Consider the following 57671-nt stretch of genomic DNA (forward strand, 5'->3'; position numbering starts at 1 on the left):
GACCTGGGACGTCGACCCCGACCGGCTCACCGGCAGCGTCTCCCCGTCGGACCTGGCTGAGGCCCGAGAGGTGCTGATCGGCCGCGCCCCCCGCCTGGCCGACTCCGCCCGCAGCGGAAGGGTGTTCTGCGACGCCTACAGCGCGGATCGGGAGCCGCTGGTACGCGCTCTGGACGAGGAGGGCCGACTGGTGTTCGCGGGTGCCGCCAACGGCTCCGGGTACAGGCTCGCACCCGCCATCGCCGCAGAGGCAGCGCACCTGCTCCGTAAAGCCGTTGAGAACGTTTCCGACCAAGGGAGCCACCGATGAACGTGAGCGTCTTCTCCACGGAGGAACTGCACCAGGCATTCGGCATCGAGATGAGCTCCGTGGAGAAGATGAGTGCCGGAGCCGGCTGGGGCCGGGTCGCTCCGGGCGTCACCTCCGATCCACACCAGCACGACGAGATCGAGATGTTCGTCGTCGTCGCCGGAACCGGATGGGTGGCCTACGACGGTCGGCGTGTCCGGGTGGAGCCGGGAACGGTGTGCCAGTTCGAGCCCTTCGAGACTCATGTCGTCGAGAACGACGGGGACGTCGACCTGGTCTTCTTCGACCTGTACTGGCGCGACCCGGTGCGCGCCGCCGAGGCCGCAGCGGCAGGCGGTACGCGCCGCCGGTTCCACGAGAGGCCGGTCTTCGTCTTCTCGACCCCGCCCACTCCCAACGGCGACCTCCACCTCGGTCACCTGTCCGGTCCCTACCTGGGGGCTGACGCCTACGTCCGGTTCCAACGCATGCTGGGCACTGAGGTCTGGCACCTCACCGGGAGCGACGACTTCCAGAGCTACGTGGTCGACCGCGCCCGCCGAGAGGAGCGCGAACCGGCGCGTACCGCCGAGCACTACAGTGCCGAGATCGCCGCGACGCTCCGCCTGATGGACATCGAGGTCGACCAGTACACCGTGACCAACGAGGACCCCGGCTACCGGGACGGTCTGCGTGGATACTTCTCGAAGCTGGTCGACTCGGGGGCGGTCACCGTCCAGCAGACGGATGCCCTGGTGGACGCCGAGACGGACGCCTACCTCTACGAGGTGGACGTCTCGGGCGCCTGTCCCGGATGCGGGGGCGGCACCAGCGGCAACATCTGCGAGGAGTGCGGCGAACCGAACGTCTGCGTCGACCTGGTCGACCCGCGCAGCAGCCGGTCGGAGGTGCCGCCGAAGCAGCAACCTGTCTCACGCTTCGTCCTGCCCCTCCACGAGTTCGGCAGCGAGGTCGCCGATCACCACCGTCTCGGCCGGGTCCCGGCCCGACTCCGCGAACTGGCGGACCGGGTGTTCGCGCGTACCAGGCTCGACATTCCCCTGACCCACCCCTCGGACTGGGGCGTCGCGCCCGCGGACACGACAGTGGACGGGCAGGTGATCTGGGTCTGGCCCGAGATGTCGTACGGCTTTCTCCACGGCATCGAGGCCCTCGGCGGCCGTCTGGGCCGCGACTGGCGAGCCGTGACTCCCGAGCAGGACTGGAAGTTCGTCCACTTCTTCGGCTACGACAACAGCTTCTACCACGCCGTGCTCTACCCGGCTCTCTACCGGTTGGCGTACCCGCAGTGGAATCCCGACATCGATTACCACGTCAATGAGTTCTACCTGTTGGAGGACGGCAAGTTCTCCACCAGCAGGCGCCATGCCATCTGGGGCAAGCAGATCCTCCGACCGGAGACCGTGGACGCGGTGCGCTACCACCTGGCGCTCACGCGTCCGGAGCAGCGACGGACGAGGTTCCAACTCGAGGCGTACACGGAGACCGTCCAGCGGGTCCTGGTGGACGGCTGGCAGGGTTGGCTGAACGACCTGGGCACACGGGTCGCCGGGCAGTACGGCGGGATCGCCCCCGACGCCGGCGTCTGGACTCCTGAGCACACGGCGTTCCTCAACCGCCTGAGCGTACGGCTCGCCGCTGTCGCCGACAGCTTCGGACAGGACGGATTCTCGCTGAACCGTGCGGCCGCTGAACTGGACGGGATCGTCGTCGACACTCGGCGGTTCGCCGAAGCAGAGGCACGGACCGCGCTGATCGCCGGCTGGAAGGACGAGGCCCGAACGGCCATCGCGCTGGAACTGGCCGCGGCACACCTGTTGGCCCGCGCGGCCACGCCGATCATGCCTCGATTCGCCGCCCGACTCGCCCAGGCGCTGGGGACGACCGACCTCTCGTCCTGGCCTTCCCAGGTCGAGCTGGTCGCGCCCGGCACCCGGGTCGATCTCGAAGAGCAGTCCTACTTCGAGGCCCTGCCGTCCGACTGGTCGCTCGCCGAGGGAGCCACGGGATGACCGACTCTGTGATCAACCGCTTGGTGGCGGGGCCGCCGGCTCCCGGCCACCGGATCTCCTTCATCCGGCTCGGCGGTCTCAGGACGCTGGACCTGACCGAACTGTACGAACAGTCAGGCCATGTCGCCGCCTACCTTCGGAGCCTCGGCGTCGAGTCCGGGGACCGCATCGGAATCCTGGCGGCCAACAGCCTGGAATGGGTCCTGTTGGACCTTGCCGCGCTGCGGCTCAAGGTGGTGGTCGCGGGTTTCGAGCCAGGCAAGTTCACCGATGTCGGAGAGCTGGTGGCGCGCTACGGGCTCACGGTTCTGTTCACCGACCAGGACGTGCCGGCGGACGCGCCGACGGCTGTCCGGACGTTCACTGATGTCGCCGAGGCTGCGCAGCAGGCGTGGCGGGAGCCGCCCGGACCCGTCGTGTACGAGCCCGAGGAGGTGACGACGATCAAGTTCACCTCCGGCAGCACCGGTGCGCCGAAGGGACTCGGGGCCACGGTCGGCAGTATCGACTCGTCGATGCAGGCTGTGCAGGAGATCTTCGAGCACCGGGGCGGCGACAACCTCTTCGTCTTCCTTCCGCTGTCACTGCTGCAGCAGCGGTACTGGCTCTACTCCGCCCTCTGCTTCGGCCACGATGCGACGGTCACCACGTACGAGGCGGCCTTCGCCGCGCTCGCGATGGCCCGGCCGACCGTGGTGATGGGTGTGCCGGCGTTCTTCGAGGCCGCCAGGCAGCAGATCAGCCAGGATGCCGCTCGCGCGGACGGCGTCGCGCCGGAGGCGGCTCGCCGCGCGGCCGCGCGGCGGCTGTTCGGCGATCGGATCCGCTACCTGTGGACGGGATCGGCGCCGGCGGACGGTGAGGTGCTGCGCTACCTCACCGACGCGGGCCTTCCCCTCTATGAGGGCTACGGGCTGAACGAGACGTGCATCGTCAGCAAGAACCATCCCGGTGCCCACAGGGAGGGCAGCGTGGGGAGGGTGCTGCGGGGCAAGGAGGTGCTGTTCGACGAGGACGGCGTGATCCTGGTGCGAAGCGAGCATCCGGTGAACCAGCGCTACGAGTTCGCCGAGCCCGGCGACTCCGAGCGGATGTTCGTCGCAGACGGGGTGGTGCGCACCGGCGACCTCGGTTACGTGGACGAGGACGGCTTCCTGTTCATCCAGGGGCGCGCCGACGACGTCATCGTGCTGGGGAACGGCAAGAAGGTGATCGTCCGGCCGATCGAGGAGCACATGCGGACGAGTCCGGCGATCGAGGAGTGTGTGGTGTTCTGCCCCGCGCAGACGTCCCTGGTGGCGGTGGTCTCGCCTTCCTCCGACACGGCCGACCTCGAGGCGATCGCCGAACAACTGGCCCGCACCAACGCCTCGTTCGGCCGTGATGAACAGATTCGCAAGGTCGTCGTCGCGAGCCCGCGGCCCAGTATCGCCAACGGAATGCTCACGTCGCAGTTCAAGCCGAGACGACAGGCCATTTTCGCTGCCTTCCAGGCACAGATCACGAACAACCAGGACGGTATCCATGCCCAGTGACGTCGAGACCATCGCGCGGGAAAACCTGTCGGCCGCGCTCCAGCCGGCCGCGGATCCGCACGAGATCGAACTTGACCTCGAGTTGACCGACTACGGCTTGACCTCGCTGCAGAAGGTCCTGTTCCTGACTCGGCTCTGCGAGGACCTCACGGTCGACCTCGCACATCTGACCGAGCGCGACGTCGCAGAGATGCGCACGCTCCACGACGTTGTCGACACACTGTCACGCTACGCCGGAAAGGCTTCCTAGAGTGAGTTGGGCAGAGCTGGCCGCGGCCACCCTGGAGAACGACCACGTGAGGCTGCGTCCGATCAGTCCCGAGGACCGCGAGTCGATCCACGACATCGCGATGGACCCGGTGATCTGGCGCTACTTCGTGAGCCTGGTCGAGACGGAGGACGACTTCGACGCCTTCTTCCAGGGCATGGTCGCCGACCACGCGGCAGGCAGGCGTGTGGTCTTCCACATCACCGACAGGACGACGGGGCGATGCGCGGGGAGTATGAGCTTCGGCAACCTCTCCGAGGCGGACTCCCGCCTGGAGATCGGCTGGTCCTGGTTGGGCGTCGACTTCCAGGGCCGCGGCATCAACCGCTGGGCCAAGTACCTGCTGCTCGAGCACGCCTTCGAGAACCTGGGCGCCGAGCGCGTGGAGTTCAAGACGGACCAGCTCAACGCGCAGGCCCGAGCGGGCCTGCGCAACATCGGCGCCCTGGAGGAGGGCGTCCTTCGCAGCTTCAACCCGATGCCGGACGGCAGGCGCCGGGACGCTGTCTACTACAGCGTGCTGCGCGGTGAGTGGTCGTGGCTCAAGGACGAGCTGGCCACCCACGCGAAGGTGACCCGTCAGGGCATGGCGGTGTGACCGGCGGAGCGGGCGTCACCCATCTGCGTCTCCGCGGCGATCCCTATGAGGTCGGCCGACAGCACGGGGCAGCTCTCGCCGGTCCGCTGCGCGGCTTCGTCGACGACTCGCTCTGCCGCCTCAACCTGCTTCTGGACGAACCGGTCACGACGGCCGGGCTCGAACCGGTGCTGTCCGCGTTCGACAAGGTGATCACGGCAGAGCTGCCACGGCTGGCCGAGGAGATCACCGGACTCGCCGACGGGATCGGAATCCACCGCGACCAGGCGCTGCTGCTGCAACTGCGCCGGGAGATCCTGGGCTACCGGAAGATCCCGGCGCGAGGCGACTGCACCACCTACGCCAAGGCCGGTCCCCATCCGGTCCTGGCCCAGACGGTGGACCTCAACGGCGACCTGGACGATCAGATCAGCGTCCTCGACGTCCGACTCACCGGTTCCCCGCGCCGGGCCCTGGTGCTCAGTTTCGCGGGCCTGCTCGGCTATCTCGGGGTCAACAGCGACGGCCTGGCCGTGGGCCTCAACCTGGTCCTCGGCGGCGACTGGAAACCCGGAGTCCCGCCGTACCTCGCCATTCGCCATGTGTTGGACTCCGCTGCCACCGTCGACGAGGCGGTCGAGTGCCTCCGCGGTCTCCCGTTGGCCAGCTCACGGTCGTTCATGCTCTGCGACGCGGGCAAAGCGGTCTGGGTGGAGGCTCTGGACGGCGGGTTCCGGTGCCTCGAAGCCCAACAGGCCGAGCACACCAACCACTTCCTCCACCCCGAGTTCGAACCCTTCGACGAGATCAACGTCTTCGCGCGGAACTCCTCACGCCGAAGGCTGGAGGCGTGCCGCGCCGGTCTCGCCGCGATGGCGCCGGCCGCAGGGGTTGAGGAGCATTTCGCTCTGCTCTCGGTCCCTCCCATCCGAGTTGTCGGAACCGGTGACATCCGGTACGAGCGCACCGTCGCTGCTGCCGTCGCATTGCCGGGGAGCGGTCGGTTGTACATCAGGCCGGGTGATCCCGCCACATCTTTCACCAGGGAGTTCACCTTTGCGGACCCCGAACCGACTGCCACGTGATCCTCGGGCGCTGTGCGTACGCACCTACCTGGGATCCACAACATCTTGATCTTTTCGAACTCCGACGGGCGGGAACATGAACGTGCTCGATGACGAGAAACAAGAAGGTGCTGCCGTCAGCGTCGCCGGGATCGACGTCGACGACCTCTCCAGACTGCTGATGATCAGGCACTTCGAGCAGACCGTCCTGGACCTGTTCGCGCGCGGGCTGCTCAACGGCACCACGCACACCTGCCTCGGCCAGGAGTACGTGCCGGTGGCCCTGCGGCCGCTGCTGGCCCCGGACGACTTCGTGTTCAGCAACCACCGCGGCCACGGACACTACCTGGCCCGCTTCGACGACCCCGAGGGCCTGCTGGCCGAGATGACCGGCCGCGAGGGCGCCGTCTGTTCGGGCGTCGGCGGCAGCCAGCACATCTTCCGGGGCACCTACCTGTCCACCGGGGTGCAGGGCGAGAGCCTGCCGGTGGCCGCGGGCACGGCCCTGTGGTTCCAGCGGACCGGCCGGCCCGGGATCGCTGTGGCCTACATCGGCGACGGCACCTGGGGTGAGGGCGCCGTCTACGAGGCGTTGAACCTGGCCGCGCTGTGGCGGCTGCCGCTGCTGGTGGTCGTGGAGAACAACGGCATCGCGCAGACCACGCCGACCGCGCGCGCCATGGCCGGCGACATCGCCGGGCGGGCCGCGGCGTTCGGAATCGCCCATGTGTCCGTGACCGGCAGCGACGTCGCCGCGATCCGCGCGCGCCTGGCACCGGTGCTCGAACTAACGCGCACCGGCGGCGGGCCGGCCGTCGTGGAGTTCGCGACCCACCGCCTCGGCCCGCACAGCAAGGGCGACGACACGCGCTCCGCCGCCGAGGTCGCCGCCGAGCGGGAGCACGACTGGCACGACGCCTACCGACGCCTGGACCCCGACCTGTTCGCCAAGGTCGAGGACGAGCAGCGGACGCGGATCGCCGAGGCCGTGGACCGGGTCCTGGCCCGTCCGGCCTCGGTGTGGGAGAGGGGCTGAACGTGGAGCGTGTCGCTGAGAACCTCAACCGGGCTCTGCACGCGGCGTTCGCCGCCGACCCCGACCTGTTCCTGCTGGGGGAGGACGTCGCCGATCCGTACGGCGGCGCCTTCAAGATCACCAAAGGGCTGTCGTCGGGCTACCCCGACCGGGTCCTGAGCACGCCCATCAGCGAGCAGTCGCTGGTGGGCGTGGCCAACGGGCTGGCGCTGTCCGGCGGGCGCGCCATCGTCGAGATCATGTTCGGCGACTTCGCCACCCTTGCCTTCGACCAGATCGTGAACTTCGCGGCCAAATCGGTCGCGATGTACGGCCGCCGCGTCGAGGTCCCGGTGATCGTGCGCTGTCCCACCGGCGGGCGGCGCGGGTACGGCCCGACCCACAGCCAGAGCCTGCAGAAGCACTTCATCGGCGTGCCGCACCTGTCGGTGCACGAGATCTCGCCGTTCCACGACAGTACGGCGCTGCTGGCCGGCCTGCTCGACGAGGGCGAGCCGGCCGTCCTGTTCGAGGACAAGGTGCTCTACACACAGCCGATGCACGAGCCGGGGACCGACGGGCCGTTCGTCGCCGACTTCCCGTTCGGAGCCGGCGGCCCGGCACGGCTGCGGGCGTCGGACGGCGACGACGCGGCCGACTGCGTGATCATCGTGCCCGGTGGGGTGGCCCGGCGGGCGCTGGCGGCGGCCGGGACGCTGTTCGCCGAGCACGAGATCACCTGCGAGGTGATCGTTCCGACCCGGTTGTACCCGTTCGACGTGGAGCCACTGCTGCCCGCCCTGGCCGGCGCCGAGGTCGTGTGCCTGGTCGAGGATGGCGCCGCCGGCGGCACCTGGGGCTCGGAGGTCGCCGCGCGCGTCTATGAGCGGCTGTGGGGCCGGCTGCGGCGCCCGGTCCTGCTGTGCAGCGCCGAGGCCGAGGTGATCCCGACCGCCGCACACCTGGAGGAGACCGTGCTCCCCCAGGCTTCTGACATCCACCGCGCCATCTGGGAGGCGTTGCATGCGTGAACTGCTGCTGCCGAAGTTCAACAACAACGACGAGGGCTGCGTCCTGGTCGGCTGGACGGTCGACGACGGCGCCGCGGTGTCCGCGGACGCGGTCGTCGCCGAGGTCGAGACTGCCAAGGCCCTGGAGGAACTCGTCGCGGAAGCGGACGGCGTCCTCCATCGGCTCGTCGAGGCCGGAGCGCACTGCGCGTTCGGGCGGCCCGTGGGGCTGCTGTTCGACAGCCGCCAGGAACGGGACGACTACCTGGCGGCCGCCGTCGTGACCACCGCACCCGAGGGTGAGGGCGAGGGCGAGGACCACGAGGGCGGTCCGGACCCGATCCTCAGCGATGCCGCACGCACCCTCGCCCAGGAACGCGGCATCCGGACCGAGCAACTGCGCACGCTCGGCAAGCGGGTGGTGAAGGCCTCCGACGTCCAGCGGCTCATCGACCAGCGGCCCATCGATCAGGGGTTCATGGAGCAGGGGTTCATGGAGCAGGAGTTCATGGAGCAGGAGTTCATGGACGAGGGGGCGGTGTCCGTGGCGGCTGGGGCGTCCGCGGACGCCGTCGTCGTCAGCCTCAGTCCGCGCCAGCGCGCGGTGGCCGCCGTCGTCAGCGAGGCGCACCGCACCATCCCGGCCGCCTTCGCCGCGATCGCGGTCGACCTGACAGTGTTCCGCGCCACCCGCGGCGGCGCCCCGTACGGCCTGGTCGAGCTCCTGGTCAAGGCCATTGCCGCTCGCCACGCCGACTTCCCGCTGTTCTTCGCCACGTCCGGTGCCACGTCCGGTGCGGACCACACCCTCACCCTCGCGTCGGCCGCCAACGTCGGGGTCACCGTCGACGTCGGGACCGGGCTGTTCATCCCGGTGCTCAAGGACGCCGCTCACCGTCCGATCGCCGACCTGGCCGACGACCTCATGGATTTCCGAGTCAGCGCCTTGCGGCAGAACTTCCGCGAGGACGCGTTCGCCGACGAGGCCATCACCCTCTCGCTGCACAACGATCCGGACATCATCCTGGCCGCGCCGATCGTCCATCCGGGCCGCACCTGCGTGGTGACCCTGTGCGCAGAGCGGAGCGAAGTCGCGCTGACCGAGGACGGTATGCCGTTCACCCGGCCGGTCACCACGGTCGCGGTCACCTACGACCACCGCTATCTCAACGGCCGCGACGCGGTCCGCTTCCTCACCGCGGTGAAGCAGGACCTGGAGAGCGCCGACGCCATCGCCAGGCTCGCGGGCTGACGGGGCGCTGCGCGCCGCCCACCAAGCAGCCGACGACCCTACGTCCGCCGGTCCACGGGTCGGCGGTGCGGCCGGCCGCACCGCCGACCCGATCCTGCCCTGCCTCGGCGCGGCGCTCGCCGGGACGCTCCCAGCCTGGCCGGCAGACCCGACAACGCCTCGCAGGTGACCCTGGCGGGAGGCCTTGCCGCCGGCGACGACCCCCGGTCCCCGATCGCGGACAACCCGGCCTCGGGGACGGCAGACTCAACCAGCAACGGAGCCAGACGATTGGTGTCGTCACCCGGAACCGGCGCCGGGTGCAGGCCCGACAGTCGGCGCTTCGGCGGGTCGGCCTCGGCGCGGGCACGGTGGATCCGCACCCTGGCCGGGTGACCGCGGCGGCATGGGAAGGATCAGGGTCAGATCGTGCGCTGGTCGGGCACGTCGGCGCCGCACGCGTCCTGCAGTCGCTTGAGATAGGTCAAGCCGGTCATGACCTCGTCCGTCGGCAGTCCGAAGTCGATGAGACACGCGATCTCGTCCGCGCCGAGTTCCGCGAGCCGCGCCACGACCTGCTCGCCCTTGTCGACCGAGCCGAGCAGGCCGACGTTGTCGAAGTAGTGCTCGAAGGCCCGCTCGACGAGCATGTCGATCTCGTCCGGCTCCAGGTCTCCGGTGCTGAGGTCCGACGTCAGGATGAGCCCGAGTGAGCTGCGCATGTAGTCGCTCAGCGACGGCCGGACCAGCTCTCGGACGCTGTCGGTGTCCTCGCCGAGGTACGTGTGCACCATCACCGCGACGTGGCCCGGCCAGCCGGCGTCGGTCGCGGCCTTCCGGTACTCGGCGATGTTGTGCGCCAGCTGTTCGGGACTCTGGCCGAGCAGGTGGGTGAGGAGACCGGCTCCGATCCGGCCGGCGCTCCGGAAGGTCTCGACGTCGCCGACACTGGCGACCCAGATCGGCAGGTCGGTCTGGACCGGCGGCGGGAACGACCGCACCTTCACCGGGTTCCCCGAGCCGTCGGTGACCTCGATTGCCTCGCCGCGCCACAGGGCACGCACCTGCTCGATCCGCTCGTACATCTCCGTCCGGCGGTTCGTGTAGGCGGCCGGATTCAGGGCGAAGTCGACGGCGTGCCAGCCGGAGGCGAAGGACACCCCGACTCGGCCCCGGGAGATGTTGTCCACCACGGACCACTCCTCGGCGATCCGCAGCGCGTGGTGCAACGGTGCCACGACGCTGCCCGCCCGGATCTTGACACGCTTCGTCGTCGCGGCGATCGCCGCGCTGGTCACCGAGGGGTTCGGATAGGTCCCACCGAAGGGGTGGAAATGGCGTTCCGGGGTCCACACCGCCGCCAGGCCGTTCTCGTCGGCGAAGCGGGCGCCATCGAGCAACAACCGGTATCGGTCGGCCTCGGCGCCTCCGCTGTCGTTGGCGAAATAGAAGAGGCTGAGATCCATCGTGCGTACTCCCCAGCGGATAATGGTTCGGAGTCGGGGGTGTGTGGCGAATATCGGTCAGTAAATGCGCCCGATCCTGATTCATAGCACTCTCGTTCTTCGCGGACACACTCTTCGCGGACCGCGGTGGAAAAGGCCGATGGAGTGTTGTCTCGCCGGCGAGACAAGCGCACGATGGACCCGTCCTTCGGGAAATCAGGTTTCGTTCACCGGCCTGCGAGAGCTGACCGATGAAGTGCGAGAGGTGGTCAAGTGACGGTCGACAGCGGGTTCCGTAACCCCATGGACGAGCTGGTGGTCGGCAAGGTGCGGGAGCTTCTGGGGAATCCGGGCATCGGCGTCGGCGACGACTTCCTGGCCGTCGGCGGCAACTCCATCATCGCCGTCCGCCTCGGCCAGGCCCTCCGCCAGGAGCTCGGGATATCCCGGATCACGGGCGTCATCCTCAAGAACCCATTGCTCAGCGACCTCAGCGACGTGCTGAGCGAACTGGTCGGCGAGGCGTCCTGACCGTCAGCGTCAGCAGGAGACGGAAACCCCCGTCTCGCCGGCAAGACATCGAGCCGATGTCACCTTGCGGTGGACGGTGTTCCGGCCCATTTTTTAGTGATCGGTGACAGCGCCCTCGGTCAACGGCGCTTCGACCTCTTCTGGAAATCGGCATCATCCCCTTCCAGCCCTTTTTCCGGACTTGACAGATCGGTTGGAGTTCCTTCGTGCCCGGAATGCCGTACAACAAAGACACCCGGCCGCGGATCGGTTTCCTGTTCCCAGGACAGAGCTCCGAGTACGTCGGCATGGGCGTCGAGCTCCATCGCGAGCACGCGTTGTTCCGCGCGGGCATCGACCGGTACGCCGATCAGTTCCGCCGGCTCACCGGCGTCGGTCCGCTCGACGTGTTCGCCGACCCGGCCGCCCAGACCCGGGCCGAGCTGCTCCAGCCCGCGGTCTTTCTGCTGCAGGTCGCGTTGGCGGAGTTCTGGACCTCGTGCGGGGTGCGGCCGGACGCGGTGGTCGGCCACAGTCTCGGCGAATACGCGGCCGCCTGTGTGGCGGGGGTGTTCGGCGTCGAGGAAGGGCTCGAACTCGTCAGCGCCCGCGGCCGGGCCTTCGCGGCCGTGCCCGGCGCCGGGCGGATGGTCGCCGTGGGCGGTCCTGACCCGGCGGAGCTGGAGCGCCTGGTCGCGGCACACGGCGGCGCGGCGTCGGTGGCGGCGTACAACGCCCCGGAGCGGATCGTCGTCTCGGGGACCGACACAGCGATGGGGGAGTTGGTGGCGGCGTTCGAGCGGCGAGGTTGGCTGACGATCCCACTGGAGACCACCCACGCCTTCCACTCGACGCTGGTCGCCCCGGCCGTCCCGGCGCTGGTCGCGGCGGCGGGCCGGATCCGGCACCGGACCACGGCCGTGCCGCTGGCGCTGAACCTCACCGGGGGCTGGGCCGCGGGCGGGGAGCTCGGCGCGGAGTACTGGGGCCGGCAGCTCACCTCACCGGTCAGGTTCATGGCGGGAGTCCGGGCACTGATGGACAGCGGCTGCACGGTCCTCCTGGAGGTGGGGCCCGGACGGACGCTGACCACGGCCGGCCGGGCGCAGAGCGACGGGAGTGAGCTCTGGCTGGCGGGGTTGTCGCCTCGGACACCGGATTCGGTGACGGTACTGGATCACCTGACCCGGTTGGAGGAGGCGGGGATTCCGGTCGACTGGGTGAGGTACCACGCGCCGTTCCGTGCGAGGGGGCGGACGGTCGGTGATCGGCCGGGAGCGGATCGGCCGGCTCCGGCGCCGGCCACCGAGCTGCCGTTCCGGTTCGAGCGGGTCGTGATCCACGAGTCGGCGAGCGCTGCGGGGTCCGGAGTCGCGGTGGTCCGGCACCGGGTGGGTGAGACGGCGCGAGAGGTGGTCGACGTCTCGGTCGTCGACGACGCCGGCCGGCCGGTCGTCGAGGTCGTCGGGCTCGAACTCGGGGCGGGGACCGGTGAGGAGGCGGGCGGGCCGGACCAGCTCTCGCCCCAGGAGGCGGAGCGGCTGCTGGCCTCGCTCGACGCGCTGAACGAGGACCAGTTGCACGCCCTCCTGCCTCTGTGGGCCGGCCCAGATGCTTCCACCCCCGTCGGATCGACCGAGGAGTGACACCCATGACTGACTACGACCTCCGGAAGAAGCTGGAGGCGGCGCTTCGGGCACGGGCCGGACAGTCGCGCACCGAGCATCCGCTCTCGTACGCGCAGAGCTCGATGTTGATGCTGCATCAGATGGACCCGGACAGCGCGTCCTACAACGTCGCCCTCACCGCTCGGTTCACCGGCGGATTCGACGCCGCCGCGTTCCACGGCGCGCTGCAGTCGCTCGTCGGGCGGCACGCGGCGCTGCGCACCACCTTCAGCCGGGCGGGCGCCGACGACGGGGACCGCCCCGCGGGCCGTCAGACCGTCCACGGCTGGCTCGAGCCCGACTTCGCCGAACTGGATGCCCGTCAGTGGACTGAAGGAGCACTTCGCGAGGCGGTGCGAGCCGCCTACCGCGAGCCGTTCGACCTCGTGACCGGGCCTGCCCTTCGAGCGCGGGCCTACCTGGTGGCGCCTGGAGAAGCGGTCGTTCTGCTGGCCGCCCACCATGTGGTGTGCGACTTCTGGTCGCTCGGCACCATGCTGGCCGAACTCGAGCAGCTCTACGTCGCCGAGACCGAACGGCGCCTGGCGCGGCTGCCCGGGCGCAACAATCCGTACAGCGACTTCGTCGCGTATCAGCGGGAGCTGATCGCCGACGAACGGGGTGACCGGGCCCGCTCCTACTGGCACGCCCAGCTCTCCGGTGACCTGGAACCGGCCGAATGGCCCCGGTTCGATCTGGACCCGGCGGACGCCGATGGCGGCGGTTCGCTCATGTTCCCCATCCCCGCAGAACTCGCCGCCGACGTGTTCGCGCTGGCCAAGGCGGAAGCGGTCACGCCCTACGTCGTACTCCTGACGGCCTTTCAGGTTCTCGTCGGCCGCTATACCGGCCGGTCTGACGTGCTCGTCGGGAGCCCGTTCGCCGGCCGCACCGACCCGGCGCTGGCCGAATGCGTCGGGAACTTCGTCAACTCCGTCGTGCTGCGTGCGGACCTGAGCGACGCCGTCTCGTTCCGCGAGCAGCTCGGCCGGACCCGCCGCACCGTCGCCGAGGCGTTCGAGCACCAGGACTATCCGTTCGAGCTGCTCGTCAGCGAGCTGGCGCCGCGCCGGGTGGACGGTCGCAATCCGATCTTCCAGGCGATGTTCATCTATCAGAAGTCCAGTCGGCATCCGGCGCACGCCGCCCTCCACGCGGCCGAGGAGGGCGCGGCCCCGGTCGCCTGGGCCGGACTGTCCGCGGCGCCCTTCCCGCTGGCCAAGCAGGACGACCAGCTCGAGCTCACGCTTGAGGTCGTCCACGACGGCGACCGGCTCGTCGGACTGCTCAAGTACCGCAAGTCCGTCTTCTCCGCGGCCGCGGCCGGCCGTGCCGCCGAGCACTACGCGACGCTGTTGCGGGCCGCGGTCGCCGGCCCTGACCGCAGTGTGGCGGATCTGCCGATTCTGACCGAGGCCGGGCACGGCGGCGACCGGCACCCCGAGCCGGTGTCCGCCGCGTCGGACGACAGCTTGGCGGCCCGCTTCCGGCAGGCCGCGGAGCAGCACGCCCATCGAACGGCAGTGCGCTGCGATGGAGACCAGCTCACGTATGCCGAGCTCGACGAGCTGGCCGGACGCTGGACGGCCCGGCTGCGGGCCGAGGGCGTCGGGCCGGGCAGCCGGGTCGCCCTCCTGCTCGAGCCCTCCCTCGACACCGTGGCCGCGATCGTCGCGGTCCAGCGGGCCCGGGCGGCCTACCTGGTCCTGGACCCGTCCGATCCCGCGGCATGGTGCCGGACGGTGCTCGAGGACAGCGGAGCGCGCGTGGTGCTCACCCAGCCGGACCTGGCCGGTCTGCTGGACGGTGCCGCGGTGCCGGTCCTGGTCATGCCGGAGACCGAGCTGCCGCCGGCCGGCGAGCCCGGCGATCTGCCGCGAGCCGGCGACGTGGCCCGCACCGTCTACACCTCCGGCTCGACCGGGACGCCCCAGGGGATCGACATCGAGCACGGCAATGTCCTGACGCTGCTGGAGTCGATACGCGAGCACGTCGTCATCGACGAGACCGCGGTCGGGGCGTTTCTCCACCCGGCCGGTTCCGATCTGTCGCTGTGGGGCACCCTGCTGGCCGGGGCGTGCCTGGTCGTCGTGGAGTCCGGGGCGGCCCGATCGCCTGACATCTTCCACAAGCTGCTCGTCGAGGAACGGGTCACCCACCTGGTCCAGACCCCCTCCGCCCTGCACGGCCTGTCCGCCGTGGTCCGGCGGACCGGGGCCCAGGGGCTGGCACTGAGGCACGTCTTCTCGTGGGGCGAGCCTCTGCCCGCGCCGTTCGCCCGGACCGTCCGCGAGTGGTGCGGGACGCTGTGGAACATGTACGGCCCGGCCGAGACCACGGTCTGGGTCACCGCGCAGCCCGTCGGGCCCGAAGACTGCGCGGGAACCAGCGTGCCGGTCGGACTCCCGCTGGCGCACGCCCGGGTCCACGTCCTCGACGAGCACGGGCAGCCCGTGCCGCCGGAGTTCACCGGCGAACTGCACATCGGCGGACCGTGCGTCAGCCGGGGTTACGTCAACCAGTCGCAGCTGACGAAGGAACGCTTCCTCGAGAGCCCCCTCGAGCCGCAGGGCCGGCTGTACCGCACCGGCGATCTGGCGCGGACCAACACCCGGGGGCAACTGGAAATCCTGGGACGGGTCGACGACCAGGTCACGATCAGCGGGTTCCGGGTCGAGCTGGAAGGCGTGGCAGCCCAGCTGGACAAGGTGCCCGGTGTCAGAAGGTCGACGGCGTTGGTCGTCGGCGCGGGCGTCGACGACAGCCGCCTCGTCGCCTGCGTGATACCCGAGCCGGGGTGGAACCTGACGGAAAGCGCCCTGAGAGCGGAGTTGCGTTCCACGCTGCCGCCTTCCATGGTGCCCACCGCGATCGGGTTCTTCGACGCGTTCCCGCTCGACGCCGGTCAGAAGGTCGACCGCGCGCGACTGGCCGAGCAGTTCGCGAGCACGGCCGCTCGAACCGGCGTCGCCGGGGCGCCGAGCGACCACGAGCGCCGGGTGGCGGCCGTCTGGCAGCAGGTGCTGCAGCGCCAGGACATCGGCCGCGAGGACAACTTCTTCGATCTCGGCGGCAACTCCATGCTGCTGCTGCAGGTCTACGAACTGCTCGCCGGCGACGCCGCGGACCCGCCCTTGAAGGGGTCCGAGATGTTCCGCTATCCGACCGTGGCCAGTCTGGCCGCGCGGCTCGGCGGGGCCGACGGCGCGCCCGCTGCCGCCGGCGACAGCGGGGGCCGCGACCGGGACCGGACGTCGAGCCGACGCACCCGGCTGGCGGACGACACGGTCCGTGGCGCGCGCCTGCGGGCCCGGGAACGGGGAGGGAGGAATGCCTGACGCCGACGAGACCGACGTGACGATCCGGTCGAACGACGTGGCCGTGATCGGGATGTCCGGCCGGTTTCCCGGCGCCCCCGACGTGGACGCGTTCTGGAGCCGGTTGCGAGCCGGGGACGAGCTGCTGACCACCTACACCGACGACGAACTCCTCGCGGCCGGGGTGCCCGAGCGGGTACTCCGCGATCCGCGTTACGTCCGGCGAGCGGCCGTCCTGCCCGACGCCTTCGACTTCGACCCCGAGTTCTTCGGCTATACCCGGCGCGAGGCGAAGCTGATCGATCCCCAGCAGCGGATCATGCTGGAGGTCGCGTGGGAACTGCTCGACACCATCGGCTACTCCGGCGGGGCCGGCGGTCAGGCGGTCGGGGTGTTCGCCGGCGCGGCGATGAACACGTACCTGACGAACGTCGTGGCCAAGTCCTGCGACCTGCTGACCTACGACGGCATCGAGCTCATGGTCGCCAACGACAAGGACTATCTGACCACGCGGATCTCCTACAAGCTGGGCCTGAAGGGGCCGAGCGTCGCCGTGCAGACCGCCTGTTCGACATCGCTGGTCGCCGTGCACGTGGCCGCGCAGAGCCTGATCGCGGGGGAATGCGACATCGCGCTGGCCGGCGGCGTCTCGGTGATCGCCAACGCGTATCCGGGCTATATATACGGCGAGGGGATGATGTTCTCCCCGGACGGCCGGTGCCGTCCCTTCGACGCGGACGCCGACGGCACCACGTTCGGCGACGGCGTCGGCCTGGTGGCCCTGAAGCGGCTCGCCGAGGCGATCGAGGACGGCGACCGCATCCTGGCCGTGCTGAAGGGCTCGGCGGTCAACAACGACGGGTCCGACAAGATCGGCTACACCGCCCCGAGCGTCGAAGGGCAGCGGGCGGTGATCAGCGAGGCGCACGCGGTCGCCGGGGTGGACAGCGACACCATCACGTACGTCGAGGCGCACGGGACCGCGACCGCCCTGGGCGACCCCATCGAGTTCACCGCTCTCAGCGAAGCCTTCGGCGACGGCGGCGCCCAGCCCGGGCAGTGCGCGCTGGGCTCGGTCAAGGCGAATGTCGGGCACCTGGCCGCCGCCGCCGGAATCACCGGGTTCATCAAGACGGTGCTGGCCCTGCGGCACCGGGAGATCCCCGGCCACCCGACCTTCACCCGGCCCAACCCGGAGATCGAGCTGGCCGGCAGCCCGTTCCACATCAATGCTCTGCCGATGGCATGGCCGTCGGGCCCGACCCCGCGGCGGGCCGCGGTCAGCTCGTTCGCCATCGGCGGCACCAACGTGCACGTCGTGCTGGAGGAGGCGCCACCGCTGCCCGCGCGGCCGACGCCGGACGCGGGTCCCCGGCTGCTCGCGGTGAGCGCCAAGAGCGACCGGGCGCTGCGCGACCTGGCCGGCCGGCTGGCCGACGTGCTGGCGCGGCCGGACGCCCCCGGCCTCGCCGACGCCGACTACACGCTGCGGGCCGGCCGACGCGGGTTCGCGTATCGCCGCGCGGTCGTCGCGGACGACCACGCCACCGCCGTGGCCGGACTGCGGGCGATCGCCGCGGGCGCCGCGGCGGCGGAGACCGCCCCGGCCGTGTCGTTCCTGTTCGGCGAGGTCCCGGTCGAAGATTTCCGGGTGCTGGCCGAGCGAGTGCCGGCCGTGGCCGACATCGCGCAGCGGTCCGTCGACAGCGCCCTGATCCGCGCACAGAGTCCGCCGGCCGCGCGGGTGACCGCCGGACTGGTGCTCGCGACGCTGTGGGCCGAATCCGGCGCGCGACCCGACGCGGTCGGCGGCGCCGGAGCCGGTGAAGTCCTCGCGGCCTGCTTCAGCGGGGTCCTCGACGAGACCGAGGCGCTGGCCCTGCTGTCCTGGCGGGCCGGACTGCTCGACGGCCCGCCGGAGGTGCGGCCGCGGGTCCCGCGGGTCCCGATCCTGTCGGCCGTCGTGGGCGGCGAGCTGCCCGAGTCGCGAGCCCTCGACCCGCTGCACTGGACGCGGGACGTATGGGAGGGCGGCCGGCTGGCCGAGGCCTTCGGGGGCCGGACCGCGGACGGGGCGACGGTGGTCGTCATCGGAACCCCGGCCGAACCGCTGCCGGGGGACTCCGGCCCGGACGGCGGCTCGGAGTCGTCGCCGGTGGCGCGGCTGCTCCACGACGCGGCCCGACTGTGGACCGCCGGTGTGCCGGTGGACTGGTCGGACTGGTCCGGCCAGGAGTCCCACCGGGTCCCGCTGCCGGCACATCCGCTGTATCGCAGCAGGCTGCGGCTGGACGAACCGGACCAGGCGCCGTCGGCGGCCCCCGCCGGCCCGCCGCGCGGCGAGGAGCTGAAGCGGCTGCTGGCGAAGCTGTGGACCGAGGTGCTGCGCACCGAGGTCGACCGCTACGACCAGAGCATCTTCGACATCAACGACGACTCGATGCTCGCCGTGCGGCTCGCCCGCCGGATCGGGACGGAGCTCGGCGTCCCCCTGCGGACGATCGATCTGCTGAAGAACCCGACGATCGACCGCCTGGCGGCGCACCTGGCCCGGGTCGGCTGACGTGAACCACGAGGAGAACACCGTGGAGCCACTGCTCCCAGAGGTCGTCGCGATGGTCGGCGGCTATTTCGACATCCGGCCGGACGCGCTGGATCCGGACGTCTCGTTCACCGAACTCGGTGCGGACTCGATGGCGCTGCTCGGCATGCTGCGGCTGGTCGAGGAACGCTTCGGCTGCAAGGTCCCGCTCCGGCAGCTGTTCGGCGACATCCAGACGCCTGCCGCGCTGGCGGCGCACCTGGCGGCGAACGCGCCGGCCACGACGCCGCCGGAGGCTGCGGCGACCCCGGCCGCCGGTGCTGTGATCGCCGCGGCCGTCGACGTGCCGCGGACCCCCTCACCCGCGCCGGTGGCGCCGGTCTCGGCCGACACCGTGTCGGCGCCCGGAGCCACGACGGCAGTCGAGCGGCTGATCACCGAACAGCTCGCCGTCATGCGAAGCCAGCTCGAACTCCTGGCGGGCGGTGCCGCCCCGGGCGCCGGACCCGTCGTCGTCGAACCGGCGCCCGCAGCCCGTCCGGCAGGGCGACCGGCCTCATCCCGGCCGGCCGCCCCGCTCGCACCCGGTGCGCGCGGCGGAGCCGGCCTCGTGGAGTCGGAAGAGCGTGTCCGGTATCTCAAGGTCCTGGCCGAGCGGTTCGGCAGCAGGACGAAGGGCTCGAAGGAGTTCGCCCAGCGGTTCCGCCCGCTGATCGCCGACAGCCGCTCGTCCATCGGCTTCCGGCCGACGACCAAGGAGATGCTCTACCCGATCGTCGCCGAACGCGGGCAAGGCGCGCGGCTGTGGGACATCGACGGCAACGAGTACGTCGACCTCACCCTGGGGTGGGGCGTCCACCTCCTCGGGCACAACCCGCCCGCCGTCATGGCGGCCCTGCGCGAGCGGCTGGACCTCGGCTTCGTCATCGCCCCGCGCACCGAGGTGGTCGAGGAGGTCGCCGCCGGCCTGATCGAACTCACCGGCATGGAGCGCGTCGCCTTCCTGAACACCGGCACCGAAGCGGTCATGACCGCCCTGCGCATCGCCCGGACCGCGACCGGCCGCGACGACGTCGTGGTCTTCTCCACCGCCTACCACGGTCACGCGGACAGCGTGCTCGCCGCGGCCTCCTCCGAGAACGGCGTGCGGACCACCCGGCCGATCACCTCGGGCATCCCGGCGCGCGCGGTGGAGAACGTGCACGTGCTCGAATTCGGCACCGACGACGCCCTGGAGTTCATCGACAGGCACGGTCCGCGGCTCGCCGCGGTCATGACCGAGCCGGTGACCCTCCGCACCCCCGGAGTGCAGAACCCCGAATTCCTGCGCCGGGTCCGGGAGATCACCCGGCGGCACGGCACGAAGCTGATCTTCGACGAGATGGTGACCGGGTTCCGCTGCCACCCGGCCGGTGTCCAGGGGCTCTACGGCATCGATGCCGACCTGGCCACGTACGGCAAGATCATCGGCGGTGGCATGCCGATCGGCGTGATCGCCGGCCGGGGCGGGATCATGGACACGATCGACGGCGGCGTATGGGACTTCGGCGACGGCTCCCGCCCGACCGCGGAGTCCACCTTCTTCGCCGGCACGTTCAGTCAGCATCCGATGACCATGGTGGCGGCCCGGGCGGTTCTGAACCACCTTCGCGGCGAGGGCCCTGCCCTGCAGCGGGACCTCGATCGCAGGGCCGAGGTGTTCGTCGGCCAACTGAACGCCGACTTCCGCGAGCTCGACGTGCCGATCGAGGTCCGCCGGTTCTCCTCGTTCTTCCGGTTCGAGCACGAACAGAACATGGACCCCCTGTACCTCAACCTGCTCGACCGCGGCGTGTTCGTCTGGGAGCTGCGCAACTTCTTCCTGTCCACGGCACACGAGCAGGCCGACCTCGACCACATCCGGACAGCGGTCCGCGACTCGATCACCGAGCTGCGGGAGCACGGTGTGCTCGGCCCCGGCCCGGCGGCCCCGGCCGGGGCCGTGGTGTCGCCGCCCGCGCCGCGCAGCACCCTCGCACAGCGGCAGCAGGCGGCACTGGACGAGGGCGGCGTGCCGGCGTATCAGATGTCCGTCGGCTTCTGGCTGGACGGCCGGCTGGACCGGGACGCGCTGCGCGGCGCCGTGCGGGGCCTGGTCGCGCGGCACGAGACCTTGCGGACCACGCTCGCTGCCGACGGCGTGACACTCGTCGTGCATCCTGCCGCGGAGACGGTGCTGGACGAGGTTCTGACCGAACACGACTGCCCGGATGACGACGACCTCGACCGCTTCCGGCAGTCCTGGGCCGAGCAGCGGCTCGACCTCGCGGCCGGGCCGGTGTTCCGCGCCGCGATCGTGCGGACCGCTCAAGAGCGGCATCTGCTGCTGATCTCCGGGGCGCACGCCGCGGTGGACGGCTGGTCGTTCAGCGTCCTGGTCGACGACCTCGTCGCGCTGTACAACGCCGGCTGTCAGGATGTCCGGCCCCTGCTGCCGCCCGCGGCGCAGTTCCGGGACTACGCCGCCTGGCACGAGCGGGTCGTCGGCGGCCCCGACGCCGCCGAGCACCGGGACTACTGGCGCACTCTGCTCCAGGGCGCGGCGGCTCCGGAGCTGCCCGGGTCCGGAACGTCCGGGCCCTTCCCCTACAGGGCGGTGCGGCACAGCGTCCGGCTCGACTCCGCGTTCTGCGACCGGATGCGCGACACCGCCCGAGAGCAGGGCGCGACGGTGTTCGCCTACCTGGTCGCGGCCTGGGGCGCGGTGCTGCACCAGGTGACGGGGCAGGAAGACATCGTCGTCCCGGTCCTGGCGGCGCGCCGCCCGCCGGAGCTGGACGAGGTGGTCGGGTACTGCTCTAACCTGCTGCCGCTGCGGCTGCGACGGACGGCGGACGTCCTGGCCGCGGACTACGTGGCCGACGTCATGGAACACCTCGTGACCGGGCTCGAGACCCAGGACCACCCGTTCGCCGATCTGATCGTGGAGCTCGCGCCCGGAACCGGCCTGCGCGCCGACCTGCTCGCGACGTCCATCTCGTTCTACCGCCGCGTGGCGGCGCCCCCGATGGACGGGCTCACCGTGTCGGAGGCCGACCCGCTGCCGATCACTCACACCGGCCACCCCCTGGCGCTGAACATCATCGAGGGCGCGGACGGCTTCCGGTGCGACTTCGAGATCGCGACGGACGTCGTCGCCCCCGACCTCGCCGCCGACGTCGCGCGCCGCTACCACGACCTGCTCGCCGGCCTGCTCGCGCACGGCGAGCGCCCGCTGGCCCAGCTGGACCGTCCCGACCATGACGACCTCTGAGCACCACCCCGGACATGACCACGACAGCCCTCGGACAAACGGGAGCCGCAAGACCATGATCACGGCAGGCTTGAAACTCACGCAAAGCGGCGGCATCGCGATCCTCGACGAGGACCGTCTGGTGTTCAACGTCGAGATGCAGAAGATCGCCAACGGCGGCCGGTACAGCAACGTCGACGAACTCGACGACCTGGTCGGCGTCCTGGACAAGTTCGACCTCAAGGTCGGCGACGTCGGCACGTGGGCGTTGGACGGCTGGGACGGCGCCGCCAACGGCCACGTCAAGGTGCTCGCCGGCGGGATGGGGACCGAGGTCCTGGTCGCCCCCTACCGGGAGACCGACCTGGTGCCCGACCCGGCGCTGCCGGGCCACCGCGGCCGGATCGTGATCGGCGGCCAGGCGCTGGACTACGACAGCTACGTCCACGTCGCCGGCCACCTGGCCTCGGCCTACTGCACCAGCCCGTTCGCCCGCCGCGGCGAGCCGTCGATGGTGCTGGTCTGGGACGGCGGCTGCTTCCCGCGGCTGTACTGCGTGGACGCCGACGGCCGGATCGAGGCCGGCGGCGAGGCGTTCCCGCTCATCGGCCACACCTACGCGATGACCTCGCAGTACTGGGGTCCGTTCAAGCGGCAGAACAAGTCGGAGAACGTCGACGACCTCTCCGTGGCCGGGAAGATGATGGCGTACATCGCCCTGGGCACCTCGAAGGAGCAGGTCAAGCAGGTCTTCCGCGAGGAGTTCTTCGCGTTCTTCGACGCCGACTCGCCGCGGGTGCGGGAGTACCGGCGGGCCATCATCGGGTGCGGCAGCACCGGTGAGCCGTCGCACGCCTACGTGCACCAGTTCCTCTCCGCCGTGCAGGCCCGCACCGCCGCCCTCGGCATCTCCGACGAGGACGTGCTGGCCAGCGTCCACACGTTCCTCGAGGAACTGCTGATCGACCGGGTGACCAAGAAGATCCAGACGTGGAAGGGCGGCGGCGCCTGGAACCTGTGCTTCGCCGGCGGCTGCGCGCTGAACATCAAGTGGAACAGCGCCCTGCGCTCTCACCCGACGATCAAGGCCATGTGGGTGCCGCCGTTCCCGGACGACTCCGGCGTCGCCATCGGTACGGCCTGCCTGGCCGCGGCCGGCGGCTCCGGGCTCCGGCCGATCCAGTGGGGCACCCGGCTGGGCCCGGCTCTCGAACCGACGCCGGACGTGCCGCGCGGCTGGAGCACGTCGCCCTGCACGCCGGAGGAACTGGCCCAGATCCTGCACACCACAGGCCAGCCCGCGGTCGTGCTCGACGGCCGTGCTGAACTGGGACCCCGCGCGCTCGGCGGGCGCAGCATCATCGCATCGGCGGTCGAGGCGTCGATGAAGAGGCTCCTGAACGACGTGAAGAGCCGGGAGCCCTACCGGCCGGTCGCGCCCATCTGCCTGGAAGAGCATGCCCCGACCGTCTTCGAACCGGGCACGCCGGACCCGTACATGCTGTTCGAACACTGGGTCCGTCCCGAGTGGATCGACCGCGTGCCGGCCGTCATGCACCTGGACGGCACCGCACGGCTGCAGACCGTCAACGCGTCCGACGACCCGAACCTGCACGCCATCCTGCGCGAGTACTACAAGTGCAGCGGCATCCCGGTCCTGTGCAACACCAGCGCGAACTACAACGGCCGCAGCTTCTTCCCCGACGTCGCGTCGGCGATCGAGTGGGGCCAGCTCGACCTGGTGTGGAGCGAGGGCGTCCTGTACCGGCGGGAAGACTCGGCGTTCTGAGACGGCGTGTGAGTGCCGGGCAGTCAACGGTGCGACGGGATCGTTCGCCTGATCGGGTGACGACGTAGACGTACGCAACGGACAGGGCTCCCGTGTCGGTGAGAGAGGTGTTCGGCACCTCAACTCACCGGCACGGGAGCCCTGTTGGTTCCGTATGCGGGGTGCTCCCGGATCAAGCGGGTGTCGACGCGGCGAGGTCGACGCGGTGGGCCAGCTCCTCCACCGTCGTCGCCGCGAACAGGGTGATCAGGGGCAGGTCCACGCCGAAAGCCCGGCGCAGTGCGCACAGGGTCCGCAGCGCCAGCAGGCTGTCTCCGCCGAGCTGGAAGAAGTCGTCCTCGGCGGTGACCACCTCGGCCCCCAGCACCTCTGACCAGATCCGCGCTACGCGCTCCTGCGTGGCGGTGGCGAACCCGGCGGCGGGCCGCTCGACCGCGTCCGCCACGGGCGCCGGAGCGGGCAGAGCCTTGCGGTCGTGCTTGCCGTTCGCGTTCAGCGGTATCCGTGCGAGCAGCGTGATGGTGGACGGCACCATGTAGTAAGGCAGTTGGGTGCGCAGGTACTGCAGAAGAGCGACCGGGTCGGGGCTGCGTCCGGCTCGCGGCTCGACATAGCCGGCCAGGCGCCGCTCACCCAGGGCGTCCTCCCGGACGATCACGGCGGCGTCCTGGGCGTCCGGGTGCTGGCCGAGCACCGACTCGACCTCCTCGAGCTCGATCCGGAAGCCGCGCAGCTTGACCTGCCGGTCCACCCGGCCCAGCACCTCCACGTCACCCGTGGGAAGCATCCGCGCCAGGTCGCCGGTGTTGTACAGGCGGGCTCCCGGCCGCTCCGAGAAGGGGTGGGCAAGGAACCGCTCGGCGGTGAGCTCGGGGCGCCCCACGTAGCCGCGGGCCAGGGCCAGGCCGCCGACGTAGAGGGTGCCGTTCACGCCGACGGGCACCGGCTGGAGCCGGCTGTCGAGCACGTAGAACTGCGTGTTGGGCAGCGGGCGTCCGATCGGTACCGGCTCCTCGTCACCGCGCTCGGGCATCGGAGTCTCGAACAGGCCGCTGTCCACGGTCGATTCGGTGATGCCGTACGAGTTGACCAGACGCGTGCGGGGAGGACACAGCTTCGCCAGGTTCCAGTAGTCCTGCATGAACCAGATGTCCGCGCCGACGGCCAGCACCCTGAAGTTGTCCAGCATCCGCCCCTGCTCGGCCACATAGGCGCTGAGCCGGCGGATGACGACCGGGACGAGGTCGGCGAAGTCGATCCGCTCCCGCTGGAGCAGCGTGTACAGCCGCGCCGGATCCAGCAGCGCCTCACGGTGGCAGAGCACGAGCGTGCCGCCGGAGCACAGCGCGCGGACCATGTCGCCGGTGAACACGTCGAAGGCGATGTTCGCGGCCTGGAGATGCCGGCGCACCACCGTGCCCAGGCCGTAGACCCGCTCCCAGGAGCGGAAGGCGCTCATCAGGGCACCATGGGTGAGCATCGCCCCCTTGGCCCGGCCGGTCGAGCCCGAGGTGTACACGAGGAACGCCAGGTTGTCCGCGTTCGGTTCGGCGTGCCGCACCGGCGGGACGGCGGCCGGCTCGTCCTGCACCGCAACGGTGCCCTCGGCGAGCCAGTCGTCGAGGTAGCCGACGCTCACCCCTTCGGTGAGCCCGGGTACCGAGGCCACCACGTCGTGGCGGGTCAGGAGCAGGCGTACGGAGGCGTCCGAGAGCACGTAGCGCAGGCGGTCCACCGGGTGGGCCGGATCGAGCGGCACGTACGCGCCGCCCGCCTTGAGGACGCCGAGCAGGGCCGCCACCGAGTCGGGGCAGCGCGGCGCGCAGAGCCCCACTCGGGACTCCGGGCCGACGCCGAGCGCGCGCAGCCGGGCGGCGATGATCCCGGCCCGCCGGTCGAGTTCGCGGTAGCTGACCCGGTCCTCGCCGTCCACCACCGCCACGGCGTCGGGGGTGGCGCGGACGTGCTCCTCGAACAGGTGGTGCACACACGTATCGGGGGCGACCTCGACGGAGATCAGGTTGTCCCGGTTCAGGAGCTCGGCCCGCTCCGGCTCCGAGAGGAGCGGCAGCAGGGACAGCGGCAGACCGGGGTCCGCCACGGCGCCGTGCAGCAGCCGCTCGAAGTGGGCGGCCATCCGCTCGACGGTGGCGTCGGCGAACAGGTCGACGTTGAACTCCCAGTCGCAGCGCAGCCGGTCGCCCTCGTCGACGACGTGCAGGCTCAGGTCGTACAGCGCCGTGGTCCGGCCCTCGCCCTCGAACGGGCTGACGCGCAGCCCCGCAGGTTCCGGTGCGGGCAGCGGGGCGTCGTGCAGCGACAGCGTCGTCTGGAACACCGGGGCGCGGCTGAGGTCGCGCTCCGGGCCCACCTCCTCGACCACGCGCGCGAAGGGGACGTCCTGATGGGCGAAGTCCGCCAGGCACGCCTGCCGGGTACGGGCGAGCAGCTCGCGGAAGGCCGGGTCGCCCGACAGGTCCGTGCGCAGGGCCAGCGTGTTCGCCAAGGGGCCGACGAGCGGTTCGGTCTCCGGCCGGTCACGGCCGGCCACGGACGTGCCCACGACGATGTCGTCCTGGCCCGAGTAGCGGTGCAGCAGGGCCGTGTATCCGGCGAGCAGCGTCACGAACAGGCCGGCGTCCGCGGTGCTGCCCAACTCCCGGAGCCCGGCGGTCAGTTCGGCGGGCAGGGGGAAGGACCGGGTCCGGCCCGCGTACGTCCGCACGGCCGGTCGGGTACGGTCGGTCGGCACCCGCAGACTGGGCAGCTCGCCGCTGAACCGCTGACGCCAGTACGCCGGCCCGTGCGCCACCCGGTTCCCCGCACCGCCCGTGAACTGCTCGCGTTGCCAGTGGGCGTGGTCGGCGTACTGGACGGCGAGTGGCGGCAGCGGATCGGTGCCGCCCGTGCGGAAGGCGTCGTACAGACGGCAGAACTCGTCCGTCAGCACCGTCATCGACCAGTCGTCGGCGACGATGCGGTGCACGGTGATCAGCGCGACGGTTTCCCGCTCGGTGAGCGCCACCAGCGTCACCCTCAGCAGCGGACCCCGGCCGAGGTCGAACGGCGCCCGCGCGTCCTGGGCTGCGAGCCGCCGTGCCTGCTCCTCGGCGTCGTCCGCACCGCGCAGGTCCACGACCCGGGGCTCCCAGACGTGGGTGTCCGCCGGGGCGATCGTCTGCGCCGGCTCGCCGTCCACCGAGGGGCAGGTGGTCCGCAGGGTCTCGTGCCGCCGCACCAGGGCCCGGAAGGCCCGCACCGCCGTGTCCAGGTCCATCGGACCCGACAGCCGCAGCGCGTACGGCAGGTTGTACGCCGCGTTCCCGGGCCCGAGCTGGTCCAGGAACCACAGTCGCTGCTGTGCGAAGGACAAGGGGGCGCCCGTGCCCGCCGGCCGTCTGGTGATCCCGTCCGGTGCCGCCGCGGTGCGCTCCTCGAGCCGCCGCGTGTGCAGGGCGTTCTGGGCGGGGGACTGCTCGCGCAGCCGCTCCGAGGTGTCGCTCATGCCGTCCTACCTTCGTGAGTGCGTCCCCTGCATGCGCGACTTCTGCTATTCGGCACGGGTGCCGTCCTGCGCACGGGCCTTCCGGCCGTTGGCGGCGGCCTCCTTGGCGATGGCGCGGAAGAACTGCGGATAGCTGGGGGAGGTGTGCTTCGCGTACGACAGCGTCAGGTCGTGGCGCTCGCGGAGCTGATTGATCGGGACGACCATGGCCGCGTGGTGCTCGATGTGCAGGTTGTTGCCGTTGGTGTACCAGGTGCTGAACCAACTGCCGGTGATGGAGCGGGTGTTGGTCAGCACGTCGGTGCTGGAGTTGTCGCACATGATGTGCTCGGGCAGTTCGACGAGGAAGTGCAGGGGCACCGCGACCAGCAAGGGCAACAGCCACACCCACAGCACCAGTTCGCCCTGGCCGAGCACGGCGAGCGCGACGGCCGCGAGGATCGGCAGGCTGAACAGCCGGTATTCGGCCGCCACTTCACGCTTGCGGGCCGGTGCTATCTGGCCGGAGTCGTAGGTCCAGGAACCGGTCCAGGCGCGCACGACGTCCGCGACCGCGCCCCCCAGCCGGCCGAAGGCCAGGGCCTCGCGGACCAGCGCCCTCCAGGTGACGGGCTGACGCGAGTCGAAGCCGAAGAACTCCGAGTCCTGGTCGGTGCCCAGATAGCGGTGGTGCTGCAGATGCAGCACGCGGTAATGGCTGTACGAGACCAGCATGGGCACGCCCAGCGGGACGCCGGCGATCCGGTGCCGGCGGGCCCGCCGGAATGCCGAGTGGTGCAGGCACTGGTGTTGCAGTTCCAGCCAGTGCGCGTACATCGCGCCGATCAATATGACACCCAGCACCCGCAGCGGCCACAGTCCGGTCAACAGCGCGAGCGCCACGCCGAGCGCCCAAAGGGCGTACGCGACAAAGAGTTTGAAGAGGAACGTCCGCTCGTCGACGGCGCTCACCTTGGCCCGTCGGAACAGGCCCTGCGGCGACGCCGTGCTTGCGTCGGAAGTCATTATTGGCACCTTCCCCTGTGGCAGCCTCCCGCGAGATCGCTGCGGCAGTCGGGCAGGCGTCAGCGACTTCGTGTGGATGAGGCACGAAGTGTGGAAGTGGCGCTTTTCCCTCCCCGGAAATACGGGGGACGCGCCGTGATGTGGTGCGGTCAGGCCTTTTCGCCGGCCACTCAGGACCTACTCGCCCATCGCCCTGATCAGGCTGGCCGGCCGCATGTCCGTCCAGTGCGCGGAAACATATTCAAGGCAGTTCTTGCGAGTTTCCTGGCCGTACACCACCCTCCAGCCGGCCGGTACCGCACTGAAGGCGGGCCACAGCGAATGCTGGTTCTCGTCGTTCACCAGAACCAGGCATGCGCCTTCTTCATCGTCGAACGGATTTGCCACGGATTCTCCTGATGAATCGATCAAACGGCCGTCAGCGTAACAGTGGCGATAACCAGCCGTCACCGTTGCGACAGCCGAGTAATTGGCCTCGCATTGCGCGTGTCTCGCCGGCGAGACACCGGTGTCGGTCCAATGGGATATCGCTAATTGGTCTGTGCCCGGAGCTCGAACCGGGCTCAGCTCATGGCGGGCACGGCCTCGCCGGTCATGTCGCCGAGCGCCACCACGATCTTCCGCGGCCCGGTGAAGGGACTGCGTGAGTGCGCGACCAGCATGTTGTCGATGACGAGGACGTCACCCTCCTGCCAGGAGAAGGCGACCGATTCCCGGTCCATCAGGTCGCGGACCTCGTCCACCAGGGCGTCGTCGATGACAGTGCCGTCCCCCCAGAAGACGTTGCGCGGCATCCCCTGATCGCCGCAGATCTCCCGCAGCGAGGAGCGCGTTTCCGGGTCCAGCGACGACGGGTGGTGCAGCGCCAGCTGGTTGAAGAACACGGCCTCGCCGGTCGTCGGGTGGCGCAGCACCGCCTCGGCCTGACGCGAGGTCCGCAGACCTCCGTCCGGCGTCCACTCGAAGCTCGTCCCCTCCGCGGCGCACTTGCGCTCGACCTCGGCGGGATCGTCGGTGCCGAAGAAACGCGACCAGCTGACGTCGACACCGTCGATGAAATTGCGGACATAGAGAAGCTTCTTGGTGGCGAAGAGCTCGGCCAACTCCGGACGCATCCGGGCGAGAACCGTCCGGCAGTCCACGATCGGCGTCTGACCACCGGACTGCGGGGCCACGATGCACGAGAAGAACTGCCGCATCGGCCACTGCGGCAGATGCGAACTCTCGTTGTGGAACAGGATCGAGAGGTCTTCCGGATACGGCGTCGACTTGTACACGCGGGCCGACTCGCCCTCTCGCGGAAGGTCCCCGTATTCGGGGAAGAGGGTGCCGCAGATCGCCGAGGCGGCCTGTTCGAACTTCGCCACCGAACCGGCGTGGAACCCCCGGAGCAGGACCGCGCCGTGCCGCAGCAGCCGTGCTTCGAGTTCCTCCCGGTTCGCGCGCAGCCAGCCGGGCAGGTCGACGCCGGGACCGGCCGGCGTGATGAGGACGGGGGTCGTCGGTGACTCCGGCAGGAAGCCGATGTTCACCGCGTCCCCGCCGGGTATCCGCACCTGCCGCCGGGTCGCGCCCAGCAGCGGGCGGGGGCCCGGGGTCGTGGAGGTGCTGTCGTTCATGTCGTGGTCCTCATTTCGATCTCCCGTCGGATCAGCTCGGCGAGTTCCTCCACCGCGGGCTGTCGCATGATGCCGTGGTGGGTCGTTGCCACCGAGGCGAAGCCGAGCTCGGGCCCGGCCACCGATCCCCAGCCCCACGTACGGTCCGGATCCTGCGGCTCGTCGGCCGGCTCGGCGCGCACCAGCAGCACCGGGAAGTCGGCTCGGCCGAGTTCGGCCTGCTCCTGCACGAAGTGGCGGTCCAGAGCGGTCATGTTGGTCATGTAGACGTCCAGCAGGTTCCGCAGCTCCGCCTCACCGGAGTCGGGAGGCAGCCGCCCGACGTCCTGCAGGGCCTTGAGCAGTTCCTGATGACCGAGGTGGCCGAGCGGCCCCTCCGGCAGGTCCAGCTGGTAGTGGAAGGCGAAGCGGCGCAGGAGGTAGTCGTCGGGCTGCCGGGCCAGGGCGCTCTCCGCGTCACCGGGGACACCGCAGTTGACGATGATCAGCTGCGCCACCTCGCGCCCGGAACGGCGCAGCGCCTGGGCCGTGGCGTAGGCCATGATGCCGCCGAAGCACCAGCCGATGATCACGGGAGCGGCATCGCCGACGGCCGCGATGTTCGCCGCGTACTCCTCGGCCATGGCGGCGAAATCGTCCTGCGGCGGCCTGCCGTGCAGACCCCAGGCCTCGATGCCGTAGACCGACCGGTCCGCCGGTATCAGCCGGGCCAGCTCCCAGTAGCTGAGCGTGTTGCCGCCGCCGGGGTGGACGCAGAAGACCGGGGCCTGCTCCCGCGGTTCGCGGGCGGCGCGCAGCGGGACCAGGTTGGAGTCCTGGACGTCGCTCCCGCGCACCAGCTCCGCCATCGCCGCGACGGTCGGGGCGCTGAACACCGCGGACATCGGCAGGCGCAGGCCGAAGGCGTTGTTGATCTGGGCCATGAGCTTGATCGCACGCAGCGACTGTCCGCCGAACTCGAAGAAGTCCGCCTCGGGGGAGGAGATGTCCTGGTCGAGGATCGAGGACCAGATCGCCAGCAGACGCTGTTCGACCGAGTCGCGCGGCCGGCCGGCCCGGGCCTTCGGCGGTGCGATCGGTGCGAGGGCGCGGCGGTCGAGCTTGCCGTTGCGGGTCAGCGGGAACCGCTCCAGCACCTGCCACCCGGTCGGCACCAGGGCGGCCGGGAGGTGCAGGCCGACGGCTGCCCGCACTTCCTCGACCGAGAGGTCCACCCCGCCGGCGGCGGTGAGGTAGGCGTCCAGGTGCGTGACGAGTCCGTCGGCGTCCGCGCGCGCCACGACCGCCGCGGCGCCGACGCCGGGCCGATCCGCCAGCAGCGACTCGACCTCGCCGAGCTGTACGCGGTATCCGCGCAGCTTCACCTGGTCGTCGATCCGGCCGAGGATCTCGATGCCGTTGCCGGGCACCAGGCGGCCGAGGTCACCGGTCCGGTGGGCGTCCGCGGTGTCCGCCGTACCGAAGCCCGACCGGCCCTCACGCAACCGCGCGAGGTAGCCGAGGCCCACGCCGGGCCCGCTGATCAGCACCTCACCGGGGCACCAGGGCGGCAGCGCGGCACCGCCCGCGTCGACCACCGTCAGGACGTTCGCCCCGAGGCCGGAGCCCACCGGGACCGAGGAACAGCGTTCGTCGATCGAGGCGTCGAGCGGGAGGCATGCGGCACCCACCGTCGACTCGGTCGGGCCGTAGTGGTTGTACAGACGCAGGGACGGCGCGATCTCCCGCAGCCGCTCGTACAACGGACGCGGCAGCAGTTCGCCGCCGAGCACGAGCACCTCGCTCGGCAGCAGCGCGAGCGGGTCGGCGGCCTCGGCCAGCAGCGCCGAGAGGTGCGAGGGGACCAGCTTCATCGCGGCCGCGGGGCTCCCCCGGAACCACTCGGTGAGAGCCGCGGGGCTCGTGGCGGTCTCGGTGGGGACGAGCTGGACGCAGCCGCCGCCGGCCAGGGTCGGGAAGACCGCCGTGTAGGCCAGGTCGGCGGCGAGGGTGGAGACCGCCGCGAACTCGGCGCCCTCGGACAGGGCGAGCGTCTCGCCGATCGCCGAGGCGTAGTGCGCCAACTGCTCGTGCCCGATGACGACGCCCTTGGGCAGCCCCGAGGTGCCCGACGTGAAGATCACATAGGCGGCGCCCGTGGCCGCCGCGCCCGACGTCACCGCGCGCCCCGGGTCGACGACCGCGTCGGCGGTGCACACGATGCGGACGGAGGCCTGGTGATCGGCCTTCGGATCGGGGGTGAGCAGCAGCGCGGGGTCGGCCTCCCGCAGGATCGTCTCGATCCGCTGCCGCGGCCACGTGGGGTCGAGGGGGACGAACACCGCGCCGGCGAGCCAGACGCCGAGCATCGCGACGACCGTTTCCGCAGAGGCGGGAACGAACAGCGCGACCCGCTGCCCGGCCCGCACGCCGTGCTCGCGCAGCAGGTGCGCCACCGCGTCCGCGCCCTGCGCCGCGTCCCGGTAGGACACGACGGTCTCGCCGCAGCGCAGCGCGGGCCGTGCGGGCGTGCGCTCCGCCTGCGCGAGGAAGCGGTCGAGCACCGAGGCGTACGACGCACGGGGCCCGGCCTCGGCGTTCGGCGCGTCCGCCGCGGCGAGGCGCAGGCCGCCGACGGCGCGCTCCGTGCCACCGGACAGCAGATCGGTCAGCTGATGTCCGAACGCCTCCGCGACGAGGTCCACGTCGGCCTGGGTGACGCGGCCCGCGCCGCCGACGAAGGTCAGGCGCAGGCTCCGCGACCCGCGCACGCAGTCCAGGTGCAGCGCACCAGGCGCTTCGTGGACGGACGTACCCGCCGAGAGCTCCTCGGCCCACCGGTCCAGGCGGTGCCGGTACGAGAGCGGGCAGACGTCCGCCGCATGGGGTGCGGAGGCCGCGGTCCCCGGGTCGATCTGGTTCTCCATCGCCGCTACGGAGCGGAGCGCGTCCTGCGACGCCTGGAGCGCGTCGGCGACCGGGGTGTCCGCGCCGATCTCCAGCCGCACCGGTACCGGACGCTCCAACAGGCCGAGGACGTTCTCCAGGCCTTCCGTGGACCGGCCGTCGGCCAGCACCAGCACAGGGGCGTCGGCGTCGCGGCAGTACCGGCCGTACAGTGAGCGCCAGAGAGCCAGCAGCACCGCCGCCTCGCTCGCGCCGCACCGTCCGGTGAGCTCGTCCAGCCGTTCCAGAGCCGGCCCCTCGACGACGGCCGCGGCACTCACCGGCTCGGCGGCCGCGTCCCGGAGGGCGACCGGAGTGAGGAAGGGCAGCGCCGAGGCCGGCTTCGACGACTGCCGCGCCGCCTCGTCGGCCACCGGCGGCTGCGCCGACTCGTCCAGCACCTCACCGAGCCAGGCGGCGACATCGGCGTACTGCAGCACCGTCTCCCCGGCCGCGGCGACCGTGTCCTCCAGCAGCAGGCCGACAAGCCGGGTCCAGGAAGCGTCGTCGACGCTCAGCCGCGGCAGGGTGAGAACCAGCCGCGTGCCGTCCGGACCGAGTTCGTGCTCGACGGTCAGCGCGCCGGCCCGCAACACGGTGCGATCCGTTCCCGACTGCTCGATCGCGACCGGGCCCACCGGATCCACGACCTGGACGAGTGTGGGCAGCCCCGCGAACTCGGTGTACCGCGTACGCAGGCTCTCGTGCGTCGCGACCGCCGTCGCGATCCGGGCCTCCAGGTCCGGCACCGGTATCCGGGTGGCGGTGCGGACGGTGCGCACCGCCGTGCTCCGGGCCTCGCCCAACCGGGCGAGCTGTTGCGGGGAGAGCTGATAGCCCTCCTCCTGCCAGGTCTCGACGCTCGTCATGTCTGCTCCTGATGGGTCATGCGGGCTCCGGCGCGGCGGCCGAGTCGGAATCGGTGGCGGGCGCCTCGAGGCGGCGTACGGTGCGCACGGGCGAGAACAGCAGGGCCAGGGAGGCCAGGAACGTCCCGCTCGCGGCCAGCACGATCGCCGTCCGCAGCCCGGTTCCGGAGGCGAGCGCACCGCCGAGCAGCGAGCCGAGCGAGAACGCGCCCAGCGCGCAGGTACGGGCCGTGGCGTTCACCCGCCCGAGCAGTTCGTCCGGGGTGGAGACCTGCCGGAAGCTGATCACCGTCACGTTGAAGACGGGAACGCTGAACTGGACGACGAAGGAGGAAGCCGCGACCACGGCGAGCGCGGCCAGTGAGTGGCCGTGCACGGCCGCCAGGAGGAGATAGCCGAGGCCGGGCAGCGCCATCGTCAGGATCAGGGTCGGGCCGACGCCGAACCGGCCGGTCAGCGGGCCGACCAGAAGGACGCCGACCAGAGCGCCGACGCTGCCGACCGCGACGATCAGGCCGACCTGCTTCGAGCCCATGTCGAGGACCCGGAGCAGATAGAGGAAGAACACCGACATCAGGGCGCCGGAGAACAGGTTGATGATCAGTGCGGCCGTGGTGAACCAGCGCAGCAGCGGGTGCCGCACGATCGCGGCGAATCCCTCCCGGATCGAGGCCCGCACCGAGCTGGTCGCCGCCCCGGGCCGAGGTTTCGGCGCCTCGTCGGCCGGCAGTCCCGCCACCGTGAAGAAGGACAGGGCGTAGCTCGCCGCGTCCACCGCGATCGCCACCGGGGCGCTGAGCGCGCTGATCAGCAGGCCCGCCGCGCCCGGCCCGACGACCTGCGCCATCGAGTCCGACAGTTCCAGCTTCGCGTTCGCCTCGCCGAGCCGGTCCCGGCCGATCAGACCGGGTGTGTAGGACTGGTGGGCGAGGTCGAAGAACACGGTCATCACGCCGACGACGAAGACCACGACGAAGAGCTGACCGATGTTCAGCACATGGAGCCAGTGCGCGACGGGGATCCAGGCGAGGGCCGCGGCACGCACGACATCGGCGACGATCATCACGGACCGGCGCGCCCGGCGGTCCAGCAGCACGCCGACGAAGAGGCCGAAGAGCAGGAACGGCAGCGTCTCGAGGGCGACGAGCACGCCGGCTTCCATGGGCGTCGCGTGGAGCAGCAGGACCGCGGTCAGCGGCATCGCGACGTAGGTGACCTGGGAACCGAAGAGCGAGGCCGACTGACCGGTCCACAGCAGCGCGAAGTTCCGCTGGCGGAACAGCGAAGCCGGCTTCTTCCCGGCGCTCGAGGTGTCCTCGCTCATGAGCGCCGCACCGCCTGAAGGATCTCGGTTCCCGGTCGGGAACGCGGGGTCTCGGCGCGTTGGTCCATCACTGTCTTCCTATCGGGTCGAATTCGCCGCACGGGTGATCGGGGAGGTGCCGGGCGGTGTGGGGGGCGTGCCTGGACTTCTCCCGGGCACTCGGTCACGGGTGGCTCAGCCGAGCGGCTCCCGCGGGGGGAGACCGGGGCGGGCCAGCACCCGCCGCCTGCCGGGGCCGAGCGCCGGCCGGGTCGCCGACCGGTCAGGGTTCGCGTTCCGTCGAGCCGGTTCCGGGACGTCCACCTTGCCGATGGGCCGGCCGGGGTCGGAGGTCAGCTCCGCGACCAGCAGGCTGAGCCGCTCGGCCCAGCTCTGGACCGTGTGGTGGTCGAACAGGTCGGTGGCGTACGCGATGATCCCCGTGATGCCGGTCGGTCGCCCGTCCGGCTCGTACGACCCCCGCAGCAGGAAGTTCAGGTCGAACTTGGGGGATTCGTGTTCCGGGATCTCGAACTCGCTGATGTCGAGGCCGGGGAGGTCGAAGGCGGCTTCGGTGTTGGTGTCGAAGGACAGCATGACCTGGAAGAGGGGGTGGCGTGCCGCGGTCCGGGGTGGGGCGATGATCTCCACCAGGCGTTCGAGGGGGAGGTCCTGATTCTCGAAGGCGGCGAGGTCCGTCTCCCGTACCCGGGTGAGGAGTTCGGTGAAGGTGGGGTCGCCGGAGACGTCGGTGCGCAGGACCAGGGTGTTGAGGAAGAAGCCGACCAGGTCGTGGAGGACTTCCTCGGTGCGTCCGGCGACCGGTGTGCCGAGCGGGATGTCGGTGTCGCCGGTGAGCCGGGACAGCAGGACGGCGAGGGCGGCCTGGACCACCATGAACGGGGTCACGCCCGTCCGCCTGGCCAACTCCGTGACACGGGTGTGGACTTCGGCGTCGATGGTGACGGGGACCCGGGCGCCGTGCCGGGCGGGGGTGGCGGGGCGCGGCCGGTCGAAGGGCAGGTGGAGTTCCACCGGCAGTGCGGCCAGGGCGTCGCGCCAGAAGGCGGACTGGCGGGCTGCCGTGCCGGCGGGATCGTTCTCGGAGCCGAGCAGGTCGCGCTGCCACAGGGCGTAGTCGGCGTACTGGACCGGGAGTTCGGTCCAGGCCGGGGTGGTGCCGGCGAGCCGTGCGGTGTAGGCGGTGGCGAGGTCGTTGCCCAGGGGGCCGACCGACCAGCCGTCGCAGGCGATGTGGTGGACCAGCAGGACCAGGACGTGTTCGTCCGGCCCGGTGCTGAAGACCTGTGCGCGTAGCGGGATTTCGGCGGCGAGGTCGAAGACATGTCCGGCGGCCCGGATCACCAGGTCGGTCACCTGCTCGTCGTCGGTGTCCGTCCATGTCAGCGGCAGCGTGACCGCGTCGGCGGGCACGATCTGCTGGACGGGTTCGCCGTCGACGACCGGGAAGACGGTCCGCAGGCTCTCGTGCCGGCCCACCACGTCGGCCAGTGCCGCCGCCAGCGCCTGCCGGTCCAGCGGTCCGGACAGACGCAGCACCAACGGCATGTTGTACGCCGCGCTCGGCCCCGCCAACTGGCCGATGATCCACACCCGCTGCTGCGCGAACGACAACGGCAGCGACTCCGGACGAACCCCGGCCACCAGCGCCGGACGGGAGGGTCCCGCCTCGACCAGCGCACCGGCCAGGGCGGCGACAGTGGGGGCCTCGAACAACGCGCGGATGGTGATCTCCAGCCCGAGCAGGGCGCGGATGCGGGCGACCAGCCGGGTCGCGAGAAGGGAGTGCCCGCCGAGTTCGAAGAAGTGGTCGTCGACGCCGACACCGGGCAGCCCCAGCACCTCGGCGAACGCCGCACACAGCATCTCCTCCCGCAGGGTCGTCGGAGCGCGGTGAGTCGAGGCGACCGCGTAGTCCGGGTCGGGCAGGGCCTTGCGGTCCAGCTTGCCGTTGGCGGTCAGCGGCAGCCGGTCCAGGACCACGACCGCGGCCGGCACCATGTAGTCCGGAAGCGGCCCGGCGGCATGCCGGCGCAACAGGCCGGGCAACTGCGTGATCTGGTCCGTGGACTGACCCGGGGCGGGTACCACATAACCGACCAGACGCTTGTCACCGGGGATGTCCTCGCGGACCACCGCCACGGCCCGGGCGATACCGGGATACCGGGCCAGCACCGCCTCGACCTCCCCGATCTCGATCCGGAACCCCCGGATCTTGACCTGGTCGTCGGCCCGGCCGACGAACTCGAGGGTCCCGTCCGCCCGCCACCGCGCCAGGTCCCCGGTCCGGTACATCCGCTCGCCGGGCGCACCGAACGGGCACGCCACGAACCGCTCCGCGGTCAGTGCGGGACGGTTCAGGTAGCCACGCGCCAGACCGGCACCCGCCACGTACAACTCGCCCGTCACACCGGGGACCACCGGTTCCAGGCCGTCGTCGAGCACGAACACCCGCATGTTGAAGCTGGGTCCGCCGAGTATCGGCCGCGGTGTGGATCGCGGCTCGGCGAAGACCTGGTAGACCGTGCACTCCGTGGGCCCGTAGAAGCTGAAGCTGCGGGTGCCCTCACCCAGCGATCCGAGCCACTCCCAGAGCGAGTCGGGCACGGCCTCGCCACCGACCACGAGCAGTGCCGGAGTACGGCGGCCGTTGTCGAACAGGCCTTCCGACACAGCGGCGGCCATGTGCGTGGGGGTCAGCTCCAGGAAGTCGACGTCGTGTGCGTCCAGCCAGGTCGCGAGGAGGCCGATGTCGGAGAGCACCTCCGTGCTCACGACGTGCAGCTCGTGCCCCTCCAGCAGGCACGACAGCTGGTCCCACACCGCGTCGAAGGATATGGAGGTGGTCAGCGCGACCCGCAGCGGGCGACGGTCCGACAGACCGGCGGCGCAGGCGAAGACCGACTCGCGGTGAACGGTGATGAAGTTGGTGATGCTGTGGTGCGGTACCGCCACGCCCTTGGGAGTTCCGGTGGAGCCGGAGGTGTAGATGACGTAGGCGGGATGGGCGGGGGTCAGCGGGCCGGTGCGCTCGATGTCGGTCGGGTCGTGACTCCAGGCCGGGTGTGCGGTCAGCTCTTCCTGGGTGGCAGCGTCGTCCAGGACCAGCAGGGGTGCGTCGGCCGGCAGCCGTGCCGCGGTGGCCTGGAGCGTCACCACGTACGACGGCTTCGCGTCCTCGATCATGAACCGGACCCGTTCCTCCGGGTACTCGGTGTCGATCGGGAGATACGCCGCGCCCGCCTTGAGTACGCCGAGCATCGCCACGACGAGGTCGACCGACCGTGGCAGTGCCATGCCCACGATGTCCTCGGGGCCGACCCCGTGCTCGATCAGGTGGTGCGCGAGCCGGTTGGCGCGGGTGTTGAGCTCGCCGTAGGTCACGGTGGTGCCGTCGAAGACGACCGCGGTGGCCTCGGGGGTGCGGGCGGCCTGGTCCTGGAAGAGCGCCGGCAGGGTCGTGGGCGGGACGGAGCGGGAGGTGTCGTTCCAGGTGTGCAGCACCTTCTCCCGCTCCGCGGCCGAGAGCACCGGGACCTGGTCGACCCGCTGGTCCGGGTCGGTGGCCATGGTGTCGAGGACACGGGTGAAGCGTTCGGCGAGCTGCTCGATGCCTGCATGGTCGAACAGGTCGACGGCGTAGAAGATCTCGCCGGTCATTCCGGCGGGCCGGCCGTGCTCGTCGACGCGTTCGCGCAGGTCGAAGGAGAGGTCGAACTTCGCCGGGTTGTCCTCGTCGGGCAGGACGCTCGTGCGCAGGCCGGGCAGGTGGAGCACGGGATCGGCGTTGTTCTGGAGCGCGAGCGTGACCTGGAACAGCGGATGGCGGGCCATGGAGCGGGCCGGGGCCAGCTCCTCGACCAGGCGCTCGAACGGTACGTCCTGGTGCGCCAACGCGTCGAGCGCCTGCTCCCGCACCCGGGCGAGCAGTTCGCCGAAGGACGGACCGCCGGACACGTCCGTGCGCAGGACGAGGGTGTTGACGAAGAACCCGACGAGGTCGTCGAGCGCGGTGTCGGTGCGCCCGGCCGTCGGGGTTCCGATCACGATGTCCTGGCCGGCGCCGAGCCGCGAGAGCAGCACGGCCAACGTGGCCTGGAGCACCATGAAGACCGTCGCGCCTTCGTCCCGGGCCAGTTCGGCGACCCGGGCGTGCAGCAGCGCGGGGATCTCCAGCGTCACGCTCCCGCCCCGACGCGTGGCCACCGCGGGGCGGGCACGGTCGACGGGCAGCGGCAGTTCCTCCGGTATGCCGGACAGCGCGCTGCGCCAGTAGGCCAGTTGCCTGCTCAGCAGGCTCTCGGGGTCCTGCGCCTCGCCGAGCAGTTCACGCTGCCAGAGCGTGTAGTCCGCGTACTGGACCGGCAGCGGCGCCCATCCGGGTTCCCGGTCGGCCAGGCGCGCCGTGTACGCCACGGAGAGGTCCCGGGCCAGCGGCACCAGCGACCAGCCGTCACCGGCGATGTGGTGCACGAGCAGCACCAGTACGTGGTCGTCCGCACCGGCTTCGAACAGCCAGGCCCGGAACGGCACTTCGGCCGCGAGGTCGAAGCAGTGGCCCTCCGCCCCGCTGATCGACGCGGTCAGGCCGGCCGGCCCGACCAGGGCGGCCGGTACCACGGTGAGCACCTCGCCGAGCTCCTCGACCGGCACCACCCGCTGGTACGGCCGTCCCTCGACCGACGGGAAGAGCGTGCGCAGCACCTCGTGGCGTCCGAGGACATCCCGCAACGCCGCGTCCAGCGCACCGGTGTCGACCGCACCGGAAAGCCTCATGACCGCAGGGATGTTGTACGTGGCGCTCGGTCCCTCCAACTCGTGCAGGAACCACAACCGCTGCTGCGCGGACGACAACGGCAGCGGCTCCGGACGATCCGCGGTCACCAGCGCCGGACGCGAGGGGCCCGCCCCGGCCAGCGCCTTGGCCAGGGCGGCGATGGTGGGGGCCTCGAACAGCGTACGGATGCCGAGTTCGACCCCGAGCAGGGCGCGGATGCGGGCGACCAGCCGGGTCGCGAGCAGGGAGTGGCCGCCGAGCAGGAAGAAGTTGTCGTCGATGCCGACGGTGGACAGCTCCAGGTTCAGCACCTGGGCGAACGCGGCGCACAGGATCTCTTCCTGGACGGTCGTCGGAGCACGGCGGGCGGCCACGACGGCATGGTCCGGTGCGGGCAGGGCCTGGTGGTCCGGTTTCCCGTGATCCGTCAGCGGCAGCCGGTCCAGGACCACGACCGCGGCCGGCACCACGTGCGCGGGCAGCAGCCCGGCAGCGTGCTCGCGCAGGATCGCGGGCAGCCGTACGGTGACGTCCGGGTCGAGGCCGGGGCCGGGCACCACGTAGCCGACCAGACGCCTGTCGCCCGGGATGTCCTCGCGGGCGACGATGGTGGCCTCGGCGATGCCGGGATACCCCGCGAGTACCGCCTCGGCCTCGCCGAGTTCGCCGCGGAACCCGCGGGTCTGCGTCTGGTGGTCCGCCAGGTCGATGGGCCGGCCGGGGTCGGAGGTCAGTTCTCCGAGCAGGTGGTTGAGCCGCTCGGCCCAGGTCTGGACCGTGTGGTGGTCGAGCAGGTCGGTGGCGTACTCGAGGATCCCCTTGATGCCGGTCGGCTCTCCCTCCGGACCGAACCGCTCCTCGAACTCGAAGTTGAGGTCGAATTTGGCTGTTCCGTGTCCGGGGATCTCGAATGCGCTGGTCTTGAGTCCGGGGAGGTCGAAGGCTGCCTCGGTGTTGGTGTCGAAGGACAGCATGACCTGGAAGAGGGGGTGGCGTGCCGCGGTCCGTGGGGGAGCGATGATCTCCACGAGGCGTTCGAAGGGGAGGTCCTGGTTCTCGAAGGCGGCGAGGTCTGCTTCCCGTACCCGGGTCAGGAGTTGGGTGAAGGTGGGGTCGCCGGAGACATCGGTGCGCAGGACGAGGGTGTTGAGGAAGAAGCCGACCAGGTCGTGCAGGGCTTCTTCGGTGCGTCCGGCGACCGGTGTGCCGAGCGGGATGTCGGTGTCGCCGGAGAGCTGGGAGAGCAGGACGGCGAGGGCGGCCTGGACGACCATGAACGGGGTCACGCCGGTCTGTCGGGCGAGTTCGGTGATGCGGGTGTGGACGTCGGCGTCGATGGTGAGGGGTATTTGGGCGCCGTGCTGGGCGGCCGTCGCGGGGCGTGGCCGGTCGAAGGGCAGGTCCAGTGCCACCGGCAGTGCGGCCAGTGCGTCGCGCCAGAAGGCGGACTGGCGGGCGACGGCGCTGGCGGGGTCGTCTTCGGAGCCGAGCAGATCGCGCTGCCACACGGTGTAGTCGGCGTACTGGACGGGGAGTTCGGTCCAGTCCGGGGTCGTGCCGGCGGTCCGCGCCCCGTAGGCGGTGGCCAGGTCCTTGCCGAGGGGGCCGATCGACCAGCCGTCGCAGGCGATGTGGTGGACCAGCAGGACCAGGACGTGTTCGTCGGGTCCGGTGCGGAAGGCGTGGGCGCGCAGCGGGATCTCGGTGGCGAGGTCGAAGACGTATGCGGCGGCCCGGACCGCGAGGTCGGTCACCTGCTCGTCGTCGGTGTCCGTCCATGTCAGCGGCAGCGTGACCGCGTCGGCGGGCACGATCTGCTGGACGGGTTCGCCGTCGACGACCGGGAAGACGGTCCGCAGGCTCTCGTGCCGGCCCACCACGTCGGCCAGTGCCGCCGCCAGCGCCTGCCGGTCCAGCGGTCCGGACAGACGCAGTACCAACGGCATGTTGTACGCCGCGCTCGGCCCTGCCAACTGACCGATGATCCACAACCGCTGCTGCGCAAACGACAACGGAATCATGCAGGCTACCTCGCTGTTTCCGACCGCTACCAGTCGCGATCCGCAGCCGATGGCTCAGGCACCGAAATCACCGGCCAGACGTCGGGCCGCAGCGGGATCGGGAGCCGTTATGTCGGCAGAATCAATTGGCAAAGAGAAAACGGAGTTGTATCGACTTCGCGAGGCTAGCAGGCGGCACTCGCCAGGGTGAATGAGTCCCGGGCAGCACTCGAGGGAGCCCGGGAGGACTGTCTCGCCGGCGAGACGGGGCAAGCGGCTTCACCTGTCCGAACGGTGGAATTCCAGGCCGTCGAACTTCCCGCTGCCCCGCCATTCCTGAAGGTGCCGGAAGAAGCCCAGGCCATCGGGGAACTCGTATTCATCCCAAAGGGAATGCGGACCGAGTTCCATTCCTTCGTTGTTGGAGTAGCCGGGGGTGCATTCCGTGCCCAGGAACGTGCGCCACTCCGGATCGACTCCCACGTTGCTCATCCAGGCGTCCTCCGCCTGCCGGGTGAGTTCGACGACGTCGGCCCCCGTGGTGACCGCGTGCGCGATGGCGGCGGCGACGGTCTTGGCCGCCTCGGACAGGTTGTGCGCGAGGTTGGAGAACCGTGTCCCGCCCGTGAGCGACTGAACGAGGAACGCGTTGGGGAACCCGTGCACATGGAGTCCGTGCATCGTGCGCATGCCGTCGGTCCAGTGCTCCGACAGTCGCCTGCCGTCCCTGCCGACGGGGTCGAATCCGGCGCGCCGGGTGGGCGCGGTGCCGACCTCGAACCCCGACGCGTAGATGATGCAGTCCACCTCGTACTCGGTGCCGTCCACCACGACACCTCGCGGCGTGATCCGCTCGACGCCCTTGCCGTCCGTGTCGACGAGACGGACCGTCGGCTCGTTGTAGGCGTTCAGATACTCGTCGTGGAAGGTCATGCGCTTGCACGGAAGCCAGTACCAGGGCTTGAGGAGTTCCGCGGTCCGTGCGTCCTTGACCGTCTCCTCCACCCGGGCGTGGAGCCGGCCCATCTTCTCCATGTCCGCGTAGTACTCGCCGCGAATCTCCTCGGACGTGTCCGAGTCCGGCGGCGAGCCCTCTCCGGCGTTGCGCCACATCCTGGCCATGGCGGTCCAGCCGTCGTTGATCAGATCCTCGGCCGGCTGCTCGGCCGACGTCATGTTGGCCGCGTAGTTGTCCAGCCAGCGCTGCTGCCATCCAGGCGTGGCCATCCGCGCGAACCACTCCGGGTCGATCGGCCGGTTGTTGCGGACCTCGATGACGGAAGGCGTGCGCTGAACCACGAACAGTTCCTGGCATGCGGTGGCCAGGTGAGGGACGCACTGCACCGCGGTGGCGCCGGTGCCGATGATCGCCACCCGCTTGTCCCGCAGGTTGCCCAGCGGTCCGCCGACCGGGTCGCCGGTGTAGGCGTAGTCCCATCGGCTCGCGTGGAAGGCATGGCCCGCGAAGGTCTCGATGCCCGGGATGCCGGGGAGCTTCGGCACGGACAGGTGGCCGAGCCCCAGGCTCACGAACTGGGCGGTGAACTCGTCACCGCGGTCGGTTCGCACGGTCCACAGGCGGGCGGACTCGTCCCAGTCCAAGCCGGTGACCCGGGTGTGGAAGAGCGCGTTCTCGTACAACCCGTACTGCTTGCCGATGCGTTGGCAGTGCTCCAGGATCTCCGGGCCGCGCACGTACCACTCGGTGGGCACGTAGCCGGTCTCCTCCAGCAACGGCAGGTAGATCATGGACGCGATGTCGCACTGGGCGCCCGGGTACCTGTTCCAGTACCAGGTTCCGCCGAAGTCGCCGCCGGTGTCGACGATCCTGACATCGGTTACCCCCGCCTCGTTCAGGTGGGCGCCCGTCATCAGGCCGGCGAACCCCCCGCCGATGACCGCGACCGTGACGTGGTCGCGGTACGGCTCGCGCTCGATGCGATCGGTGAAGGGGTCCTCGTTCATGTGCGCGAACCCGCCACTGAGGGTCAGGTATTGGTCGATGCCGTCCGGCCGCAGTCTCTTGGCCCGCTCGGCGGCGTTCTTCGCGAAATGCTCCGACACCTTGTTCCTGGACATAAAAGTCTCTCCTCCGCATGCATTTCTCCGGCCGCCCGGCCAACACCTGGAATGTGTCGTGGTCGGTACTCGACGAGGCCCGTGGGTTTGTCTCGCCGGCGGGACGGACCCCCGCCCGTTTCAAGATCGATTCGAGGTGGGTGGCGGGCGTGGGTCGGCGTGATCAAACGCCCTCTGAGTACGAACGCGTCGCCACCGTCATGAGTCCGCTCTCCTGCCCAGCACGGGCCGCGGCGCGCCGGCCTCGGCACCGAGCTGAGCGGCGAGCTCCCCGAGCGACCGCTCTTCGAAGAACGCCCGCAGCCGCAGCTCACGGCCCATGACGGCGCGCACCCGACCGATGACGATCATGGCGAGCAGCGAATCGCCGCCCAGATCGAAGAAGTTGTCGTCGACGCCCGCCTGCGGAACGCCGATCACCTCGGCCACGATCTGGCACAGCTGCCGTTCACGGGGGTCGGCGGACGCCGAGACGCTTCGGACGGTGTCCGGCACGGTGCTCGACGGATCGCCGCCCGACAGCGCCCTGCGGTCCACCGTCCCGTCGGGGGCGGTCGGAAGAGCGGCGAGAACCTGTACCCGGTCGGGCAACAGCGCGGAGGGGAGCCTGCCGCGCAGGAACTCCCGGACCGTGGCGGGCGTCAGCGCGTCCTGGCCCTCGTCGCCGGGCACGACGTACGCCACCAGTTCGGCCAAGCGGGTGCCGGCCCCGGTCGCCACGACCGCGGCGTGGGCGAGGGCGGGGTGCCCGAGCAGCGCCCCCTCCACTTCCGCCGGCTCCATGCGCAGGCCGCGGATCTTGACCTGGTCGTCGACGCGCCCCCACAGCTCCAACTGCCCGTCGGGACGCAGCCGGCCCCTGTCGCCGGTGCGGTACATGCGCTGTCCGGGGACAGGGCTGAAGGGGTCGGCCACGAATCGGTCGCTGGTGTGCGCCGGCTGTCCCGCATACCCCTGGGCCACGCCGCGTCCACCGATGCAGATCTCCCCGACGAACGTGGGCGGCAGCAACTGCAACTGGTCGTCGACGACGTAGATCCGGGACGTGCCGACCGCGCGCCCGGCCACCGGCTTCGGGTGTTCGCGAATCTCCGCCCTGGCCGACTCGACGGTGCACTCGTTGAGCCCGTACACGTGGAACGCGAGCAGCCCGGGTTGGTCGTGCAGGCGCTGCCACAGCCGGTCGGACGGGCTCTCGCCGCCGATCACCACGATCTTCGGCGGGTGCGGGAGCGTCAGGAGGCCGTCGTCGACCAGCATTTCCAGCCGGCCGCTCGCACAGTCGAGTACCTCGATCGCCGTTTCGGGATCCGACCCACGGGCGAGGAGCTGATACGGGTCCGTTCGTTCCTCTTCGTCGATCAGCAGCAGCCGGTGCCCGAAGGCGATCATGCCGAGACAGTGGTTGACGAACACGCCGGAGGTCAGGGAGCTCAGCGCACCGACATTCACCTGACGGCCTTCGGGCAACCGCGCGTACACCGGCGCCAGTTGGGTGGTGGCGAGCGCGAGAAGGCTCGCCTGATCGATGACCACACCCCTCGGCTGTCCCGTGGAACCGGGTGTGAAGACCACATAGGCCGGAGCGGCGGCCGGGCGGCGCGCGAAGCCGCCGTCGGCCGGTTCGTCTCCGGAGGTCGTCTCCGCGTCCGCCAGGAGCGCGGCCGCCGAGACGGTCTCCACCTCGGCGAACGCCTCGTCCGCGATGACGAGAGCGATGCCCGCCTCCTTGAGGAGCAGGCGGCGGCGGAACTCGGGCTGTTGCGGATCCAGCAGCAGGAAGGCGCCGCCCGCGCACCAGGTGGCGAGCATCGCGACGATCAGATCGCTGCGCCTGTCCAGGCAGATCCCCACCACGGTGCCGGTCCGCACGCCGCGAGCCTCAAGGCCCGCGGCCATCGTCCGCGCCCGGCCGGCCAGTTCGGCGAAGGTGAGCCGCGCGCCGTCCGCCACGACTGCCTCCCGTTCGGGCACGGTGGCCGCGGTCAGTTCGAAAAGGTCCCACGCGGATGTGGGTTCCGAGGGAGTACGGCCGCCCTCCGGTTCACCGCTCGCGCCGAGCGCCAGGGTTTCCGCCAGTGCGGCCTGGTCGAGCAGCGGGATGCTGGCGAGCGCGACATCGGGTTGCCGGCTGAGTGAGCCCAGCAGGTCGCCGTAGGCCTTGGCGAACCGCTGCATGGTTGCCTCGGAGAACCGCTGGCGGTTGAATTCGACGTTGAGTGAGACTTCGCCTGCCAGCCGCTGTACGTCCAGCGAAAGGTCGAACTGAAGCCCCGACAATTCCGCGGGCTCCGGCAGGAGCGTCACCTGGAGACCTTCGAGTGCCCATACGTCGCTCAGATCGAGCATGCCATAGGTGATGGCAGCCTGGAACAGGGGGTTGCGGTCGGCGTCACGCTCGGGAGCCAGTGCGCCCACCACCACCTCGAACGGAACGTCCTGGTAGTCCAGTGCGTCGTGAACCGTTTCGCTCACGAGAGCGAGAAGCTGATCGAAGGTCAGTGCCGAATCCACCTGGCAGCGCAATGCCACCGTATTGGAGAAGAATCCGATCGTTCCGAAAAGTTCTGGGCTCGGTCGGCTGAGCGTCTGCGTTCCGACCGATATGTCACTCGTTCCCGCCCAACGCTGCAGCAGAACGAAGTACACGGACAGCAGGCCGGCGAACGGGGTCACCGAGCGAGCCCGGCAGAACTCTTCGAATTCGGCCACCACATTCTGCGGGACGGTGATCGGCAACCTCGATCCGATCATTGTGCCCGGGCTCTCGTCTCCGTCCTCGGGCATCGACGCCGGCTGCATACCTGCCAGTCGGCCACGCCAGTAGTCCAGGGCGGCCTCATCCACCTTGGAGCCGTTCTCCGTCAGGCAGAAGTCGGCGTACTGTGCGGCCGGCACGGCGAAGGCGGGCGCGTGCGGGTCCGCGTAGGCGAGACGGAGTTCTTCGGCGAACACCTTCCCGGAAATCTCGTCCGTGATGATGTGGTGGAACGCGAAGACCACCAGGTGGAGGTTCGGCGATATCCGTATCACCGACGTTCGCCAGAGCGGGCCCGACGACATGTCGAACGGAAGCTCGACGACCCTCCTGGCCTCGGCCTCTGCCCATGCTCGGCGCTCGTCCCGCGAGTCGCCCTCGGCCTCCACGAGGTCGATCAGGACCGGCTGCGTGGCGTCGCCGTCCTCGTCGTGCACCCATTGGAATACTTCGCCGCCGCGCTCCAGGAATGTGGTTCGAAATGCCTCGTGCCTGCTGCGCAGCACGTGAAGCGCGCGCTCCAGCCCGTCTGTCGAGAGATCTCCGTCGACGGTAAGAACCGGCCTCCAGACGTCGGACGAGTTGTTCGGTCGCATCACCGAGGAGAAGTACATCCTGCGCTGTGGTGATGAGGCGGGAACCATACGCGAATGACGCTTGCCCGCGAGACTGTCACCCTCAAGATCCGGCATATCAAGCCCCTGTGTGTGACGTATTCGGGGCACGGAAGCCCTCCCCTGTCGATCGGCCGTTCCTTCGGTAACACCTTTTTTCAACGTGGGCCCCAAACATGACGCCTCTCCGGAGTCATATCCAGCCCTGGCGGGGTTACTTCGCTCCGCTCACCTGTCTCGCCGGCGAGACACCGCCGGGATGCAGGCGCACTATCGCACCGATCGGCCGGGAACATGGCGAATTGTCCGATGGGTGACACGGGGCGGCACAGCTCACCGATAAGAGGTTTTCTTTAAGCAAAATCTCTCCGGTGTCGGCTCCCTCATTTGCGTCACTCATTTCCGCGCCGTAGCGATATGCGAGTGCGGTTGGCAGTCGACTCGTCCCCGCGCCGTAGCGAGCGGCCCGCATGTTGCGCACAATTACGCCCTGGATGACGTCCAACTGTTACGGTTGGCCAATACAGGCGAAAGCATCAACCAACGGGGGATCGTTGCGCACTGCTATCCTAACAAAGAGGACAAACGAGACAACTGCGCGGAATGTTGCAGCGGCAGGCACTGCGGGACAGCTGCTGAGTATGGGCGTGCAGTTCCACAAGTCCGGCTTGTCGTTCACATCCAGGCAGAGCCTCAATGTGTGGGAGCAAGTCGGGACCGGACTGCTCTCTTTTGCAGACTCTTCTACCTGGTGGGTCGCCGACTGGCTGGTTTACGGTGAATCCGAGTTCCAGGACCGTTATCACGAAGCCGTCAAGCGGACGTCGCTCAGCTACCAGACGCTTCGTAACTACACGTGGGTCGCGCGCAAGTTCCCGCTGAACCGCAGACGGCAGAATCTGAGCTTCAGTCATCACCTTGAAGTGGTGGCGCTCGATCAGCCGGAACAGGACTACTGGCTGAGGAAAGCGGAAGCGATGCGCTGGAGCAGGAACAAGCTTCGCGGGGAGGTTCGTAGCAGCCTCCGCGCGCGGCAGGGCGAGGTGGCCGCGTCCGAGAGCCGCCCTGAGCTGGACAAAGACGGTCCCGCCAGGACCAGTTCGGCTGCGGAGCGGGTCGAACCCGCCGCGACCGGATCCGGCTCGGGTCCGGACCGGCGTGATGCCGACCCCTCGCCCGAAGCGGGCCAGCTGCACATTGAACTCCCGGCCGAAATCCTGGCACAGATCCGGACCGCTGCCAGGAAGGAAGGCGCGCCGGTCGAGACCTGGGCGATGGAGATACTGCGGCGGGCGGCCGGCGGGTCCTGAGGTGAGGGTGCCGTCGCACGTCGGGAGACCTCCTGGGTGCCTTTCCGACGTGCGGTGGCCGCCGGTACCGTTTTGAAGCAGGTTTCGTTCTCCAGGATATTTTGCGGCGAATCCATTCGAGGACGCCAAAGGCATTTATCTGGGCCTGGTAAACGGTGACGTGTTTAACCGGTGTCCATGATGACGAAGGCGCTGTTGGGTGAATGGCATTCCAAGTATGAGGATGATGAATGACCCTGTCATTGTTGTGCATACCCTTCGCCGGGAGCGGCGCCGGCTTCTACCGGGCCTGGCCGAACGGCGGTGAGCAGGGTCTTCGGATCGTCCCGTTGCAAATGCCCGGCCGGGAGGAGCGTTTCCTGGACGACCCGTACAAGGACGCCGCGGAGGCGGCCAAGGACCTTGCCGGCGCCGCGCTCCGCCTGGTCGGCGGGGCGGAACGAGTGGTGCTCTTCGGGCACAGTCTCGGCGCCGTGCTCGCCTACGAGACGGCTCGTGAACTCCAGGCGCAGGGCTTCACCGCGGTGGAGCACCTCTTCGTGAGCGGGTCCCCCGGTCCCCGGAGCGGTCGCACCGGGCGGACCGCGGATCTCGACGACGACACCTTCGTGGAGCGGGTCGCGGAGCTCGCCGGGTACCGGCATGCGGCACTCGACGACCCCGACCTGCGGGAGGTGCTGCTTCCCCTGCTCCGGGCGGACGTGGCCCTGCACGAGGAGTACCGCCCCGTTTCGGACGAGCCGTTGACGCTGCCTGTCACCGCGCTGCGCGGGACGGACGACGCCCTGGTGAGCCGGGCGCAGTGCGCGACCTGGGAGACGGCGACCACCGGGCCGTTCGAGCTGAAGGAACTCGCGGGCGGACACATGTATCTGACCGAGAGGGAACAGGATCTGCTCGCTGTCATCGGCGCCGTGGCGCGGGGCGCCCGCACATGACGCGCGACAGGAAGAGTGCCGCAGGTGCGACCCTGGAGGGCAGGACCGCGGTGATCACCGGCGCGGGCCGTGGCCTGGGACGCGCCTGTGCGCTGCGGTTCGCGGAAGAGGGAGCCGACCTCGTTCTCCTCGACGTGGGCGAGGACATCGAGGGCGTCCCCTACCCCCTGTCGACGAGCGGTCAGCTCACGCACACCGCCAAGCTCTGTGAGGAGCGCGGCGCGGCGGTGCTGGCCGAGTCCGTCGACGTACGCGGCAGTGTCACGCCGGCCGTCGAGAAGGCGCTCGACCGCTTCGGCCGTATCGATGTCCTCGTCAACAACGCGGGCATCGCCGCCCCTTCGGGAAAGGCTGTCCACGAGATCACCGAGGACGAGTGGCGTCTGATGATCGACGTCGACCTCTCCGGCGCGTGGCGCATGATCAAAGCCGTGGTGCCGACGATGATCGCTCAGCGGCGGGGCAGCATCATCAACGTCTCCTCCACCGCCGGTCTGGTCGGCTACCGGCACTTCGCGGGGTATGTCGCCGCCAAGCACGGGCTGATAGGGCTGACCAAGGCCGCGGCCCTCGACTACGGGCCGCACCAGGTCCGGGTCAACGCCCTCTGCCCGGGCTCCGTCGCGGACGACCCGGTGGTCGACGGCCGGATGCTGTCCGAGATCGCTCGCTCCCTGGACGTGGCCGTGGAAGACCACGAGAAGGTCTTCGTCCAGGCGCAGCCGATGAACTCGCTCATCGCTCCCTCCGACATCGCCGGCGCCGCCCTCTGGCTCGCCGGTGACGACTCCCCTCAAGTGACCGGCAGCGTACTGACGGTCGACGGGGGCTTCACCGCGCGCTGACGGGCGTCGGCCGATCGTGTTCCCCGCATCCTTCTTGGCGCACCGACAGGAGTTCTCCGATGGCGACAGCCCACTGGTCCGTGCCGCTGCAGTGCCATGAGCAGGCCGCCATGTGCCACAGCCTGACGGTCAGGTGCCCGCAGCCCCCCAGCAGTGGTGAGCTTCGGCGACGGTTGGAACAGGTCGGCGAACTCGCCGAAGGCGTGCTGTGGGAACGGCGCACCCGGGAGCGCTCGACGGCACCGGCGGCGCAGCGGTACGCGGAACAGGAAGCCCGCAGGCCGCTGCGCGCCACCTCCGGTCCGGGGCTGCGCATCACGCTCGTGCGGCATACGGACGACGTCGCCGATCTGGTCCTGGTCGCCGACCGTGACGCCCTGTCCCGGGCGGCACTGAGCGACCTGGCCGGGTTCCTCACCGGCGGTTCCCTGCCCCGGGCAGGTCGGCATGGCACCGCGCGTGAGACGAGCGGTGCGGGGGCCGCCCCACTCGCGGGGCCGGAGTGGGGCCTCGGTGACCTCGCGCGCCGAGGCCTCGTCGGCGCGGCCCGATTCTCCACGGCGGTCTGCGAAAGCCCGGTGGACCGCGAGCTGTTGACCGCCGCGACCGCCCTCGTCCTGGCCCGGTACGACGCCGAGCAGACACCGCGGATCGCCCTGCTCGACCCCGACGCGGCAGGACCGGACGCGTTGTCCACGTATGTCCTCACGTACGACGAGACCATGTCCGTCGCCGGTTTCCTCGCTGGTGGGCCCGGGACACGGGAGCCGGTCGGCGAACCGGCGACAGAGTCCGGGGGCGGCCACGCGATTCCTGTGGGCATGGTCTTCGGCGAGTGGGACGACGCGCGGAAGTACTACCCCTGCCTCGCGCCCGTCTTCCCCCTCACGCTCCAGGCCGAGCAGCGCCCGGACCGGTCCTGGAGCGCCACCTGCTGGTACGACGAGGGTGTGATCGATCCGCGGATCGCGCGCGCCTTCGCCGATCAAGTGGCCCACGTCGCACAGTGGTTGGCGGATCCGGGCGAGTCCGGGGAAGAACTGCCGCTGTCGGCCGTCCCCCTGATGCCGGCCGAACGCGCCGCGGACATCGTCCGGCGGGGAGCGACTCCTCCGGTCGCCGCGACCCCCACCGCCGCTTCGACTGTCCACGGGCGCTTCGAGGACCTGGTACGCCGCCATCCGGACGCAGTCGCCGTCACGGACGGCACCCGCACCCTGACCTATCGCCGGCTGGATGAGCAGGCCGAACTCATGGCCGAGGGACTGCGCTCCTCGGGGGCGGTGCCGGGGAGCATGGTCGGCGTGTGCCTGGAGCGCGACGCGACCCTCGTCGTCACCTTGCTCGCGATCCTCAAGTCCGGCTGCGCCTACGTACCCATGGACGTCGAGTACCCGCACGAGCGCCTGCGCTACACGGCCGACAGCGCCGGGGTGCGCGTCGTCGTCGCCGCAGCCGACGTGTTCCCGGTCGTCGAGGGCGTGCGGTCCGTGCCCCCCGAGGAGCTGCTCCGGCTCGGCGAGCGGAGCGCCTCCCGCGGCCGGACCACACCCTGCGACGAGAACGACCCCGCCTACATCATCTACACGTCCGGATCGACGGGGCGGCCCAAGGGCGTCGTCGTCCCGCACCGCAACGTGCTGGCCCTGGTCGACGGCACGGCCGAGGACTTCGGGCTCGGCGCGGACGACGTCTGGACGATGTTCCACTCCAGCGCGTTCGACTTCTCCGTCTGGGAGATCTGGGGCTGTCTGCTGACCGGCGGGCACCTCGTGGTGGTGCCCTTCTGGATCACGCGGGACACGGGGGAGTTCCACGCACTGCTCGCCGAACGACGCGTCACCGTGCTCAACCAGACGCCCTCCGCCTTCCTGCCTCTCGTCGCACAGGACCGGGAATCGCCCGCCGAGCTCGCGGTACGCCTGGTGATCTTCGGCGGTGAGCCGTTGGACGCCCGTGAGCTGCTGCCCTGGTTCGCCCGCCACCCGCAGGCGGAGTGCCGTCTGGTCAACATGTTCGGGATCACGGAGACCACCGTGCACGTGACGGCGCAGACCGTGACGCCTCAGGCGGCTCTGCGGGGGAGCCGGTCGGTGGGCCCGGCGCTCCCCGGCTGGTCGGTGTCCGTACGTGGACCGCGAGGAGAGGTGCTGCCGGTGGGAGCGGCGGGCGAGATCTGGGTCGGCGGGGCTGGAGTCGCCCGGCACTACCAGGGGCAGCCGGAGCTCACGGCGCGACGTTTCGTCATCGACCCGGTGACCGGTGAGCGGATCTACCGCAGTGGCGACAAGGGTCGTATGAGGCCCGACGGGTGCCTGGAACACCTGGGCAGGATCGACAGCCAGGTGAAGATCCGCGGGTACCGGATCGAGCCGGACGAGATCCGCAACGTCCTGCTCGGAGCACCGTCGGTCTCCGGGGCGACCGTCGTCGTCCACCACGACGAGAGTGGCGATCGAGCAGTCGACCGGCTGGATGCCTACGTAGTGCTCAAGAGGGACACGACAGTGGCCATGGTCGCGGAGCATGCCAGGCGGCTCCTGCCCGACTACATGGTCCCGGCAACGGTCACGGAACTCGATGCCATCCCTTTGACGATCAACGGGAAGGTCGATGTCGCACAGCTCCCCGCACCGACCGCCGCTCGGCCGGCCGTGCCAAAGTCCCCGGATCCCGTCGAGACCGGGCCCGCCGACCGGCTGGAGCGTGACCTGCTGGACATCTGGCGCCGGCACCTGGGTACGCGGGTGGGCCCTGAGGACAACTTCTTCACGCTGGGCGGCAACTCGCTCCTGGTCGTCCGCGTACTGGCCGAGGTCAAGGAGCTCGGCGCACCGAAGATCGCCGTGCGGGACTTCTACCAGAACTCCTTCGCACGACAGTTCGTCCAACTGGTCAGGGAGCGGATCACTCTCGCTTCCGAGACCCCGGCTGCCCTTGGTGGCGCGCGGAGCTGACCTCGTCGCAGGGACGGGACCAGTGCGCACTTGTGCTCGGAACCTTCTACGGCGGCGGCGAGGCCGGCTGCACCGACTACCCCACCCTCTCCGCCCGACAGCCACGGCCCTACCGGTCCCGGCGGGCGGGAACGGCCAGATGGCCCCTGGAGGTACCACGTGTCTGAGCACGCTGCGTCCCGGCCTCGTCGGGTGACGGGGTGGAGAACCCGCATCCGGGCATGGGCTTTCAGTGAGTGCGCGTGCAGGTCCTGATGCAGGCGGTGACGGACGGTTTTTGCGACCTGGGCGGCGTGAGGCGCTGAGCCGTGCGGTGAAGTCCGGGACGGATCATGTCAGTCGACCTCTGGCCCGTGTGTACGAGCCTCTCCCCGCCCGCCCCGAAGGCGTGATCCGCATCGACTCGATCGACAACCTCGCCAGGCGCGTAACGGGTGACACCGCACCCACCTGGCGAGGCACCTCCTAGTGCATACAGGTCGATATCGCTGAAGCACATGCCTTTCTCAGGACTGCAGCTGGGCGAAGAGCGTCGCCAGGTCGATGAGGCCCCAGTGGTCGGTGAGCTTCCCGTCGGCCACCTTGAACATGTGGATCTCCAGCACCTTGATCGGTCGGCCGGTGGCGGGAGTGCCGTTGAAGGGCCCGGTGTTCGTGCCGGTGAGGATGAAGCTGATCGTGAACCAATCGTCCTCGGCGACGACACGGACCGGCGTGGCGGCGAAGTCGGGGACCGCGTCGAGGAACGACGCCAGCACCGCGCGGGACTCCTCGACGCCGGTGGTGGTGCCGTCGGCGGCGTGGTTGCGGAAGTCCGGCGCGTACAGGGCGAACAGGGCGTCGAGGTCACGCAGGTTGACGCGCCGGACGTACTCATCGGCAAGTCGGTGCGAGTCGGCGGTGGACGTTCGGGTTTCTATGTTCGACGAAGACATGTGCTTCTCCCATGGGGTCGTGTCGTGAGGTGCCCCGGGCACCAACGGATCGGTTCCGGGGGCGTTCGGCGGTGTTGATCGGCAGGCGGATCAGGCGGCTCTTCGCACGGTCAGAAGGTGCCGGAAACTGCCTCTGACCCGGTGTCGGTGGTCTGCCGAGCGGATGGGGTGCCGACGTTTCGGTCGGTGTGGTCAGGTGGCCAGGAAATTGGCTACTTCGGTGGTGAAGGCCGTGGCGTGCTGGAACAGGAAGGCGTGGCCGGCGTCGCCGTAAAGGACCAGGGTGGCCGAGTCGAGGTGCTGGACGGCGACGTAGGAGGCCAGGGCGGGGGCCATCACGTCGCGGACGCCGCCTGCGTACAGGACGGGCTGCTTGATGGTCTCCAGGTTTACCCGCACCTGCTCGAAGGGAACCGCCATGTACTTGGCGATGGCCTCGCGTTGGCGCATCGCCGCTGTCTCGGACACCGCGGGGCCCCCGGCGGCCAGTCGGGTCGAGACCTTGGTGAGGTGCTCGACCCCGGCGGCGCGGCCCGCGTCGGTCTCGGGGAAGAACAGGTAGAGCAGGTCGTCCGCGCCGGCGTCGGGCTTGGCCATGATGCCCTGCGCCTTCTCCGGCAAGGGTGGCGCCCCGGGCACCCGGCCCGGACTGCTGCCCGCCACGACCAGTTTGCGGACGAGGTCGGGCCGCCGCAGCGTCACGTGCTGGGCCACGAAGCCCCCCATGGACCAGCCGAGCAGGTCGGCCTGGGTCAGGCCGAGGGCCTCGATGAATTCGATGGCGCCGTCGGCGAATCCCTCGACGGTGTCGCGCGGTTCACCGGTCGTGTAGCCGATCCCGACGTTGTCGAAGAGGATCACGTCGTGGTCGGCGGCCAGAAGATCCAGGAACTCCGGGTCCCACCAGTCGATGGTCCCGCGGAAGCCGCTCACCAGGACCAGGGGAACGCCGCCCCGTGGCCCCATCCGCCGGTAGGTGAACGTTGCGGAAGCGCCTTCCACGGACAGGTCCTCGGCCTTGTCCGCCAGATAGGTACTCATCAAGGGTGCTTCTCCCTTTTGCCGGTGTACCTGAGAAATGGGGCCTGTTGGGGCGGGCGTCAACCGGCCGCCTTGTCGGCTTGCGGATCTCTTGGCGAGGACCCGACCGTGGAACGGCGAGGCGCATCGTGCGCAGGGGTGACGACGGGACAGCCGACGGTCGGCGCGGTCACGGCGCGGCATCGGCACGCAGCACGGTGCGGATTCCCGGGTGGTCGGCCCTCAGGGGAGCTGCGGGTAGAGCGCGGAGACGCCTCCGGCCAGTGCGGCCTGCGCATGGCGGGAGATGTCGTCCGCGAGGATCTCGTAGGCGCCGGCGGCGATGCCGTCGACGGCGATCCGCGCGATGTCGGCCGGGTCGGACTTGGCCGCGTCGACGGTGCGGACCATGTCGGTGTCCATGTAGCCGACGTGCAGGCCGGCCACGCGGATGTGCTGGTCGGCGAGTTGCACGCGCAGGGCGTTGGTCAGCGACCACTCCGCGGACTTGGCGGCGCAGTAGGCGCCGGACTGCGGGAAGCTGACCCAGGACAGGACGGACAGGATGTTCAGGATCGATCCGCCGCCGCCCGCCGCTATCTGGGGTGCGAAGGCGCGGACCACGGAGAGGGTGCCGAGGTAGTGGGTGTCCATCTCCAGGCGGATGTCGTTCAGGTCGGCGGTCAGCAGGTCGGCGCCGGTGGACGACCCGGCGTTGTTGACCAGGATGGTGACATCGCCGGTGGCCTGGGCGGCCGCCGCCACGGAGGCGGGGTCGGTGATGTCGAGCGCGATCGGCTTGGCGCCGGGCAGGTCGACCTGGTCGGGGTTACGGGCGCCGGCGTAGACGGTGGCGCCGCGGCTGAGCAGTTCGGCGGCGAGGGCCCGGCCGAGGCCGCGGTTGGCTCCGGTGACAAGGGCGGTGTGGGTGGAGAGGTCCATGGAGGGTTCCTGGTGAAGTAAGAAAGGCTCGCTGCTCGCAGCAACGCCGCCCCGGTGAGCGGCGTCGGCCGTGCGGCAGGTGGTCGGGCTGTGGTTGCGGGCGGGGTGGTGGGCGGTGGTGGAGGGGCGCCCGGCTGGGAAGGAATCGCAGCCCGGCGATGGTGCGGTCTGGCGGCTTGCGCTGTGAGCGACTGCCGAGAGGGCAGGGGTGAGCGTGCGGATCTGTCCCGCGAACCCAGGGTGGTCGGCTTGATGTCCGAGGGCAGGCCCGTCATGAGGGTTGTCGGTCGAGTCGTCGGTGGTGAGACCTGTGCACTTAGATTACGATCGTAATGTTATGTGGTTGCCTCGGCGATTGCAAGCGCTCTGCCGCCTCGTCGACCGCCCAGGAGCCGTCGGCGAGTGGACGCGTCGGCGTCGAGCGGGGGGGGGTGGGGGAGTGCCGGTAGGGCCTGCCGATTCCGAGATGCGTGTCCCGCGCGATCCGCTTCAGGGATGCGCGCATGTCCCGGATGCGAAGGCGGCGCGCGTGGCGTCAAGGACGGCGGTCATGACGTCCCGGGCAAGGTGCTTCAGGCTTCGCAGGCTTCGCAGGCTTCGCAGGGTTCGCACGGTTCGCCGGGTTCGCCGAGCCGTCGGCCCCAGATCTGTTCTCTGTCGCTTCGGCACGTCGCCGAACGCGAACTCGATGGGTGCCCCCGTCGCAGGGTTCAGCCCCGTGCCGCCGTCCCCGACGCACCGGCCGCGCCCCGTTGGGCGGTTCTGCCGTGAGCGTCAGGCGTGTGCACGCTTGAACGTGGTGGCGATCTCGTCGGCGCTCACGATGGCGTGGGCGTAGCTGGGGCCGTTGAGGTCGTGGGCTGCGTGCAGCATCTCCCGGGTCCATGCGGCGGTGGCTCCGCGTACCAGGGTCACGTGGTAGCCCAGTTCCATGGCGTAGCGGCTGGTCGATTCGATGCAGGTGTTGGCCAGCATGCCGACGGTCACCACGTGGGTGATGCCGTGCTTCCTGAGCTGGAGGTCGAGATCGGTGTTGGCGAAGCCGCTCTGCCCCCAGTGCTCGTGGACGACGACATCGTTCTCCTGGGGGACGAAGTCCGGGTGCCAGTCGCCGCCCCAGGCTCCGTCTTCGAAGACCCGGTTCTGGTTGCCGCCGGCCTGGTCCGCCGTGAGGAAGTTCCAGTTCGCGTAATTGCCCTCGCGCCAGCGGCGGTGCGGGACGACGAAGACCTGGATGCCGGCCGCACGTGCGGCGGCCGTCACCGCGCGCAGGTTGTCGAGCAGGCCGACCTCGGTGGCGACCTCTTCGACCAGGGGCCACAGTTTCCCTCCTTCGGAGAGGAAGTCGTTGTAGGGGTCCATCAGGAGCAGGCCCGTGTGTGCCGGCTCGTACTGGGTCTCGGTCATGAGTCGTCCCTCCAGAAGCACCAAGGAGTCCACGTCTGTGCAGCGGATGCTCTCTCGGCTCGTCCACCATAACTCAAAAAAACATAGTCACTACTCTATTTTTCATAGAAACTCCTTCGATTTCTGCGATGATGGAGACGGAGCGAGTCCACGAGGAGGACGACATGGGCGGCTGGTCGGAGATCACGAGCACGGAGTGCCCCATCGCGCGTTCGAGCGCTGTGATCGGGGACCGCTGGACGCTCGTGATCATGCGCGAGCTGACCATGGGCAACCGCC

34 protein-coding genes (2 of these 34 running past the window's edge) are annotated in these 57671 nt (G+C 70.2%); 20 read left to right on the top strand and 14 right to left on the bottom strand.

Annotation, left to right across the window (positions count from 1 at the left end):
- The 9 genes from ACIBJB_RS35805 to ACIBJB_RS35845 form a co-directional block, all read left to right on the top strand.
- On the top strand, positions 1-310 hold the 3' end of the coding sequence (locus tag ACIBJB_RS35805; RefSeq protein WP_398937008.1) for an NAD(P)/FAD-dependent oxidoreductase. 767 nt of this gene lie to the left of the window's left edge; only the last 310 of its 1077 coding nucleotides appear in the window; the start codon falls outside the window, past its left edge; the stop codon is at positions 308-310.
- A complete protein-coding gene (locus ACIBJB_RS35810; RefSeq protein WP_398937010.1) occupies positions 307-2322 on the top strand; it encodes a class I tRNA ligase family protein in 2016 nt (671 codons plus the stop codon). Before ACIBJB_RS35805 ends, ACIBJB_RS35810 begins: the two co-directional genes overlap by 4 nt.
- Entirely contained in the window at positions 2319-3857 is a 1539-nt protein-coding gene (locus tag ACIBJB_RS35815) for an AMP-binding protein (RefSeq protein ID WP_398937012.1), read from the top strand. The genes ACIBJB_RS35810 and ACIBJB_RS35815 overlap by 4 nt, the downstream gene beginning before the upstream one ends.
- On the top strand, positions 3847-4107 hold the full coding sequence (locus tag ACIBJB_RS35820; protein WP_362576747.1) for a phosphopantetheine-binding protein: 261 nt from the start codon (positions 3847-3849) through the stop codon (positions 4105-4107). Before ACIBJB_RS35815 ends, ACIBJB_RS35820 begins: the two co-directional genes overlap by 11 nt.
- Position 4108: 1 nt before the next feature.
- Positions 4109-4723, top strand: a complete 615-nt coding sequence (locus ACIBJB_RS35825; protein WP_398937016.1) for a GNAT family N-acetyltransferase — start codon at positions 4109-4111, stop codon at positions 4721-4723.
- Entirely contained in the window at positions 4720-5787 is a 1068-nt protein-coding gene (locus tag ACIBJB_RS35830; protein WP_398937018.1) for a C45 family autoproteolytic acyltransferase/hydolase, read from the top strand. Before ACIBJB_RS35825 ends, ACIBJB_RS35830 begins: the two co-directional genes overlap by 4 nt.
- Before the next feature lie 76 nt (positions 5788-5863).
- On the top strand, positions 5864-6802 hold the full coding sequence (locus tag ACIBJB_RS35835; protein WP_398937020.1) for a thiamine pyrophosphate-dependent dehydrogenase E1 component subunit alpha: 939 nt from the start codon (positions 5864-5866) through the stop codon (positions 6800-6802).
- A gap of 2 nt (positions 6803-6804) precedes the next feature.
- Positions 6805-7812 carry an alpha-ketoacid dehydrogenase subunit beta gene (locus ACIBJB_RS35840; RefSeq protein ID WP_398937022.1) on the top strand — a complete coding sequence of 336 codons (1008 nt, stop codon included), beginning with the start codon at positions 6805-6807 and terminating at the stop codon, positions 7810-7812.
- Positions 7805-9043, top strand: a complete 1239-nt coding sequence (locus ACIBJB_RS35845) for a 2-oxo acid dehydrogenase subunit E2 (RefSeq protein ID WP_398937024.1) — start codon at positions 7805-7807, stop codon at positions 9041-9043. Before ACIBJB_RS35840 ends, ACIBJB_RS35845 begins: the two co-directional genes overlap by 8 nt.
- Positions 9044-9444: 401 nt before the next feature.
- On the opposite strand, the gene ACIBJB_RS35850 is transcribed toward ACIBJB_RS35845, so the two are convergent.
- Positions 9445-10488 carry a MupA/Atu3671 family FMN-dependent luciferase-like monooxygenase gene (locus tag ACIBJB_RS35850; RefSeq protein ID WP_398937027.1) on the bottom strand — a complete coding sequence of 348 codons (1044 nt, stop codon included), beginning with the start codon at positions 10486-10488 and terminating at the stop codon, positions 9445-9447.
- Positions 10489-10740: 252 nt separating this feature from the next.
- Here ACIBJB_RS35850 and ACIBJB_RS35855 point away from each other — a divergent pair, with 252 nt between their 5' ends.
- The 6 genes from ACIBJB_RS35855 to ACIBJB_RS35880 all read left to right on the top strand — a co-directional run bounded on the left by ACIBJB_RS35855 (position 10741) and on the right by ACIBJB_RS35880 (position 23563).
- Positions 10741-10998 carry a phosphopantetheine-binding protein gene (locus tag ACIBJB_RS35855; protein ID WP_398937029.1) on the top strand — a complete coding sequence of 86 codons (258 nt, stop codon included), beginning with the start codon at positions 10741-10743 and terminating at the stop codon, positions 10996-10998.
- 215 nt (positions 10999-11213) lie between these two features.
- A complete protein-coding gene (locus ACIBJB_RS35860) occupies positions 11214-12623 on the top strand; it encodes an acyltransferase domain-containing protein (protein WP_398937031.1) in 1410 nt (469 codons plus the stop codon).
- Positions 12624-12628: 5 nt separating this feature from the next.
- Positions 12629-15982, top strand: a complete 3354-nt coding sequence (locus tag ACIBJB_RS35865) for an amino acid adenylation domain-containing protein (RefSeq protein WP_398937033.1) — start codon at positions 12629-12631, stop codon at positions 15980-15982.
- Positions 15975-18524, top strand: a complete 2550-nt coding sequence (locus tag ACIBJB_RS35870) for a type I polyketide synthase (protein ID WP_398937035.1) — start codon at positions 15975-15977, stop codon at positions 18522-18524. Before ACIBJB_RS35865 ends, ACIBJB_RS35870 begins: the two co-directional genes overlap by 8 nt.
- 22 nt (positions 18525-18546) lie before the next feature.
- Complete coding sequence (locus tag ACIBJB_RS35875; protein WP_398937037.1) at positions 18547-21795, top strand: aminotransferase class III-fold pyridoxal phosphate-dependent enzyme; 3249 nt, start codon at positions 18547-18549, stop codon at positions 21793-21795.
- Positions 21796-21865: 70 nt separating this feature from the next.
- On the top strand, positions 21866-23563 hold the full coding sequence (locus ACIBJB_RS35880; protein ID WP_398937039.1) for a carbamoyltransferase N-terminal domain-containing protein: 1698 nt from the start codon (positions 21866-21868) through the stop codon (positions 23561-23563).
- Between the two features lie 172 nt (positions 23564-23735).
- On the opposite strand, the gene ACIBJB_RS35885 is transcribed toward ACIBJB_RS35880, so the two are convergent.
- From ACIBJB_RS35885 to ACIBJB_RS35925, 9 genes are all read right to left on the bottom strand, one after another.
- Complete coding sequence (locus ACIBJB_RS35885; protein WP_398937041.1) at positions 23736-27068, bottom strand: amino acid adenylation domain-containing protein; 3333 nt, start codon at positions 27066-27068, stop codon at positions 23736-23738.
- Positions 27069-27113: 45 nt separating this feature from the next.
- Positions 27114-28073 carry a fatty acid desaturase family protein gene (locus ACIBJB_RS35890; protein ID WP_398937043.1) on the bottom strand — a complete coding sequence of 320 codons (960 nt, stop codon included), beginning with the start codon at positions 28071-28073 and terminating at the stop codon, positions 27114-27116.
- A gap of 177 nt (positions 28074-28250) precedes the next feature.
- Entirely contained in the window at positions 28251-28460 is a 210-nt protein-coding gene (locus tag ACIBJB_RS35895) for an MbtH family protein (RefSeq protein WP_398937045.1), read from the bottom strand.
- A 176-nt stretch (positions 28461-28636) separates the two neighbouring features.
- Entirely contained in the window at positions 28637-29692 is a 1056-nt protein-coding gene (locus ACIBJB_RS35900) for a TauD/TfdA family dioxygenase (protein ID WP_398937047.1), read from the bottom strand.
- Positions 29689-33486, bottom strand: a complete 3798-nt coding sequence (locus ACIBJB_RS35905; RefSeq protein ID WP_398937049.1) for an amino acid adenylation domain-containing protein — start codon at positions 33484-33486, stop codon at positions 29689-29691. Before ACIBJB_RS35905 ends, ACIBJB_RS35900 begins: the two co-directional genes overlap by 4 nt.
- Before the next feature lie 16 nt (positions 33487-33502).
- Entirely contained in the window at positions 33503-34810 is a 1308-nt protein-coding gene (locus ACIBJB_RS35910; RefSeq protein ID WP_398937051.1) for an MFS transporter, read from the bottom strand.
- Between the two features lie 174 nt (positions 34811-34984).
- Complete coding sequence (locus ACIBJB_RS35915; protein WP_398937053.1) at positions 34985-41608, bottom strand: amino acid adenylation domain-containing protein; 6624 nt, start codon at positions 41606-41608, stop codon at positions 34985-34987.
- 258 nt (positions 41609-41866) lie between these two features.
- Positions 41867-43666, bottom strand: a complete 1800-nt coding sequence (locus ACIBJB_RS35920) for a flavin-containing monooxygenase (RefSeq protein ID WP_398937055.1) — start codon at positions 43664-43666, stop codon at positions 41867-41869.
- A 198-nt stretch (positions 43667-43864) separates the two neighbouring features.
- A complete protein-coding gene (locus ACIBJB_RS35925) occupies positions 43865-47068 on the bottom strand; it encodes a condensation domain-containing protein (RefSeq protein WP_398937057.1) in 3204 nt (1067 codons plus the stop codon).
- 611 nt (positions 47069-47679) lie between these two features.
- Between ACIBJB_RS35925 and ACIBJB_RS35930 the strand changes: the two genes are divergently transcribed.
- The 4 genes from ACIBJB_RS35930 (at position 47680) to ACIBJB_RS35945 (ending at position 53088) form a co-directional block, all read left to right on the top strand.
- Positions 47680-48348 (top strand): LmbU family transcriptional regulator, encoded by a 669-nt coding sequence (locus ACIBJB_RS35930; RefSeq protein WP_398937059.1) that lies wholly within the window; start codon positions 47680-47682, stop codon positions 48346-48348.
- A gap of 230 nt (positions 48349-48578) precedes the next feature.
- Entirely contained in the window at positions 48579-49286 is a 708-nt protein-coding gene (locus tag ACIBJB_RS35935; protein ID WP_398937061.1) for a thioesterase II family protein, read from the top strand.
- A complete protein-coding gene (locus tag ACIBJB_RS35940; protein ID WP_398937063.1) occupies positions 49283-50131 on the top strand; it encodes a mycofactocin-coupled SDR family oxidoreductase in 849 nt (282 codons plus the stop codon). The genes ACIBJB_RS35935 and ACIBJB_RS35940 overlap by 4 nt, the downstream gene beginning before the upstream one ends.
- A gap of 59 nt (positions 50132-50190) precedes the next feature.
- Positions 50191-53088 (top strand): non-ribosomal peptide synthetase, encoded by a 2898-nt coding sequence (locus tag ACIBJB_RS35945; RefSeq protein WP_398937065.1) that lies wholly within the window; start codon positions 50191-50193, stop codon positions 53086-53088.
- A 506-nt stretch (positions 53089-53594) separates the two neighbouring features.
- On the opposite strand, the gene ACIBJB_RS35950 is transcribed toward ACIBJB_RS35945, so the two are convergent.
- From ACIBJB_RS35950 to ACIBJB_RS35965, 4 genes are all read right to left on the bottom strand, one after another.
- Positions 53595-54023 carry an ester cyclase gene (locus tag ACIBJB_RS35950; protein ID WP_398937067.1) on the bottom strand — a complete coding sequence of 143 codons (429 nt, stop codon included), beginning with the start codon at positions 54021-54023 and terminating at the stop codon, positions 53595-53597.
- 192 nt (positions 54024-54215) lie between these two features.
- Entirely contained in the window at positions 54216-55064 is an 849-nt protein-coding gene (locus ACIBJB_RS35955; RefSeq protein WP_398937069.1) for an alpha/beta fold hydrolase, read from the bottom strand.
- Between the two features lie 222 nt (positions 55065-55286).
- Positions 55287-55985, bottom strand: a complete 699-nt coding sequence (locus ACIBJB_RS35960; RefSeq protein ID WP_398937071.1) for an SDR family oxidoreductase — start codon at positions 55983-55985, stop codon at positions 55287-55289.
- 774 nt (positions 55986-56759) lie between these two features.
- On the bottom strand, positions 56760-57392 hold the full coding sequence (locus tag ACIBJB_RS35965) for an isochorismatase family cysteine hydrolase (protein ID WP_398937073.1): 633 nt from the start codon (positions 57390-57392) through the stop codon (positions 56760-56762).
- 128 nt (positions 57393-57520) lie between these two features.
- On the opposite strand from ACIBJB_RS35965, the gene ACIBJB_RS35970 reads away from it, so the two are divergent.
- Positions 57521-57671, top strand: the 5' portion of a protein-coding gene (locus ACIBJB_RS35970; protein WP_398937075.1) for a winged helix-turn-helix transcriptional regulator. Its footprint extends 404 nt past the window's final position; only the first 151 of its 555 coding nucleotides appear in the window; its start codon is at positions 57521-57523; its stop codon lies beyond the right edge, outside the window.

It is taken from the genome of Streptomyces sp. NPDC050759 (assembly GCF_044456945.1).
Classification (GTDB): Bacteria; Actinomycetota; Actinomycetes; order Streptomycetales; family Streptomycetaceae; genus Streptomyces.

Coding starts and splice junctions, on each gene's coding strand:
- ACIBJB_RS35885 (WP_398937041.1), bottom strand. CDS start 27,068: ATGAGCGACACCTCGGAGCGGCTGCGCGAGCAGTCCCCCGCCCAGAAC.
- ACIBJB_RS35815 (WP_398937012.1), top strand. CDS start 2,319: ATGACCGACTCTGTGATCAACCGCTTGGTGGCGGGGCCGCCGGCTCCC.
- ACIBJB_RS35905 (WP_398937049.1), bottom strand. CDS start 33,486: ATGACGAGCGTCGAGACCTGGCAGGAGGAGGGCTATCAGCTCTCCCCG.
- ACIBJB_RS35860 (WP_398937031.1), top strand. CDS start 11,214: ATGCCGTACAACAAAGACACCCGGCCGCGGATCGGTTTCCTGTTCCCA.
- ACIBJB_RS35960 (WP_398937071.1), bottom strand. CDS start 55,985: ATGGACCTCTCCACCCACACCGCCCTTGTCACCGGAGCCAACCGCGGC.
- ACIBJB_RS35900 (WP_398937047.1), bottom strand. CDS start 29,692: ATGAACGACAGCACCTCCACGACCCCGGGCCCCCGCCCGCTGCTGGGC.
- ACIBJB_RS35870 (WP_398937035.1), top strand. CDS start 15,975: ATGCCTGACGCCGACGAGACCGACGTGACGATCCGGTCGAACGACGTG.
- ACIBJB_RS35850 (WP_398937027.1), bottom strand. CDS start 10,488: ATGGATCTCAGCCTCTTCTATTTCGCCAACGACAGCGGAGGCGCCGAG.
- ACIBJB_RS35920 (WP_398937055.1), bottom strand. CDS start 43,666: ATGTCCAGGAACAAGGTGTCGGAGCATTTCGCGAAGAACGCCGCCGAG.
- ACIBJB_RS35950 (WP_398937067.1), bottom strand. CDS start 54,023: ATGTCTTCGTCGAACATAGAAACCCGAACGTCCACCGCCGACTCGCAC.
- ACIBJB_RS35925 (WP_398937057.1), bottom strand. CDS start 47,068: ATGGTTCCCGCCTCATCACCACAGCGCAGGATGTACTTCTCCTCGGTG.
- ACIBJB_RS35910 (WP_398937051.1), bottom strand. CDS start 34,810: ATGAGCGAGGACACCTCGAGCGCCGGGAAGAAGCCGGCTTCGCTGTTC.
- ACIBJB_RS35820 (WP_362576747.1), top strand. CDS start 3,847: ATGCCCAGTGACGTCGAGACCATCGCGCGGGAAAACCTGTCGGCCGCG.
- ACIBJB_RS35810 (WP_398937010.1), top strand. CDS start 307: ATGAACGTGAGCGTCTTCTCCACGGAGGAACTGCACCAGGCATTCGGC.
- ACIBJB_RS35865 (WP_398937033.1), top strand. CDS start 12,629: ATGACTGACTACGACCTCCGGAAGAAGCTGGAGGCGGCGCTTCGGGCA.
- ACIBJB_RS35955 (WP_398937069.1), bottom strand. CDS start 55,064: ATGAGTACCTATCTGGCGGACAAGGCCGAGGACCTGTCCGTGGAAGGC.
- ACIBJB_RS35835 (WP_398937020.1), top strand. CDS start 5,864: ATGAACGTGCTCGATGACGAGAAACAAGAAGGTGCTGCCGTCAGCGTC.
- ACIBJB_RS35935 (WP_398937061.1), top strand. CDS start 48,579: ATGACCCTGTCATTGTTGTGCATACCCTTCGCCGGGAGCGGCGCCGGC.
- ACIBJB_RS35945 (WP_398937065.1), top strand. CDS start 50,191: ATGGCGACAGCCCACTGGTCCGTGCCGCTGCAGTGCCATGAGCAGGCC.
- ACIBJB_RS35845 (WP_398937024.1), top strand. CDS start 7,805: ATGCGTGAACTGCTGCTGCCGAAGTTCAACAACAACGACGAGGGCTGC.
- ACIBJB_RS35940 (WP_398937063.1), top strand. CDS start 49,283: ATGACGCGCGACAGGAAGAGTGCCGCAGGTGCGACCCTGGAGGGCAGG.
- ACIBJB_RS35930 (WP_398937059.1), top strand. CDS start 47,680: ATGGGCGTGCAGTTCCACAAGTCCGGCTTGTCGTTCACATCCAGGCAG.
- ACIBJB_RS35890 (WP_398937043.1), bottom strand. CDS start 28,073: ATGACTTCCGACGCAAGCACGGCGTCGCCGCAGGGCCTGTTCCGACGG.
- ACIBJB_RS35915 (WP_398937053.1), bottom strand. CDS start 41,608: ATGATTCCGTTGTCGTTTGCGCAGCAGCGGTTGTGGATCATCGGTCAG.
- ACIBJB_RS35965 (WP_398937073.1), bottom strand. CDS start 57,392: ATGACCGAGACCCAGTACGAGCCGGCACACACGGGCCTGCTCCTGATG.